Here is a 57,671-nt window from a genome sequence, read left to right on the forward strand (position 1 = left end):
GGGCCATGGATGGCCCGTCGCGGCGGCCCGCGGAGCAATGCCGGAGTGAGGGAACACCGAGCCTAGGCGAGGTGCCGACAGGCGGGGCAGAGCGTTTTGGTTACTTTGCCGCTTTTGCAAAGTGACTCGCTGTAAGAGCGAAACCATAAGTAGCCGTTACCGCAGAAACGGATATGTACACAATCAAACCATCACCGCCTGCCGCACCTGCTTCTCCAATTCAGCCTTCAACCCCGGCTCCAACTTAAGCTGCCGCGCCAACTCATCGAGGTAAGCCTTCTCCATGAAGTTCTCCTCATCCACCAACATCACACTGGCGATATACATCTCGGCAGCCAACTCCGGAGTACTGGCAGCCCGAGCCACATCTGCCGGATCCAGCGGCTTGTTCAGCTCGGCATGCAACCACTGCTGCAACTCACGATCGTTATCCAGCTTCACAAACTCCCCTTCGATCAACGCCCGCTCACGCTCATCCACATGCCCGTCAGCCTTGGCCGCAGCCACCAGCGCCTTCAAAATCCCCTGGCTGTGCTGCTCGACCTGGGCCGGTGGCAACCGATCAATGGTCTGCGGCTCCCCTTGAGGCGCACTGGCCTGCTGCGCCTGCCAATTACCGTAGGCCTTGTAGGCAATCACCCCCAAAGCAGCCAACCCGCCATAGGTCAGCGCCTTGCCGCCAAACTTGCGGGCTTTCTTGTTGCCCAGCAACAGACCCATGGCGCCGGCCGCGAGGGCCCCACCACCGGCACCGCCAAGCAAGCTACCCAACCCGCCGCCACCCAGCAGTCCGCCAAGGGCACCGTTGTCATCTGACTTGCGCTGCCCGCCAGCCTTGTTCTGCAACATGTCCTGGCCGGATTTGAGCAGTTGATCGAGCAATCCACGGGTATTCATTCACAACCTCCAGAAACTCAAGTTCACAGGACCAATAGGCCCCCAGCGTAAAACTAAGTGCCAAAAACCCCCGATCTAGAGTGCTTCCAGATGTAACGCGCTTACCCCTCAATTAAAACGATATACACTCGAACAAATCTATAAAAACACCCCACTGGTAATTCCAGCATGATGACCTTGCGTCAGATCCGTCACTTCATCGCCGTGGCCGAGACCGGCTCGATCTCCGCCGCTGCCCAGACCGCCTTCATCTCCCAGTCCACCCTGACCCTGGCGATCCAGCAACTGGAACAGGAAATCGGCGTCAACCTGTTCAACCGCCACGCCAAGGGCATGACCCTGACCCACCAGGGCCACCAGTTCCTGCGCCAGGCGCACCTCATCCTCGCCACCGTCGACAACGCCAAGCGCAGCCTGCAACAGAGCACCGACCAGGTGGCCGGGCAGTTGATCATCGGCGTGACCAGCCTGGTCGCCGGCTACTACCTGGCGGACTTGCTTACCCGCTTCCAGCGCGCCTACCCCAATGTCGAAATCCGCGTGATGGAGGACGAACGCCCCTACATCGAACACCTGCTGGTCAGCGGTGAAATCGACGTCGGCGTGCTGATCCTCTCCAACCTCGAAGACCGCCACGCCCTGCAAACCGAAGTGCTCACCCACTCGCCCCACCGTTTATGGCTGCCCGCCCAGCACCCGCTGCTGGAACACGACAGCATCAACCTGGCGGATGTGGCGCGCGAGCCGCTGATTCAGCTGAACGTCGACGAAATGGGCCACAACGCCCAACGCATGTGGACCGGCGCCGGGCTGCAACCTCGCGTCACCTTGCGCACCGCCTCGACGGAAGCCGTGCGAAGCCTGGTCGCCGCCGGCCTGGGCGTGTCGATCCAGCCGGACATGACCTACCGCCCCTGGTCCCTGGAAGGCGACATCATCGAGGCCCGGCCGATTGCCGACCTCAGCCAGACCCTCGACGTGGGCCTGGCCTGGCGCCGGGGCACGGCGCGCCCGGCGCTGGTGGACCCATTCCTGACGGTGGCCCGCGAACAGCCCCACCCACGCAAGCCATCTATTTAATCGAATGCTGCTTTCAGTATTTAGTATTTGTTGACCTCGCGCCTGACCTCTAGTCTCTGCTCATCCCATAAGAGAAGGTCAGGCGCCTCGCACGAGAACAGCCATGACCACACAAGAAAAGAGATCGCGAAAAATGTCTGGCGCGCCCACACCGCTGCTCACTGCGTTGCTGATCGACGGCGAACTGGTCCCGGGCCAGGGGTTTGTCGAGCCGATCATCAACCCGGCCACCGGTGAAATCCTCACCCATATCGCCGAAGCCAGTACCGAGCAGGTCGAAGCCGCAATCCTCGCCGCCCACCGGGCCTTTGCCGGTTGGTCGCGGACCACGCCCCAGCAGCGTTCGAACATCCTCCTGGGCATCGCCGAGACAATCGAAAAACAAGCCGACTACCTCGCCCGCCTGGAATCGCTGAATTGCGGCAAGCCGCTGCACCTGGCACGTCAGGACGATTTGAGCGCGACCGTCGATGTGTTCCGTTTCTTCGCCGGCGCCGTGCGCTGCCAGACCGGGCAACTGAGCGGTGAATACCTGCCGGGCTACACCAGCATGGTGCGTCGCGATCCGATTGGCGTGGTGGCCTCCATTGCGCCGTGGAATTACCCGCTGATGATGGCCGCCTGGAAAATCGCCCCGGCCCTGGCGGCCGGTAATACCCTGGTGTTCAAGCCGTCGGAACATACCCCGCTGTCGATCCTGGCCCTGGCGCCCGTACTGAGCCAGTTGTTGCCGCGCGGGGTGATCAACATCCTGTGTGGCGGCGGCGAAGGGGTCGGCAGCCATTTGGTCAGCCACCCGAAGGTGCGCATGGTCTCGTTGACCGGCGATATCGTCACCGGGCAGAAGATCCTCCAGGCCGCCTCCAAGACACTCAAGCGCACGCACCTGGAGCTGGGCGGCAAGGCCCCGGTGATCGTGTGCAACGACGCCGATCTGCAAGCCGTGGTCGAAGGCGTGCGCGCCTACGGTTACTACAACGCCGGCCAGGACTGCACCGCCGCGTGCCGCATCTACGCCCAGGCCGGCATCCACGACAAATTGGTGGCCGAGCTCGGCGCCGCCGTCAGCAGCCTGCGGTTTGCCGGCAAGCGCGATGCCGACAACGAACTCGGCCCGCTGATCAGCACCCGCCAGCGCGACCGCGTCGCCAGTTTTGTCGAACGCGCCCTCGGCCAGCCGCATATCGAACGCATCACCGGCGCCGCCGTGCATTCCGGTGCTGGCTTCTTCTACCAGCCAACTTTGCTGGCCGGTTGTAAACAGAATGATGAAATCGTGCAGCGCGAAGTGTTCGGCCCGGTGGTCACCGTGACCCGCTTCGACGAGCTGGAACAGGCGGTGGACTGGGCCAACGACTCGGAATACGGCCTGGCCTCCTCCGTGTGGACCCAGAACCTGGACAAGGCGATGCAAGTGGCGTCGCGCCTGCAATACGGCTGCACCTGGATCAACAGTCATTTCATGCTGGTCAGCGAAATGCCCCACGGCGGCTTGAAGCGCTCGGGGTATGGCAAAGATCTGTCCAGCGATTCGCTACAGGACTACAGCGTGGTGCGGCACATCATGGCGCGCCACGGCCAGCATCTTTAAAACAACAACTACGCTCACGCACCACCTGCTGCAAAAACTGCCCCGACCATAATTAAAGAAGAGGGAACCCCCATGTCTGCGCACAAGACCGCACTGCTCAGTGCCCTGACCACCGCGCTGCTGGCCAGTGTCAGCATCCAGGCCGCCGAACCGCTGAAGGCGGTGGGTGCCGGTGAAGGCCAGTTGGATATCGTCGCCTGGCCCGGCTATATCGAACGTGGCGAAAGCGACAAGAACTACGACTGGGTCACCGGTTTCGAGAAAGAGACCGGCTGCAAGGTCAACGTCAAGACCGCCGCCACCTCCGACGAGATGGTGAGCTTGATGGCCAAGGGCGGCTACGACCTGGTCACCGCGTCGGGCGATGCCTCGCTGCGGTTGATCGTCGGCAAGCGCGTACAGCCGATCAACACCTCGCTGATTCCCAACTGGAAGAACATCGACCCGCGCCTGAAAGATGCGCCGTGGTACGTGGTCGGCCAGCAAACGTACGGCACGCCGTACCAGTGGGGCCCGAACGTGTTGATGTACAACACCAACGTGTTCAAGACCGCGCCCACCAGCTGGAACGTAGTGTTCGATGCGCAGAACCTGCCGGACGGCAAGCCGAACAAAGGCCGCGTGCAGGCCTATGACGGCCCGATCTACATCGCCGATGCGGCGCTGTACCTCAAGGCCACCAAGCCGGAACTGGGCATCCAGAGCCCGTACGAGCTGACCGAAACCCAGTACAAGGCCGTGCTCGACCTGTTGCGCGCCCAGCAGCCGTTGATCCACCGCTACTGGCATGACACCACCGTGCAGATGAGCGACTTCAAGAACGAAGGCGTGGTGGCCTCCAGCGCATGGCCGTATCAGGTCAACGGCCTGGTGAACGAGAAACAGCCGATTGCCTCGACCATTCCGAAGGAAGGCGCCACCGGCTGGGCGGATACCACCATGCTGCACACCGATGCCAAGCACCCGAACTGCGCCTACAAGTGGATGGACTGGTCGCTGCAGCCGAAGGTCCAGGGTGATGTGGCCTCGTGGTTCGGTTCGTTGCCGGCGGTTCCCGCGGCGTGCAAGGAAAGCGAACTGCTGGGCGCCGAGGGTTGCAAGACCAACGGTTTCGACCAGTTCGAGAAGATCGCCTTCTGGAAAACCCCGCAGGCTGAAGGCGGCAAGTTCGTGCCGTACAGCCGCTGGACCCAGGATTACATCGCGATCATGGGCGGGCGCTAAGCACTCCCTAGTTGATCGTTCCCACGCTCCGCGTGGGAATGCCTCCTGTGACGCTCCGCGTCACGACTTTAAGGGCGGACGCGGAGCGTCCAGCGCTGCATTCCCACGCAGAGCGTGGGAACGATCACCTCTACCTCCGATTTAATTTTTACAAGACGCGCCTTTTTGGAGCACCGCACCATGACGCTTGCAGTCCAATTCACCCACGTTTCCCGTCAGTTCGGCGAAGTGAAAGCCGTTGACCGGGTTTCCATCGATATCCAGGACGGCGAGTTCTTTTCCATGCTCGGCCCTTCCGGCTCGGGCAAAACCACGTGCCTGCGCCTGATCGCCGGGTTCGAGCAACCCAGTGCCGGCTCCATCCGCATCCACGGTGAGGAAGCCGCCGGCTTGCCGCCGTATCAGCGCGACGTGAACACTGTGTTCCAGGATTACGCGCTGTTCCCCCACATGAACGTGCGGGACAACGTGGCCTACGGCCTGAAAGTCAAAGGCGTAGGCAAGACCGAACGCCTCAACCGCGCCGAAGAAGCGCTGGGCATGGTCGCCCTCGGCGGTTACGGCGACCGCAAGCCGGTGCAACTCTCCGGCGGCCAGCGTCAACGTGTGGCCCTGGCCCGCGCACTGGTTAATCGTCCGCGCGTATTGCTGCTGGATGAGCCCCTCGGCGCTCTCGACCTGAAGCTGCGCGAACAGATGCAAAGCGAGCTGAAGAAACTGCAACGCCAACTTGGCATCACCTTCATCTTCGTCACCCACGACCAGACCGAAGCACTGTCGATGTCCGACCGTGTGGCCGTATTCAACAAGGGCCGCATCGAACAGGTCGACACCCCGCGCAACCTGTACATGAAGCCCGCCACCACCTTCGTCGCGGAATTCGTCGGCACCTCCAACGTGATTCGCGGCGAATTGGCGCAACGCTTGAGCGGTAACCCGCAGCCGTTCTCGATCCGCCCGGAACACGTGCGCTTCGCCGAAGGCCCGCTGGGCAGCGGCGAGGTGGAAGTCAGCGGCCTGCTGCATGACATTCAGTACCAGGGCAGCGCCACTCGCTACGAACTGAAACTGGAAAACGGCCAGGCGCTGAACATCAGCCAGGCCAACAACCAATGGCTGGACACCACCGCCGGGCATCAAGTCGGCCAGTCCATCACCGCGCGCTGGGCGCGGGAAGCCATGACGCCGTTGACCGACATCGCAGGCGAGGTGTGACATGAGCCTGGCCCTGTCCCAACCCCCGATGCGCAGGTTTTCCAACCTGCTGTACAAGAAGCCCAACCTGTACCTGTCGCTGCTGCTGGTGCCGCCGCTGATCTGGTTCGGCGCGATCTACCTGGGTTCGCTGCTGACCTTGCTGTGGCAAGGTTTCTATACGTTCGATGACTTCACCATGGCGGTCACCCCGGACCTGACCTTGGCCAACTTCGCCGCGCTGTTCCAGCCGTCGAACTTCGACATCATCGTGCGCACCTTGAGCATGGCGGTGGTGGTGTCCATCGCCAGTGCCATCGTCGCGTTCCCGATCGCCTACTACATGGCGCGCTACACCACCGGCAAGACCAAGGCGTTTTTCTACATCGCGGTGATGATGCCGATGTGGGCCAGCTACATCGTCAAGGCCTACGCCTGGACCCTGCTGCTGGCCAAGGGCGGCGTGGCGCAGTGGTTCGTGCAGCACCTGGGCCTGGAGCCGGCGCTGCAATTCATCATGGGCATTCCCGGCGTGGGCGGCAGCACCTTGAGCACCTCGCACCTGGGGCGGTTCATGGTGTTTGTGTACATCTGGCTGCCGTTCATGATTCTGCCGATCCAGGCCTCGCTGGAGCGTTTGCCGCCATCGTTGCTGCAGGCCTCGGCAGACCTCGGCGCCAAGCCGCGCCAGACCTTCATGCAGGTGATTCTGCCGCTGTCGGTACCGGGGATCGCGGCGGGTTCGATCTTTACGTTCTCGCTGACCCTGGGCGACTTCATCGTGCCGCAACTGGTGGGCCCGCCGGGTTACTTCGTCGGCGGCATGGTGTACGCGCAACAAGGCGCTATCGGCAACATGCCCATGGCCGCGGCGTTCACTCTGGTGCCGATCGTGCTGATCGCGGTTTACCTGTCCATCGTCAAACGTCTGGGGGCCTTCGATGCACTCTGAAAAAGCCTCACTCAGTCTAAAAATCGCGGCCTGGGGCGGGTTGGTTTTCCTGCACTTCCCGATCCTGATCATCTTCCTCTACGCCTTCAACACCGAAGAGGCGGCGTTCAGCTTTCCACCCCAGGGCTTCACCCTGAAGTGGTTCAGCGTGGCCTTCTCGCGGCCGGACGTATTGGAAGCGATCAAGCTGTCGCTGCAAATCGCGGCCATCGCCACGCTGATTGCGATGGTGCTCGGCACCCTGGCCTCGGCGGCGTTGTATCGCCGGGAGTTCTTCGGCAAGCAAGGCATCTCGCTGATGCTGATCCTGCCGATTGCACTGCCGGGGATCATCACCGGTATCGCGTTGCTGGCGACCTTCAAGACCCTGGGGATTGAGCCGGGGATGTTCACCATCATCGTCGGCCACGCGACCTTCTGCGTGGTGATCGTCTACAACAACGTGATCGCCCGTTTGCGCCGCACTTCCCACAGCCTGATCGAAGCCTCGATGGACCTGGGCGCCGACGGCTGGCAGACCTTCCGCTACATCATCATGCCCAACCTCGGCTCGGCGTTGCTGGCCGGCGGCATGCTGGCGTTCGCGCTGTCGTTCGACGAAATCATCGTCACCACCTTCACCGCCGGCCACGAACGCACCTTGCCGCTGTGGCTGCTCAACCAGTTGAGCCGGCCACGGGATGTGCCGGTGACCAACGTGGTGGCGATGCTGGTGATGATCGTGACGATGTTCCCGATCCTGGGTGCCTATTACCTGACCCGCGGCGGCGAAAGCGTGGCCGGTAGTGGCGGTAAATAACTGACAACACATTGCCACTGAAGGAATGAGGTTCAAATGTGGGAGCGGGCTTGCTCGCGAAAGCGGTGTATCAGTCAGGTGATGTATCAACTGAAAGACCGTATTCGCGAGCAAGCCCGCTCCCACACTTGAACCGGTTTCGGCAGGGGAAACGATGCAGCTTTAAGAGGACTGAACCATGCAAACCAAACTGCTGATCAACGGCCATCTGGTCGAAGGCGAAGGCCCGGCGCAGCCGGTGTTCAACCCGGCGTTGGGTCGGGTACTGGTGGAAATCAAGGAAGCCAGCGAAGCCCAGGTCGACGCCGCCGTGCGTGCTGCCGACAGCGCTTTTGAAGGCTGGTCGCAAACGCCACCGAAGGATCGCTCGCTGCTGCTGCTCAAACTCGCCGACGCCATCGAAGCCCACGGCGCAGAGCTGGCAAAGCTTGAGTCGGACAACTGCGGCAAACCCTACAGCGCCGCGCTGAACGACGAGGTCCCGGCGGTGGCCGATGTGTTCCGCTTCTTCGCCGGCGCCAGCCGCTGCATGAGCGGTTCGGCCGGCGGCGAGTACCTGCCGGGCCACACCTCGATGATCCGCCGTGACCCGGTGGGCGTAATTGCCTCCATCGCGCCGTGGAACTACCCGCTGATGATGGTCGCCTGGAAAATCGCCCCGGCCCTGGCCGCCGGTAATACCGTGGTGCTCAAGCCTTCGGAACAAACCCCGCTGACCGCGCTGCGCCTGGTGGAACTGGCCGCTGAAATTTTCCCGGCCGGTGTACTCAACCTGGTGTTTGGCCGTGGGCCAACCGTGGGCAGCCCGCTGGTGAATCACCCGAAAGTGCGCATGGTGTCGCTGACCGGTTCGATTGCCACCGGGGCCAATATCATTTCCAGCACTGCCGACAGCGTCAAACGCATGCACATGGAACTGGGCGGCAAGGCGCCGGTGATCATCTTCAACGACGCCGATATCGACGCGGCGGTGGAAGGCATTCGCACCTTCGGCTTCTACAACGCCGGGCAGGATTGCACCGCTGCGTGCCGGATTTATGCACAGGCCGATATCTACGACGCGTTCGTCGAGAAGCTCGGCGCGGCGGTTGCCAGCATCAAATACGGTTTGCAGGATGACCCGGCCACCGAGCTGGGCCCGCTGATCACCGCACAGCACCGTGACCGTGTGGCCGGGTTTGTGGAGCGTGCCGTGGCGCAATCCCATATCCGCCTGATCACGGGTGGCAAGGCGGTGGAAGGCAACGGGTTCTTCTTTGAGCCGACGGTGTTGGCCGACGCGCAGCAGGACGATGAAATCGTGCGCCGCGAAGTGTTCGGGCCAGTAGTGTCGGTAACCAAATTCAACGACGAGGCCCAGGTATTGGCCTGGGCCAACGATTCGGACTACGGCCTGGCCTCTTCCGTGTGGACCGCCGATGTCGGCCGCGCCCATCGCCTGGCTGCACGGTTGCAGTACGGCTGCACCTGGGTGAACACCCACTTCATGCTGGTCAGCGAAATGCCCCACGGCGGTCAGAAACTGTCCGGCTACGGCAAGGACATGTCCATGTACGGCCTGGAGGACTACACCACCGTTCGCCATGTGATGTTCAAGCACTGACCCTTTACCCCTGTCGAAGCGAGCTCACTGTGGCGAGGGAGCTTGCTCCCGCTGGAGTGCGAGGTGCTCCCAGGTTTTTTGGGGCCGCTACGCAGCCCAGCGGGAGCAAGCTCCCTCGCCACAACAGCCGGCTCCTGCAGGGATCTCATAACAATAAATAATTCGCAGGTTCCCATGGACATCACCCGCCGCGACTTCCTCAACGGCGTCGCTATCACGATTGCCGCCGGTATGACCCCGCTGCAAATCCTCCAGGCCGCTCCCGATGGCCGCTACTACCCGCCCGCCCTCACCGGCTTGCGCGGCAGCCATGTCGGCTCATTCGAAGTTGCCCACCAGATGGGCTGGGAAAAGAAGGCCTTCGACACCGATAAACTGCCGATCACCGAAGACTACGACCTGGTGGTGGTCGGCGGTGGCTTGAGCGGTTTGTCGGCGGCGTGGTTCTACCGTGAGAAGCACCCGAAGGCGAAGATCCTGATCCTGGAGAACCACGACGACTTCGGCGGCCATGCCAAGCGCAATGAGTTCCAGGCCGGTGGCCGGCTGATCATCGGCTACGGCGGCAGCGAAGCGTTCCAGTCACCGAATCATCTTTACAGCAAGGAAGTAAACGGGCTGTTGAAAAAACTCGGGGTGAACATCAAGCGCTTCGAGACCGCCTTCGACCGCCAGTTCTACCCGGGCCTGGGTTTGTCCCGTGGGGTGTTCTTCGACAAGGAAAACTTTGGCGAAGACAAACTGGTGACTGGCGACCCGACGCCGATGGTCGCCGACGACATCGCCCCGGACCAGTTGCATGCGCGCTCCATCAGCGACTTCATCAATGATTTCCCGCTGCCGGAAACCGACCGTCAGGCGCTGATTGCCTTGCACGTCGCGCCCAAGGATTACCTGCCGGGCAAGACTGCCGAGGAAAAGGCCGAGTACCTCGCGACCACCAGCTACCGCGATTTCCTGCTCAAGAACGTAGGACTCTCGGAAGGCGCGGTGAAGTACTTCCAAAGCCGCACCAACGACTTCATGGCCTTGAGTATCGACGCGGTGGCGTCGGCTGATGCCTATAGCGTGGGTTTCCCTGGCTTCGGCGGAATGAACCTGGCACCGATCAGCGAAGAAGCCGCCGCAGAAATGGAAGAACCCTACATCTACCACTTCCCCGACGGCAACGCCTCGCTGGCACGATTGCTGGTGCGCAGCCTGATTCCGGCAGTGGCACCGGGGCACACCATGGATGACATCGTGCTGGCGCCGTTTGACTACGCCAGGCTTGATCAGCCCAGGACGCCGGTGCGGGTGCGTTTGAACAGCACTGCGGTCAGTGTGCGTAACGTCGGTGACGGTGTGCACATCGGCTACAGTCGTGGCGGCCAACTCGCACAGGTCCGCGGCAAACGCTGCATCCTGGCCTGCTACAACATGATGATCCCGTACCTGCTGCGCGATCTGCCGGCAGAACAAGCCCAGGCCCTGAGCCAGAACGTGAAGTACCCGCTGGTCTACACCAAAGTGGTGGTGCGCAACTGGACGTCGTTCCAGAAGCTGGGGGTGCACGAGATTTATGCAGCGACCCAGCCTTACAGCCGGATCAAGCTGGATTACCCGGTGAGCATGGGCGGCTACGAGCACCCGCGCGACCCGACGCAGCCGATTGGTTTGCACATGGTGTACGTGCCCACCAGCCCCAACAGCGGCATGAACGGCCGCGACCAGGCCCGCGCCGGGCGGGGCAAGTTGTACGGGCAGACGTTTGAACAACTGGAAGCGCAACTGCGCGACCAACTGCAGCGCATGCTCGGCCCGGGTGGCTTCAACCACCAGACCGACATTCTGGCGATCACTGTCAACCGTTGGTCACACGGCTATGCGACCTTCTCCAACAACTTGTTCGACGATGCCGATGAAAGCGAAAAACTGAAGGACCTGGCGCGCCAGCCGGTGGGACCTGTGAGCATCGCCAACTCGGATGCCGCGTGGAGCGCGTACGCGCATGCGGCGATTGATGAGGCATATCGAGCAGTAGGCGAAGTGGGCTGATCCCGGCATTCCTGAAGGAAGAGATTATTGTGGCGAGGGAGCTTGCTCCCGCTGGGGTGCGCAGCAGCCCCAAACCAGGCGATCGAGATATCCCTGAAGGATCTCGATCGTCTGAGCTGGGGTCGCTTCGCGCCCCAACGGGAGCAAGCTCCCTCGCCACACGGTTTCCACAGAAACGTCTTGTTTCATATGCAGCGCCATCAACCCGCCATCAATCATTTTTCCTTGCGCACCGAACCGCTTAAGCTATTTGGCATCTGTTTAATGTCCGTTGCGTTTGGCCGAAGGCATGTCCGAACCGTTTTCCTTGATCCAGCACGTGCCAGGAACGGCGCGGGATTGTTCACGACAGGTTGTATTTATGCACCGCAGGAATTTGCTCAAAGCGTCCATGGCCATCGCGGCTTACACCGGTCTGTCGGCCAGTGGCCTGCTGGCCGCCCAGGCCTGGGCGGGCAACCGCGCCGCTGATGGCGAGGCCCAGGCCTTCGATTTCGAGGCCCTGAAGATCCAGGCCAAGCAGTTGGCAAGCAATCGCTACCAGGACACCAAGCAGGTATTGCCGCCGACCCTGGCGACCATGACCCCGCAGAATTTCAACGCCATCGGCTACGACGGCAAGCATTCGCTGTGGAAAGAATTGAACGGCCAACTGGACGTGCAGTTCTTCCACGTCGGCATGGGCTTCAAGACGCCGGTGCGCATGTACAGCGTCGACCCGAAAACCCGCCAGGCCCGCGAGGTGCACTTCCGCCCTTCGCTGTTCAACTATGAAAAAACCACGGTAGACACCAAGCAGTTGACCGGCGACCTGGGTTTCTCCGGCTTCAAGCTGTTCAAGGCCCCGGAACTGGACCGCCACGACGTGCTGTCCTTCCTCGGCGCCAGCTACTTCCGTGCGGTGGATTCCACCGGCCAGTACGGCCTTTCCGCACGCGGCCTGGCCATCGACACCTACGCGAAAAAGCGCGAGGAATTCCCGGACTTCACCAAGTTCTGGTTCGAAACCCCGGACAAGGACAGCACCCGCTTCGTGGTCTACGCCCTGCTGGATTCGCCGAGCGCCACTGGTGCCTATCGCTTCGATATCGACTGCCAGGCCAACCAGGTGGTAATGGCCATCGACGCCCATATCAATGCGCGTACCGCCATCGAGCAACTGGGCATCGCACCGATGACCAGCATGTTCAGCTGCGGCACCGTTGAGCGGCGGATGTGCGACACCATTCACCCGCAAATCCACGACTCGGATCGCCTGGCCATGTGGCGCGGCAATGGCGAGTGGATCTGCCGCCCGCTGAACAACCCGGCTACCCTGCAATTCAACGCGTTTGCCGACACCGACCCGAAAGGCTTCGGCCTGGTGCAGACCGATCATGAGTTCGCCAGCTATCAGGACACGGTGGACTGGTACAGCAAACGCCCAAGCCTGTGGGTAGAACCTACAACCGCGTGGGGCGAAGGCTCTATCGATCTGCTGGAAATTCCTACAACCGGCGAGACCCTGGACAACATCGTGGCCTTCTGGACCCCGAAGAAGCCCGTCGCTGCCGGCGAATCCCTGAACTACGGCTACAAGCTCTACTGGAGCGCCCTGCCGCCGGTCAGCACGCCACTGGCGCAGGTCAATGCCACCCGTTCGGGCATGGGCGGTTTCACCGAAGGTTGGGCGCCGGGCGAGCACTACCCCGAAGTCTGGGCGCGGCGCTTTGCCGTGGACTTCAACGGCGGCGGGCTGGATCGTTTGCCTGAAGGCACCGGGATCGAGCCGGTGGTGACCTGCTCCCATGGTGAGGTCAAAGACTTCAGCGTGTTGGTACTGGATGCCATCAAGGGCTATCGAATTCTGTTTGACTGGTACCCGACCAGCGACAGCGTCGAGCCGGTTGAACTGCGGCTGTTCATCCGCACCCAGGACCGCACTTTGAGCGAAACCTGGCTGTACCAATACTTCCCACCTGCACCAGACAAGCGCAAGTACACCTGATACCGAACGTTCCCACGCTCGCGTGGGAACGCCCCTTCGGGATCTTCAGAACCGCGAAATACTCTTCATCGCCCCGATCAAGTACCGCATCGCCACCTGATCACTCTCGGTCAGGGCGCGGTACTGTTCCAGCAATTGCTCTTCGTCCGAACTCAGGCGCCGGCTGCGCAGCGACATCCTGCGGGCCAGAAAAGACGACAACACCCCCGCTACACCATAGGACTTGGCCATGGACTGTCTCCTCGTATCAATCAACTGCTCCTGGTTGCCCATAACCCCATCCCGCGATGCGACCTGCGAGGATCAACAAGCTGATTTCCTGGGCCAGAAATCATGCTTACCTTAAGCGTAGAAACTATCTTGCAGGGCGTGGGACTTTTTTAGAGTAATCACTTAAAAAAACGCTTGCAGGGCAATGACCTACAGCGTTATCCCACAAGCGGCCGGTACAGGTGGATGTCGTGCGGCTCCTGTTGAAACAGCTCGGGATCCGGCTGCTTGAGCAACCGGCAGCCGAGCCGCAGATAGAACTCCACCGTATTGCGCGATTCCGTGGCCGATACGTACAACGCCTCGGCCCCGGCTGCACGGGCGTGTTCACAGGCCAGGGCAAACAGCTGGCCACCCAGGCCCAGGCCACGGGCCCCATGGCTCACATGCAGGAATTTGAGCTGGCGCATACGCAGGCCCTGGTTGAGGATAACCCGGTTGTCCACTACCACGGCCGCCAGCAGCTTTGCATCGTCAAACACACCGTGCAGCCACCCGCCGCGCTTCAGGCACGCCTGCAAGGCCACGGCATCCTGCTCGGCTTCGCCTTCGGGCCAGCCGCGCATGTCGTGGTGCTCGGGGTACAGCAGCAACTCCCCGTGCTCCACGCGATAGCACGCCTCGATCCGTTCGGTACGGTCAATCAGCGCCAGCAACGGCAGGTCCTTTTCGGTCAGGTCACGCTTGATCAACATGCTGTGCTTCCAAGGGTTGATGGTGAACAAGGTTGAAGCCTTCCGCAGGTGTCGGTGCTTCGAAATAGCCGGTGATCAAGTCGAACTGGGCGTCACTGGTTTCGAACGCGTGGGTACCCTCCGCGTTGCGCGCACGCAGGCGTGCCTTGCAGACCTCGTCCGGCACATCCAGGTAGTGCAATTGATGGTCAGCGCCTGCGCCTTCGAACAATGAGCGCATCCAGCGGCGGCTGGCCAGGGTGTTGGCGGGAAAATCCAGCACCACCGAGACGCCGGCCTTGAGCAACGAGATGATATGGGCCGTCAACGCATCGCGCAGGTGGCCGGTGCAGCGCACGTAGTCGCCCAGAGCCTGGATCTGTCCGGGATAAAGGCGTGACAGCCACTCATCCTCGCTGATCAATACCGTCTGTGGGGCTTGCGACAACTGCTGGGTCAGGGTCGATTTACCGGATGCGATTTTGCCGCAGATCAGGTGCAACATGAGCTTCTCCTTGTGTCGCAGGGCTTGGCCGGTGATCGGCGGGCAATAAAAAACCCGCCGGATCAAGGGCGGGTTTTTCATGCTTTTCCAGCACGCGTCAGCCCACCCTCTCCTGGAGGGTGGGAATAATCGAGGCGTTCAGTAATAGAGTCATAGTTTCGACATTAGCTTCAGGCGTTTTCCTACGCAAGGTTAATCCCGCAAGTCCGACTCATGAATCGGCTGGTCGCGATGCGTAGCCCGCTGATACTGCGCCGGCCAGGTCGCTTTGCGCCCGCCCAGGTCATCGTCGGCATGCAGTGGCCAGTACGGGTCACGCAACAGTTCACGTGCGAGGAAAATGATATCGGCCTGACAGGTACGCAAGATGTGCTCGGCCTGGGCGGGCTCGGTAATCATGCCCACGGTGCCGGTGGCGATTCCCGACTCTTTGCGCACACGCTCGGCAAAGCGGGTCTGGTAGCCGGGCCCGGTAGGAATTTCCGCATTGGCCGCGGTGCCACCCGAGGAGACGTCGATCAGGTCGACGCCCAGGTCTTTCAGGCGGCGCGCCAGTTCGACGGTTTCATCCGGGTTCCAGCCGTCCTCGACCCAATCGGTGGCCGAGACCCGCACAAACAGCGGCAGCTCTTGCGGCCAGGCCTCACGCACCGCCGTGGTCACTTGCAGCACCAGGCGGATGCGGTTTTCGAACGAGCCGCCGTACTGGTCCTGACGCTGGTTGCTCAGCGGCGAAAGAAATTGATGCAACAGGTAGCCATGGGCGGCATGGATTTCCGCCACTTTGAAACCGGCGGTCAACGCGCGCTTGGCGGCAGCGACGAAGTCAGCGATCACTTGCTGGATCTGCCCTTCATCGAGTTGCTTGGGTGAAGTGTGCTGCGGATCGAAGGCAATCGGCGAGGGGCCCACCGGCACCCAGCCGCCATCTTCCGGCTTGACGCTGCCGTGCTTGCCGATCCATGGCCGGTGCGTGCTGGCTTTGCGCCCGGCGTGGGCCAGTTGAATGCCCGCCACCGCGCCCTGGGCATTGATAAAGCGCGTGATGCGTTGCAGCGGTTCGATCTGTTCGTCGTTCCACAGGCCCAGGTCCTGGGCGGTGATGCGGCCATCGGCAGTCACGGCAGTGGCTTCGGTAAAGATCAGCCCGGCGCCACCGACGGCACGGCTGCCGAGGTGCACCAGGTGCCAGTCATTGGCCAGGCCATCGACGCTGGAATACTGGCACATCGGCGAAACGGCGATGCGGTTGAGCAGGGTCAGTTGGCGCAGGGTATAGGGTTCAAGCAGCAGACTCATGGGGCACCTCTTTTATGCAGTGGGCAGGCTCCAGGGTTCTGTTTGAAAGGTCGACGAAAAACCCGTCCCCGGCGGGCTGAAATAAGACAAGGTCACAAGACCGATCACACAGTGCTTAGAGACTAGTCGACAACAGAGGATTGCACAGGGTTCAGCGCGGCTCGATATGCGCGATCATCAGTTGCACGGTTTCCTGGCCACGGAACTCGTTCACGTCGAGCTTGTAGGCCAGTTCCACCCAGCGAATGGTGGGATTGGGCCAGATCTCGCGGTCGATGCCGAAAGCAATGCCATCGAGCTTCACCGATCCACACTCGCTCTTGAGCACCACCTTCAGATGGCGCTCGCCGACGACGCGCTGCTCCACCAGTTGGAACACCCCGTGAAACAACGGCTCTGGGAAATGCTGGCCCCACGGCCCGGCGTTGCGCAGGGCGCGGGCCAGTTCCAGGTGAAACTCTTCAACCGCCAGGGTGCCGTCGGACAGCAGCCGGCCCGTCAGGTCTTCTTCGCGCAGTTGCCGACGCACTTCGGCGTCAAAGGCCTCGGCGAACAGTGGGAAGTTGGCCTCGGGCAAGGTAAGACCCGCCGCCATGGCGTGGCCGCCGTACTTGGCGATCAGCGTTGGGTGCTGGCTGGCCACCACGGCCAGCGCGTCACGAATATGAAAACCCGGCACGGAGCGCCCGGAGCCCTTGAGCAGGCCGTCACCGGCGTCGGCAAAGGCGATGGTCGGGCGGAAGTAACGCTCTTTCATGCGCGAGGCAAGGATGCCGATCACGCCCTGGTGCCATTCTGGGTCGAACAGGCACAAGCCATACGGCATCGACTCCACCGGCAAGTCCTTGAGCTGGGCCAGGGCCTCGCGCTGCATGCCTTGTTCGATGGACTTGCGGTCCTGGTTCATGCCGTCCAGTTGCGCGGCCATTTCCCGGGCGGCGGCGAAATCCGAGGTGAGCAGGCACTCGATACCCAGGCTCATGTCATCCAGGCGCCCGGCGGCGTTCAGGCGCGGGCCCAGGATAAAACCAAGGTCGGTGGAGGTGATGCGGGCGTGATCGCGCTTGGCCACTTCGAGGATCGCCTTGATCCCCGGCCGGGCACGACCGGCGCGAATGCGTTCCAGGCCCTGGTAGACCAGGATGCGATTGTTGGCGTCCAGCGGGACCACGTCGGCCACGCTGCCCAGGGCCACCAGGTCCAGCAGTTCGCCGATATTCGGCTGCGGCTTGTTCTCGTACCAACCCAAACTGCGCAAGCGCGCACGCAGGGCCATCAGCACGTAGAAGATCACGCCCACACCGGCCAGGGCCTTGCTGGGGAATTCACAGCCCGGCTGGTTCGGGTTGACGATGGCGTCGGCTGCGGGCAGTTCGTCGCCCGGCAAGTGGTGGTCGGTAACCAGCACCTTGAGCCCCGCCGCTTTCGCGGCCGCCACGCCTTCGACGCTGGAGATACCGTTGTCCACGGTGATCAGCAGCTGTGGCTGGCGCTGCAGGGCCACGGCGACGATTTCCGGGGTCAGGCCGTAGCCGTATTCGAAACGGTTGGGCACCAGGTAGTCGACATGGGCGGCGCCCAACAAGCGCAGGCCCAGGGTGCCCACGGTGCTGGCGGTGGCGCCGTCGGCGTCGAAGTCACCCACGATCAGGATCCGCTGGCGCTGCTCCAGGGCCGTCACCAGCAAGTCCACAGCAGCATCGATGCCCTTGAGCTGCTGATACGGGATCAGCCGCGCCAGGCTTTTATCCAGCTCGGCTTCCGATTGCACCCCGCGTGCGGCGTAGAGACGGGTCAACAACGGTGGCAATTCACCGAGGAATGGCAGGACGGCGGGCAACGGGCGAGGATCGATACGCATGGGGTGACGGAAGCTTCTCTTTAATGTTGAAAATTAGCGGTGATCCCTTGTAGGAGCTGTCGAGCCCCAGCGAGGCTGCGATGGGATCACCTCGGTGTACCTGTCAGACCGCAGCGCCTGCATCGCAGCCTCGCTGAAGCTCGACAGCTCCCACACTCGACCAGCGTCCAATCAGTTATCGACGTTTCAGCCGCGCTCGCCAGCCAGCCATTCCAGCTGGACTTCGTGCTGCCCACGGTCATCGGTCACGAAGATCGTGCCTTCGCTGATCATCACGTCCCACTTGATCACCCGGGGCATGTCCTTGGCCAGCACTTCCAGGATTTCCTGGGGTACGGCGGCGATGCTCACGTTTTTCAGGTTCTTCGCCACCGGCACCACTTTGCCTTCCCAGACGCGCAAGCTGCCGTAGGCCAGCAAGGTCGTGCGTTCGGTACGGCGGGAACACCAGGTCAGGCGGTCCGCGTCCGGCTGGCCGACTTCGATCCAGTGCAGGACGCGATCATCCAGGCTTTTTTCCCACAGCGCCGGCTCGTCTACATCTGACAGGCCACGACCGAAAGACAGCTGCTCGTTGTAGAAAAGCGCGTAGGCCAGCAAACGCACGGTCATGCGCTCTTCGGTTTCCGAAGGGTGGCGGGCGATGGTCTGCTTGACACTCTCGTACACCGAACGGTCAAGGTCGGTGAGGTTGAGTTCAAACTTGTAGGTCGTGGACGGCTGGGCCATGAACGGACTTCTAGAGACAGGGAAAGGCGGCAAGTCTAACCGATGGCGAGGTGATTCAACGAATCCTGCGCTGCATCATCCTTATCACTGCGCCACTCGCCTATGTTAAAAGGCTCACATCCCTGCCCTGCCCGAAAGGTTCCTCATGTCGTTTACCGCCAAACCACTTGCCGGCCTGAAAGTCATCGAACTCGGCACCTTGATCGCCGGCCCGTTTGCGTCGCGCATCTGCGCCGAGTTCGGCGCCGAGGTGATCAAGGTCGAATCCCCGGATGGCGGCGACCCGCTGCGCAAGTGGCGCAAGCTGTATGAAGGCACCTCGCTGTGGTGGTTTGTGCAGGCGCGCAACAAGAAATCCCTGACCCTGAACCTGAAACACCCGGACGGCCTGGCGATCCTCAAGCAACTGTTGGCGGATGCCGACATTTTGATTGAGAACTTTCGCCCTGGCGTGCTGGAAAAGCTCGGCCTGAGCTGGGAAACCTTGCACGCCCTGAACCCGAAACTGGTGATGGTGCGCCTCTCGGGCTTTGGCCAGACCGGGCCGATGAAGGACCAGCCTGGGTTTGGCGCGGTGGGCGAATCCATGGGGGGCCTGCGTTACATCACCGGTTTCGAGGACCGCCCGCCGGTGCGCACCGGGATTTCCATCGGGGACTCGATCGCGGCGTTGTGGGCCGTGATCGGGGCGCTGATGGCCCTGCGTCATCGTGAAGTGAATGGCGGGCTCGGCCAGGTGGTGGATGTGGCGCTGTATGAGGCGATCTTCGCGATGATGGAGAGCATGATCCCGGAGTTCGACGTGTTCGGCTTTATCCGCGAGCGCACCGGCAACATCATGCCCGGCATCACGCCCTCCTCGATCCACACCAGCAAAGATGGCAAGCATGTGCAGATCGGCGCCAATGGCGACGCGATCTTCAAGCGCTTCATGTCGGCCATTGGTCGCGACGACCTGGCCAACGACCCGGCACTGGCCAGCAACGATGGCCGCGACAGCCGGCGCGATGAGTTGTACGGGGTGATTGATCGCTGGGTCAACTCGCTGCCGCTTGAGCAAGTGGTGGAACAGTTGAACAAGGCCGAAGTGCCCGCCAGCCGTATCTACAGCGCGCAAGACATGCTGGGAGACCCGCAGTTTCTGGCCCGCGAGATGTTCCTCAAGGCGCAGCTCCCGGGCGGCAAGGACTTCAAGATGCCCGGCATCGTGCCCAAACTGTCGGACACACCGGGCAGTTGTGAATGGGTCGGACCGCAGTTGGGCGAGCACAACAGCGTGGTGCTCGCTGAATTGGGCTACGATGCGGCCGCCGTTACTCGCCTGCGTGAGAACGGCGCGATCTGATGGGCCGGCGCTTCATCATTCGACTCTGCCTCCTGGGTTCACTGCTCGGGACTTGGCCACTGTCGAGCCAGGCCCAGGAAACCTTGATCTGGCTGTTGCGTGACCTGCCGCCAGTGACGATTTTCGAAGGCCCGCAAAAAGGCCAGGGCGCCCTCGACCAACTGCTGCCGATACTCGCCGAACACATGCCGGAGTATCGACATCAGATCCTCCACGTGAACCGCGCGCGCGGCATGCAGATGCTCCGCGACCCCGGCACGCTTACCTGCGACCCGTCCCTGCTGTGGACGGCGGAGCGCGCTAAAACCATCGTGTTTTCCGCCCAGGCCTTCGCGGCCGTGAGCAACGGGGTGACGATCCGCCAGGGTCAGCGGGCGCTGCTGGCGCCGTTTGTGGTGGATGGACGGTTCGACCTGGAGGCATTTTTGAATGCACGGGATGCGCGCCTTGGCATCATCGCCGAACGCAGCTACGGCGCCATCATCGATGAAGCGCTGAAGCACACCAGTGCTCACAAACTGGCGCCGCATTACGGCAATGACGCCCTCGGCAGCCTGCTGCAGATGCAACGAAAGGGGCGGCTGGAAGCGGTGCTGGGTTACTGGACAGAAGTGCGCTACCAGGCGCTGCAACAAGGCATTGATCCACAAGAGCTGATCTTCTACCCCATCAAAGGCACCCCGCCCTATCAACTGACCCGGATTGCCTGCACGGATAACGCCTCAGGCCGCACGGCTATCGAGCGGATCAATCAGGTGCTGCGCGAGATCCCGCAGGAGCAACTGCGACAGTCCTACGCCTCATGGCTCGACCCGGTCATGCGTGAGCAATACCTGCAAGACCACCCGACGTTTTTCCAGGATGCCCCGAGCCCATGACAAATCGCAGGCAAAAAGAAACCCCGAGCAGTGGGGAGACAACTCGGGGTTAATAAGGGCCTAAAAAGACCAGTAACAACGAGCCACAAGCACCGGAGCACAATGCTTGATCTCGCTGTTACAAAATCTGACTCACCTTGCCGTAGGAAGGTTCCCAACAAAAATAAATCTTCATGCGCAGGCGATCGGCCGAGTCAGGGCCGCATTGCGCAGGGCCGCCATGACCGAGGGTTCCAGGCGTCCTTCGGCAATCATCAAGTCGCGGTGCAAACAGTCCACCACATCCACCAATGCACGCTTGTCGGTCAATTGTGCCTGGTCGACTTCTCGTTCGACCACGATGGCACCGGCCGGATTCTTTACGGTCACCAGGCATTCGCCCTGCACACCCGAGGTGGTCAGCGTGACCTGATAAGGGCTCAGTGCTTCACCGAGCAATAGGCTGATACTTTCCATCTCGATCACCACTCAATAGTTCGGAAACAATCGTGTAAACGGGAGCTGCATCTATCCTAAGTGACTATTTGCGTCGTAGGAAAGTTCGCTTTTTCGTCTTCCAAGGGTTGCCGGGGGATGACGTGTCCAGCATGCGCTTGCAACATGACAAGCAAAAAACGGCAGCACATAACTGCTTACTCAATGAGTTGCCGTTTTGGCGCTGATGCCGAGGGTGAATCCTATACTCGGTGAGTGCTGATCATGCCGGCACATCGATAAACAGCGCATACCAAAAGGCCCCGTTGCGAAGGACGAAGACCATGCTGGAACACGAAAAAGAGCAGGCAATACTAGAGAAGATTCACGCCGACATATCCAGAATTTATGCTGAGCAACGCAAGCTAAACGCAGAATCCCACAAGATAACCCGAGAGAATTTCTGGTATCCCGTTGGTATCGCCATCGGCTTCTTCACGGCTGTCGGAACCGTAATGGCAGTGGCTCAGAAACTACTCGCCTAAACGATCACTCCGGCCGGGCCTGCCAGAAACGAAAAACGCCGCTGCCCCACGGACGGGGACGCGGCGTTTTTTACACCTTTGTAAACCGCACCATCAGACCCTCTCCTGCGTTAACAGGCTAGAATCCCCGAATTACCCCGGGAGCCTGTATTGAACGAAACGTCTGACAAGCCATTGCGCATCGTCCTCGCCGACGACCACCCGATTTTCCTCATCGGTCTGCGGGCGGTCCTGGAACGTGACGAGAGGCTAACCATCGTCGGTGAAGCCAACTCACCCCAGGCCCTTGGCGAACTGCTGCAACGTTGTGCCTGCGACATTCTGGTGACCGACTTCATGATGCCCGCCGAGCCCCAGGCCGACGGCTTGCGCCTGATCGAACAACTGCGCCGGCATCACCCGGGCCTGCCCATCGTGGTGGTGACCATGCTGAACAACGCCGGCCTGTTCCACGCCATCCTGGAGTTGGGTGTCATGGGCCTGCTGAGCAAGGCCAGTCTCGCAGACGAATTGCCTGAAGCAATCCGTCAGGTGCACCAGCAGCGACGTTATGTGGCCCAGACCATCAGTCAGTCACTGAACCTGGCCGGCGTCGAGCGTGTGCACTCCCAGGATCAACTCTCACCCCGTGAACTGGAAGTCATCCGCCTGCTGGCCGGCGGCCTGACGGTAGGCGAGATCGCCGCAAATCTTCATCGCAGCAAGCAAACCGTCAGTGCACAAAAGGTCAGCGCCATGCGCAAGCTGGGCCTGAGCAACGACGCCGCGCTGTTTATCTATGTGCAGGAACACGGGCTGGCCTAGCCTGAAACGCGATCCACTGCTTCAGCGCCTCGGCGTCCATGGGGCCGGCGATAAAGCAGCCTTGCAACCACGCAGCCCCCAGTTCACTTACCGCGTGATAGTCGGCGGCACTTTCAACCCCGGTCACCACCACACCCACACCCAGTCGCCTCGCCATGCTCATGGCGCCAGCAACCACTGCCGCCTTGCGATCGTCCCTGGCCATGCCGCTGGCAAACGCCGGCGGGATCTTCAATTCGCTGAAGGGCAATTCCAGCAAGCGTTGCAGGCTGGTGCCGCCCACGCCGAAATCACCGATGGACAGTTTGCACCCCATCATCCGCAAACGCAGCAAGCCGGTGACGTGGGCGCTGTCGGTGTTCAGGCGCGAGGTTTCCACCAGTTCCAGGGTCAGGCCACGGGCGGGCACGCCGTGAAGTTGCAGCAAGCCTTGCAGCACTTGGGGAAAGTGCGGACGCTCCAGCATCCGCCCCGGGATATTCACCGCCACCGGCAGCACCTGCCCGGTTTCGCGCATGACGTGTGCCGCCTGGCCCAGCGCTTGTTCCAGCACGTGCCAGGTAAACGCCTCTTCCATTCCGGCAAACTCCAGCACCGGCAGAAACGCGTCAGGCAACAGCAACTCGCCGTCAGGAAGCTGCCAGCGGGCCAGCGCTTCAACACCTTGCAACGCGCCCGCCTGGCTGACAATGGGCTGATACCAGACCGCGCCGCAGCGGGCGATAGCGGCCTGGCTCAGATCCGCCGAAGGCGGCAACTGCTCGGATTCGCTCAAGTCCAGCAGCTGGCGCACCCGCTCCCAGGACACCACCGGCGGCCCGGGCCGCAAGCGCTCCCGGCACGCCTCGAGGACTTTCCCGATCAGCGTTGCCGACGCCGGCTTGGGCAGGCAGCCGAGCACGTTGAGCCCCAACTGTCGGGCCATGTGCGCCACGCCTTCCAGCACATCCGGCTCGGCGTTGCTCAGCAGGATCAACACCTGAGCCTGGCGGCGCTCGGCCATTTCCCGAATCAGCTCAAGGCCATCACCCTGCTCCAGGTACAGATCGCAAATCGCGATGTCCACCGCGCCCTTGCTCTCCAGTGACTGGCGAGCGGCGTCGACCGTTTCGGCCGTGCGTACATTGAATACGCCGTTGGCGTTGAGCATCTGATGCAGGGCCATCAGTTGGAACGGGTTATCTTCGAGGATCAGGACGTTGAGGGAGCGCATGAAAAACGTTACCGGGGAGAAGCGAGGGTGCACAGACTAATAAAAACCCCGCGCCTTCCCCATAGGACATGTCTTATTCGGACGGGTCCAGATAAGCCTCAAGCTCGACCTGGAATTCGATCAATGCTTCGCGCAGCGCTAACCAATGCAGTTCAATCTCAGCGTTGCGCTGCTCCCGAATACACCCTTCCAGCGCCACACAGGCCTTGGCCAGCGGCAACGCATCCACCAGGCAGCATATGCCCTTCAGGCGGTGCAGCGAGGCGGCCAGCCGGACCTGGTCGTGTTCCGTCATGGCGGACGCCATCAGGTTATGTTCCTGCTCAAGGCTCCTCGCCAGCTCCTGCAGCATACGCTGCAAAACCGGTCCGTCGGCCTGGGTCATGGTGCGCAGGGTCTGGATGCTGAAAGAGCGTGCAGGCACGACGCGGGCGAGCACACGCGTCCAGTGCTCAAGGGTCACGGGCTTGACCAGCAGTTCATCCATTCCCGCCTCCCGGCAGCGCTGCTGTTCATCATCCAGGGCATTCGCCGTGCAACCCACCAGCGCCAGGCGTGGCCGTTGCTCCTGGGCTTCCAGCCGGCGGATGGCCTCACTCAAGGCGTAGCCGGACATGCCCGGCATATTGCAATCGGTGACCAGGACGTCAAACACCTCATGGTGCCAACGCTGCAAGGCCGCTTCGGCCGAGTCGACGGCCACTACTTGATGACCCAGGAACTGCAACTGCTGAACCAGCACCAGCCGATTGGCCGGCAGGTCATCCACCACCAACACCGACAGGTTGCGGCCGGCGGCCAGCAGCGGTACACCGGCAGATGCTGGCACGTCGTCACTGCTGACCCGATCCAGGTACAGGTCGATGCATACCATCGTGCCCTCTCCCACCACGCTGCTCAGGGTGATGCTGCCTCCCATCAATTCCACCAACTGCTGGCAGATGCTCAAGCCCAGTCCCGTGCCGCCGTGCTCGGCAGCCGTCCGCGCGCTGACCTGGATAAACGGCTTGAACACTCGCGCCTGCTGCTCGACGCCAATGCCCGGCCCGCTGTCCTCCACACACAGGTGCAAATATTCGGCCCCCGCCGGGTCAAGCTTGCGCGCAACACTGACCCGAACCTCGCCGCGCGAGGTGAACTTGAGGGCGTTGCCCAACAGGTTATGGATAACCTGACGCAGGCGCAGCGGGTCAAACCAGTAATACCCTTGCGCGCTCGGGTCGAATGCCAGGGTCAGGTGAAGGCCCTTTTTCTGCGCCATGGGTTCGAACAAGCGCTGTATGCCCTCGAAGAAACGTTTCAAGTCAGTGGCCTGCGGCGCCAGTTGCAGATGACCGGCTTCAATCTTGGCCAGGTCCAGGCTGTCGCCCATCAGGGCAATCAACTCACGCGCCGAGCGATGGGCCACTCGCAGGGCTTCAGACACTGGCTTGCCTTCAGCCTGGGCACGCTCCTGTTCCAGCTCGAGCAGACCGATAATGGCGGTCATCGGCGTGCGAATCTCGTGGCTCAGGGTCGAGAGAAACGCGCTTTTTGCGTAGTTCGCTTCGTCAGCGGCCTGCCGCGCATCCATCAGCTGGAGCTCCAGGACCTTGCGCTCGTTGATATCGACCCAGCCACCGAGCAAACCCTGGAGCTGGCCCTTGGCGTCGAAGAACGGCACCGTCCACTGATACACATGAAACGCCCCGCCATTGAACTCCAGCTGCCGGTCGACGAACAGCGACTGCTGGCTCGCCAATTGCTCCATGTGGCCGGCATGCAGGCGCGCGGCCGTAGCGTCAGGCATCAGCCCGCTTTCCATCAGCGTCAGGCCCTGTATCTGCTCGCGCCGGGTGTTCAACTGTTGTTCATAGCTGGTGTTGCAGGTCACCAGGCGTCCTTCCAGATCACGCACAAATACCGGGTTGGGCATGCCGTCCAGCAGCGCGCGCTTGAACGCCAACTGGTCGTTGAGCCGCTGCTCGGCCTGGAGGCGCTGGCGAATCTGGCGCTTGAGCCGGCTGTTCCAGGCCAGGGACACCAGCACAAACAGCAGCGCCATGGCGACCGTCCAGTAGGCCCATGGCGGCACACGCTGCCAGGCCGGCACCGGGACGGGTACGCTACCCAGCCAACGCAAACGCAGGGCGCTCAATTCCGCGACCGGCAGCGCTTCCAGCGCCTTGTTCAAAATGCTCAGCAGTTCCGGTTGATCCTTGCGCACCGACAGGCTGTTGGCCGACCACTTGCCCTCGACACTGCGGCCGATGCGCAACTCATCGGCAGGGTAACTCTGCACTTCCACTTCACTCTGGATAGTCGCCGCCGCGCGACCCTGCGTTACCAGCTCACGGGCCTGGACGTAGTTATCCACCGATTGCAGCTTGATCCCGGGGTGCTCGCGACGAATGTACCCCTCCAGGACATGGCGTGCCGGCAGCGCCAGCACCTTGCCTGAAAGCTCGCTCAAACTGGCCACTGGCGGTGCGTCAGCGCGCTGGATAAACACCCAGCCTGAGCCCCCGAACCCATGGCTGAAATCGAGAAAGGCCTTGCGCTCCTGATTTTCGGCCAGGGTGGTGTTCATGTCCGCCCTGCCCGTTTCCAGCAACCCCAGGGTCTGTGCCGTGGAGGACACTTCCTCCATCACGAACTGCAGGCCGGTCATGCGTGAAATGCGGTTGAGCAAGTCCACATTCAGCCCCACCCACTGGCCGTCCTTGTCCTTGAATACATAGGGAGACAGTTGCTGGGACGCCACCACCACATGCGGATGCTGAAGTACCCAGGCCCGCTCCGGGGCCGACAAGGCGATGCGCTCGGCGGCAATGCCCACCCCCAGTCCGGTGGTCCAGCGCGCAAGGATTTCCCGCCGCACAGACTCATCAATACTCGCCAGCGCCCGGTCCATCAGCGTCCCCAACAGCGGGTCGGCCTCCCGCGTGGCAAAGGCAAAGCCGATGGGCGCCAGCCGGCTTTCCACCTTGATCTGCAAGCCCAGGTAGGGCCGTAGCGATTTATAGGCGCGCACGATCACTTCGTTGCCGATAAACGCATCGGCATCACCTTGCTTCAGCGCTTCGAGGCCACTGTAGAGATTCGGTGCCAGCATGATGTGGCTCCCGGGATACGCCTGATGGACGTTCTTGACGTTGGCGTAACCGTCCAGCAACACCAGCTTCTTGTCCTTGAGGTCCTCGTTCTGGGTGCTGTCATCCCGGCGCACGACCACCACCGAGCGGTCCGGCATGTAGTCTTCGGTAAAGCGCAACCCCGACACATCACGCTCGTAACCGTTGGCACTGGTGAGAATATCGATGGCGCCGCTCCGCAGGGCCTCCACCGCCTGCGCCCGCTCGGCAAAACCCAGGACTTGCATCGGTGCATGCAGACGCGCGCCGATCAGGCTCAGGTAATCGGCGCTGATGCCCTGGTAGCGATTGCGGTCGCGGGTGATATCGATCGGCTGATAGTCATCAATCGAAATGCCCACTCTCAGTGGCCGATGGGCCGCCAGCCATTGCTGCTCGCTGGCCGTCAGGGGCATGGGCTCCAGGGCAATGAACGCCGGCACCAGCTTGAACGGCAGGCTGACAGCCGCGAGGCTTGCCGAACCATGGCCAAGCAGCAGCACACATGCCAGCCACGCGTGTGCTCGGGTCGATAAATACACCGGTTGGGTTTCCTTGATTATTCTTGTTGGTCGCCGCGCAAGTATGGCTCGCCAGAATGAAAAAGCCCGTCACGAAGACGGGCTTGATCCACCACGCAAAGCCGTTGGCTCAGAGTGGCTTGCCGCGATTGCCATGCTGGCTGACAAACGCCTGTACCGCTTTCAGGTCATTGGCCAATACCGTGCAACGCTCTTCACGCTCAAACAGGTCGGTGAGGTGCGGCGGCAATTCCAGCGCCTTGCCAACCCCGGCCTTCTCTACCGCTTCCGGGAATTTGACCGGGTGCGCGGTGCCGAGAATCACCATCGGGATGTCCAGGCTGCGGCGGCATTCGCGCGCGGCCTTGACGCCAATGGCGGTGTGCGGGTCCAGCAGCTCGCCGGTCTGGGCGTAGACTTCGGCGATGGTCTCGCAGGTTTCTGCGTCGTCCACGGCCAGGGAGTCGAACAGCTTGCGGGTTTCGGTCCAGCGCTCCTGCTCGACGCTGAAACCGCCACCTTGCTTGAAGCTGTCCATCAGGCCGGCCAGGGCAGCACCGTTGCGACCGTGCATGTCGAACAACAGGCGTTCGAAGTTCGACGAGACCATGATGTCCATCGACGGCGACAGTGTGGCGTGCAGGGTTTCCTTGACGTACTGGTTGCCGCTCATGAAGCGGTGCAGGATGTCGTTGCGGTTGGTGGCGACGATCAGCTGGTTGATCGGCAGGCCCATGTTGCGTGCCAGGTAACCGGCGAAGATGTCGCCGAAGTTGCCGGTTGGCACCGAGAACGACACCGAACGCGCCGGGCCGCCCAACTGCAGGGAAGCATGGAAGTAATAGACGATCTGGGCCATGATCCGCGCCCAGTTGATCGAGTTCACCGCTACCAGGCGCGTGCCCTTGAGGAAGCTCTGGTCGGCGAAGCTGGCCTTGACCATTTCCTGGCAGTCATCGAAGTTGCCTTCGATGGCGATGTTGTGGATGTTCTCGCCGAAGATCGTGGTCATCTGCCGACGCTGCACTTCCGACACGCGGTTGTGCGGGTGCAGGATGAAGATGTCGACGTTTTCGCAGTGCTTGCAGCCTTCGATCGCCGCCGAGCCGGTATCACCGGAAGTAGCGCCGATGATCACCACGCGCTCACCGCGTTTTTCCAACACATAGTCCAGCAGGCGACCCAGCAGTTGCAGGGCGAAATCCTTGAACGCCAGGGTCGGGCCGTGGAACAGCTCCAGGACCCATTCGTTGCCGTTCAGTTGGCGCAACGGGGCAATGGCGCTGTGGGAAAACACGCCGTAGGTTTCTTCCAGGATTTTCTTGAAATCCGCATCCGGGATGCTGCCGGTGACGAACGGGCGCATGACCCGGAACGCCAGCTCGTGGTACGGCAGGCCGGCCCACGAAGCGATTTCTTCCTGGGTGAAGCGTGGCAGGTTTTCCGGCACGTACAGGCCGCCGTCAGTGGCCAGACCGGCCAGCAGAACGTCTTCGAAATTCAGGGCCGGTGCCTGGCCGCGGGTGCTGATATAACGCATGACTGGCTCCTCTAGAGCATGCTTGAACAAGGGCCGCCGAACGCGTGGGGCCCTTGCCGCAAAACGATTAGTTCAGGTGTTCGACGCGAATCCGCACCACCGGCCCAACCACGCCCTGCAACGCTTCAAGCGCGGCAATGGCGTCGTTGATGTGCTGCTCCAGCACACGGTGGGTCAGCAGGATCATGGGCACCAGGCCGTCCTGTTCTTCGACTTCCTTCTGCATGATCGATTCAATATTGATGCCGCGCTCCGACAGGATGCTGGCCACCTGGGCGAGCACGCCCGGATGATCCTTGGCCTGGATGCGCAGGTAGTAGGCACTTTCGCAGGCTTCGATCGGCAGGATCGGGTGGGCCGACAGCGAGTCCGGCTGGAAGGCCAGGTGCGGTACGCGGTTTTCCGGGTCGCTGGTCATGGCACGAACCACGTCCACCAGGTCGGCGATCACCGAGGAAGCGGTCGGCTCCATGCCGGCGCCGGCGCCGTAGAACAGGGTGGAACCGGCAGCGTCACCGTTGACCATCACGGCGTTCATCACGCCATTGACGTTGGCGATCAGGCGGTCGGCCGGGATCAGTGTCGGGTGCACACGCAGCTCGATACCGGCCGGGGTGCTGCGCGCCACACCGAGGTGCTTGATGCGGTAGCCCAGGGCTTCGGCGTAGTTCACGTCGGCGGTGGTCAGCTTGGTGATGCCTTCGGTGTAGGCCTTGTCGAACTGCAGCGGGATACCAAAGGCGATGGACGCCAGGATGGTCAGCTTGTGGGCAGCGTCGATGCCTTCCACGTCGAAGGTCGGATCGGCTTCGGCGTAACCCAGGGCCTGGGCTTCGGCCAGCACGTCTTCGAAGGTACGGCCCTTCTCGCGCATTTCGGTGAGGATGAAGTTACCGGTGCCGTTGATGATGCCGGCCACCCAGTTGATACGGTTGGCGGACAGGCCTTCACGGATCGCCTTGATCACCGGGATGCCACCGGCCACGGCGGCTTCGAACGCCACGATCACGCCCTTCTCGCGGGCCTTGGCGAAGATTTCGTTACCGTGCACGGCAATCAGCGCCTTGTTGGCAGTGACCACATGCTTGCCGTTTTCGATGGCCTTGAGCACCAGCTCGCGGGCCACGGTGTAGCCGCCTACCAGCTCGATGACGATATCGATTTCAGGGTTGGTGGCGACTTCGAAGACATCGTTGGTAATCGCAATACCGGTCGTTTGGAACTGAGGCTTTGGCGTACGCGTGGCAATTTGTGCCACTTCAATCCCACGCCCTGCACGGCGGGAAATTTCTTCAGCGTTACGCTGAAGTACGTTGAAGGTGCCGCCACCGACGGTCCCTAACCCACAGATGCCTACTTTGACCGGTTTCACTGAAGAACTCCCCATGAAACGGCCGACTCAAGGTCGGCCGTGAAAACAGCCGCACAACTGCGGCTCTCTATTAATGACCCGCCGAACTGTCGGCGGATCATGATCGTCAAGGCTCGACGATAATGCTTACTTTGCGTTCAGTGCCAGTTTGGCAACTTGCGGCGCAGGCTGGTAGCCCGGAATCACCTGGCCGTCAGCCAAAACGATGGCCGGCGTACCGTTCACACCAATCGACTGGCCGAGGGCGAACTGCTTGGAAACCGGGTTGGCGCACTTGGCGGCCTTGATTTCCTTGCCATCGACCATCTTGTCCATGGCCGCTTTCTTGTCGGCCGAACACCAGACGGCTTGCAACTGCTCGTCACCCGGCGAACCCAGGCCCTGGCGCGGGAACGCCACGTAGCGCACTTCAACGCCGAGCTTGTTCAGCTCAGGCACTTCGGCATGCAGCTTGTGGCAGTACGGGCAGGTGGTGTCGGTGAACACGGTGATGTGAGTCTTGGTTTCGCCGATGGCCGGGTAAACCACGGTTTCAGCCACCGGAATACCGTTGATCAGCTTGGACACGCCCAGGCGCTCGGCTTTCTCGGTGAGGTTCACCGGCTTGCCGTCTTTGAGCTGGAACAGGTAGCCCTGGACGATGTACTGGCCATCGGCACTGGCGTACAGCACGCGGCTGCCCTTGAGCTTGACTTCGTACAGGCCGGCCATCGGGCTGGCGTTGATGCTTTCAATCGGGGTGTCGAGCTGGAGGGCTTCCAGGCTCTTGCGGATTGTCTTCTCTGCGGCGTCGTCGGCGACGGCAAAGGTTGAGACCAACGCAATGGCTGCGATGGCAAAAATCTGGGTCAAGCGCATGGGAACTCCTGAAGGCAGATGCAGGGACGGGAGCAGGAACACCGATCTTCAAACACGGGTTTGGGCCGTCCCCTTTGCGAACCGGCAAAGCCTACCACAGTTGGGCCGCAGGGCAGCCAGTCGCGGGGAAATTGGGCTTTTTCCGAAGTGTTTTTCATCCACGGGGATGGTGCTTGGCGTGCATCTCCTGCAAACGTGCCCGCGCCACGTGGGTGTAGATCTGGGTGGTGGATAAGTCGCTGTGGCCCAGGAGCATTTGAACCACGCGCAAATCCGCGCCGTGGTTGAGCAAATGCGTGGCGAACGCGTGACGCAGGGTGTGGGGCGACAGCGACTTGCCGATGCCGGCAACCTTGGCCTGGTGCTTGATGCGATGCCAGAAGGTCTGGCGGGTCATCTGTTCGCCGCGCTGGCTGGGAAACAGTACATCGCTGGGCCGACCGTTGAGCAACTCGGCTCGGGCGTCGCGCATGTAGCGTTCGATCCACACGATCGCCTCTTCGCCCATGGGCACCAGGCGCTCCTTGCTGCCCTTGCCCATTACGCGCAATACGCCCTGGCGCAGGTTGACCTGTTCCAGGGTCAGGCTGATCAGCTCGGTGACGCGCAGGCCGCAGGCATACAGCACTTCCAGCATGGCACGGTCGCGCTGGCCGATGGCTTCGCTCAGGTCGGGGGCTGCGAGCAGGGCTTCGACGTCGGCTTCCGACAGGGATTTGGGCAGTGGCCGGCCCAGCTGCGGCATGTCGATTTGCAGGGTTGGGTCGACAGCGATCAGCTTTTCCCGCAGCAGGTAGCGATAGAAGCCACGCACGCCTGAGAGAAAACGCGCAGTAGAGCGAGGCTTGTAGTTTTGCTCCAGGCGCCAGGCCAGGTGGTCGAGAATCAGCTCGCGACCGGCGTCGAGCAGCTCGAGGTTTTTCTCCTGCAGCCAGCCATTGAACAACGCGAGGTCGCTGCGGTAAGCCTGGCGGGTGTTGTCCGACAGGCCTTTTTCCAGCCAAAGGGCGTCGAGGAAGCGGTCTATCTGCGGGTGGTCGATGGCGGACATGAGGGCTCAAGCAGGGAAAATGGCGATGTCGGGTAGATCCTATCGCAGCACGGGCCGCTACACATCAATGAAAGCGGGCAAATAATCTGTGGCAAGGGAGCTTGCTCCCGCTGGGGCGCGAAGCGGCCCTGATTGACCATTGAGGTCCAACAGAGAGACTTCTATTGCCGGTTTCAGGGCCGCTGCGCAGCCCAACGGGAGCAAGCTCCCTCGCCACAAAAGCGGAAAACGGCTTTAAGGTCAGTGCGACGCTGAATTTCTTCGAGGCGGGGAGTCATGAATAGATACCGGGGAAATGGACAAATTTCAGGCAACAAAAAAGCAGCCCGTAGGCTGCTTTTTTCTGCATCGGGAAGCTGGACTTAAGCCAGTTTTTCCTTGATGCGAGCTGCTTTACCGGACAGGTCACGCAGGTAGTACAGCTTGGCTTTACGTACGTCACCGCGACGTTTAACGGCCATGCTGTCGATTTGCGGGCTGTAGGTCTGGAAAGTACGCTCTACGCCAACACCGTTGGAGATTTTACGAACAGTGAAAGCACTGTTCACACCACGGTTACGCTTGGCAATTACCACGCCTTCGAACGCTTGCAGACGCGAACGGTCGCCTTCCTTCACTTTCACCTGAACGACAATGGTGTCGCCCGGGGCAAAGGTAGGGATCTCTTTGGTCATCTGCTCTGCTTCGAGTGCAAGGATGATTTTGTTAGTCATGCTGTGCTCCTAAGGTAAGTCGTCGGACCTACCATCGATACGTTGTTAACTATCGTCCCGCCCGAGGATGTATTCCTCGAGCAGCTTCTTCTCTTCTCCAGAAAGCGAGCGGCTTTCCAGAAGATCGGCGCGTCGTTCATAGGTCCGCCCGAGGGACTGCTGTAAACGCCAACGCCGGATGTGTGCGTGATTGCCACTTAGCAATACGTCGGGAACACGCTGATCCGCATACACCTCCGGTCGGGTGTAGTGCGGGCAATCCAGCAAACCATCCGTGAAGGAATCTTCCTCCGCGGAGTCCGCATGCCCTAAAGCTCCAGGCAGCAGTCGTGTAACCGCATCTATCAGGACCATCGCCGGCAGCTCGCCGCCAGACAGGACATAGTCCCCAATCGACCACTCTTCATCGACATGAGCTTCAATAAACCGCTCGTCAATGCCTTCATAGCGACCGGCAATCAGGATTAATGCTTCCAGATTCGCCAACTCGCGTACCGCCGACTGATTCAGCTGACGGCCTTGAGGGGACAGGTAAATTACCTTCGCCTTCTCCCCGGCGGCTGCCTTGGCCTGAACCAACGCATCTTCCAGGGGCTTGATCTTCATCACCATGCCCGGGCCACCGCCAAATGGGCGATCGTCCACAGTGTGATGTCGATCCGTCGTGTAGTCTCGCGGGTTCCAACAGGTGAGCTGCAAGAGCCCCTGTTTCACCGCCCGACTGGTGATGCCGTACTCGCTGATGGCGGAAAACATCTCGGGAAACAAACTGATCACTTCAACGCGCAGGTTAGCCACGTTAGAAGTCCGCGTCCCATTCCACCTTCATCTCGCCCGCTGCCAGGTCGACGGCCAACACGCATTGCTCGGTATAGGGCAACAGGCGTTCGCGATCATCCAGGCTGCCAGCGCAAGGCTTGACCACCATTACATCATTGGCGCCGGTTTCCAGAAGATGATCGATTTTCCCGAGCAATTGCCCGAGTTGATCAATAACCTTCAGACCTTCCAGCTGGTACCAGTAGTACTCGCCGTCGGTCAATTCAGGGAACAGGTTGCGCGGCACGCAGATCTCATAACCGGCCAGAAGACGAGCTTCTTCACGATCATCAAGACCCTTGAGCTTTGCGACCAGGAACTTGTCGCTCCCGCGTCCACTGACCAGCTCTACCTGTTTCACACTACCTTCGCGCTTGAGCGTCCAGGTCTTGTACTGCAACAGGTTTTCAGTCGGATCAGTAAAGGAATACACCTTCACTTCGCCGCGAACGCCATGAACAGAATAAATCTTGCCGATAACGATCAAATCATCAGCTACCGCTGGCGTCGCGTTCATATTGCTCAGGCCGCAGCCTTAGATGCATCCTTCAACAACTGAGCAACGCGCTCAGAAGGTTGTGCACCAACGCTCAGCCAGTAGGCTACGCGCTCTTGGTTCACGGACAGACGGACTTCTTGACCACGAGCGATCGGGTTGAAGAAGCCAACTTGTTCCTTGTGAGAGCCGTCACGTGGGTTGCGGCTGTCAGTTACGGTCAAGTGGTAAAACGGGCGCTTTTTGGAGCCGCCAAGGGCAAGACGGATTGTTAGCATGTGAACATCGTTCCTGTAGTCGGTGCTGCAAATCTAAATGCACAGCGGGCATAGGTGCCCGAAAGGCCGCATATTCTAAGGAATATCCGGACTTTTGCAAATGTCTTTTTCTGGCGCCTATCAGCGTGCCATTCAGATCTGCTATAGAGCCGTCGGTTAAAACGGCAAGTCAGCTCCCGCCAATGGCGGGTTTGCTGGAGATCCCGCATCCCTGCGGGTCGGAGCAGAAGCGAACTTCTGCTCGAATTCTTTACATTTTCGGCATGCCGCCGCCGGGCAACATACCGCCCATGCCGCGCATCATCTTGGCCATCCCGCCTTTTGCGGAGAATTTCTTCATCATCTTCTGCATCTGCTTGTGCTGCTTGATCAAGCGACCGATGTCCTGCACCTGGGTGCCGGAACCCATGGCGATCCGACGTTTGCGCGAACCGCTGATCAGCTCAGGGTCGCGGCGCTCGGCCGGGGTCATGGAATTGATGATGGCTTCCATCTGCTTGAATTGCTTCTCTGCCGCGCCCTGGGCATTGCCCATTTGCGCCAGGTTCACGCCGCCGATGTTCGGCAGCTTGTCCATCAGGCCGCCGAGGCCCCCCATGTTCTTCATCTGTTGCAACTGGTCGCGGAAGTCTTCGAGGTCGAAGCCCTTGCCCTTCTTCAGCTTTTTAGCCAGCTTGTCGGCCTTGTCCTTGTCGAGGGTCGCTTCCGCTTGCTCGATCAGGCTGAGCACGTCGCCCATGCCGAGGATACGCGAGGCGATCCGCTCAGGGTGGAACGGCTCGAGCGCTTCGCTCTTCTCGCCCATACCGATGAACTTGATCGGCTTGCCGGTAATGGCGCGTACCGACAAGGCGGCACCGCCACGGGCATCGCCGTCGACCTTGGTCAGGATCACACCGGTCAGCGGCAGTGCATCACCAAAGGCCTTGGCGGTATTGGCCGCATCCTGGCCGGTCATGGCATCGACCACGAACAGGGTTTCTACCGGGTTGATCGCGGCATGCAGCGCCTTGATCTCGCCCATCATCTCTTCGTCGATGTGCAGGCGACCGGCGGTATCGACGATGACCACGTCGATGAATTTCAGCTTGGCTTCTTTAATAGCCGCCTGGGCGATATCGACCGGCTTCTGGCTCAGGTCGGACGGGAAGAAGGTCACGCCCACTTCGCCCGCGAGCATTTCCAGCTGTTTAATAGCCGCCGGGCGGTAAACGTCGGCAGACACCACCATCACCGACTTCTTCTTGCGCTCTTTAAGGAAGCGCGCCAGTTTGCCGGCGGTGGTGGTCTTGCCCGCACCTTGCAGACCGGCCATCAGCACAACGGCTGGCGGCACGGCGCTGAGGTTCAAATCTTCGTTGGCCGCGCCCATCAGGCTTTCGAGTTCGGCCTGGACGATCTTCACAAAGGCCTGGCCCGGCGTCAGGCTGCGGGACACTTCGGTGCCGACCGCGCGCTCTTTGACCGAGTTGACGAAGTCCTTCACCACCGGCAAGGCGACGTCGGCTTCCAGCAACGCCATGCGCACTTCACGCAGGGTGTCTTTAATATTGTCCTCGGTCAGCTTGGCCTTGCCGGTGACATGGCGCAGCGTCTGCGAGAGACGGTCAGTCAGATTTTCAAACATGCGCGATCCTTTCAGGCCCTATTCATCGAAATGCATTGTTAGACCGAGGTAATGGCGGCCCAGGCTGTGGTAAATCGCTATTAAAAACAGCGCTCGGCGAGCCTGCGGCGTGGGCAGGTCGCGGATTATAGCGAAGACTGTCGCCATGCACACCCGCTGTCTGGCCTGAGAGTCTTTCGTGTTACGCAGGTGTATGCCAAACTCAGCGCCTTTCGGGCCTGCTTAACAGGATTTATGCTCCCTTTGTCACCCAGTTTGCTACCCAGCCTCGCCGCCGCCATCTTGTATGCCGCTGCGACCCTCTATCAGGGCACTCGTCTGGCCCAAGGCGCCAAGGCCGACAAACGCCTGCTGGTAGGCCTTGGCGTCCTCGCCCTGCTGGCTCACGCCGCCAGCCTGTTCACGCACTTGATGACGCCGGTCGGCCTGGGCCTGGATTTCTTCAGCGCTGCCAGCCTGATTGCCGCCGCGGTGATCGCGCTGACCCTGATGGCCTGCTACCGGATCCCGGTGGAGAACCTGCTGGTGCTGTTGTTCCCGCTCGGGATGCTGACGGTGCTGCTGGCGCAATTCACACCGACCGGCACCGTGCAGGTCATTGATGAAGAGCCGGGCATCCTCGCCCACATCCTGCTGTCGATCCTCGCCTACGGCATGTTCACCATCGCGGTGTTCCAGGCCTTGCTGCTGCTGTTGCAAGACCACCAGCTCAAGCACAAGCACCCGTCGGGGCTGATCAAGAACTTCCCGCCGCTGCAAACCATGGAAAGCCTGCTGTTCGGCTTCCTCTGGGCCGGCTGGACGCTGCTGTCGCTGTCGCTGATCTCCGGCTGGCTGTTCGTCGAGAACCTGTTTGCCCAGCATCTTGTGCATAAAACCCTGCTGGCCTGCCTGGCCTGGGTGGTGTTCAGCGTGCTGCTGTGGGGCCGCAACCGTCTCGGCTGGCGCGGGCACAAGGCGATCCGCTGGACCCTGGCCGGTTTCTGCCTGCTGATGCTGGCCTATTTCGGCAGCAAGCTGGTTCGCGAATACATCCTGCATATCTGACGGGCAGCCGACATGGACAACTTGCCCTTGGGGCCGATGCTTGCGGTAGTAGCCTTGCTGGTTTTATGGTCGGCGCTGTTTACCGCCATCGAAGCCGCCCAGCAACATTTGCTGGCCCTGCGCCCCGGCACCCGCCAGGGTGACAAAGCCGCCGCCCGCCTGAACTTCCCGCGCAACAGCCTGATCCTCTGCAACACCCTGTGCCGCGCCGTGGTGGTGATTCTCTGCACCCTGCTGGCGATCTACGCCTGGGCGCAAAACGGCCCGTGGCTCGGCTGGGTGATCTCCAGCGCGGTGCTGCTGGTGCTGGCCGACTATCTGCCGCGTGCCCTGGCCACTCGCCACCCGCAAACCATCCTTGGCTTCGGCAATACCTTGCTGAGCGTGCCGCTGAAAATCCTTTATCCGCTGGCCTGGCTGCTCAACGGTGTCAGCCTGTTGCTGCTGCGCCCGTTCACCCGCAAGCCCGGGCTGGTCAAGAAGAGCGACGAGCCGCAGCCGGACCAGGACGACGAGCCGGAAGCCGAAATCCCCAACACCCGCGCGCCGGGCATGCCGGGCATCCACGCCCTGGACAACATCACCGTCAACGACATCCTGGTGCCCCGCAGCGAAGTGGACGGCATCAACCTGGATGACCCGGTAGAGGAAATCATCGAGCAACTGCGGGTTTCCACGCGCACCCGGCTGCCGGTGTTTCACAGCGACATCAACCAGGTCGAGGCGGTGCTCAACACCCGGCAGATCCGCCACCTGCTGCCGGACGCCAGCCTGACCAAGGAAGCCCTGCTGGCCGCCTGCCACGAGCCCTACTTCGTCCCGGAAAGTACACCGCTGCAACTGCAATTGCTGAATTTCCACAAGCAACAGCGCCGCCTGGGCATGGTGGTGGATGAATACGGCGAAGTGCTGGGCATCGTGACCCTGGAAGATATTCTTGAAGAAATCGTCGGTGAGTTCGAAAGCGAGCACCACCTCGACAACCCGCACATCCAGCCGCAACTGGATGGCCGCTACGTGATCGACGGCGCCGCCTCGATCCGCGACTTGAACAAAACCCTCGGCTGGCACCTGCCCAGCGACGGCCCCAAGACCCTCAACGGCCTGGTGACCGAAGCACTGGAGACCATTCCGGATTGCGCCGTGTGCCTGAAAATCGGCCGCTATCGCCTGGAAATCCTCGAGACCGAGGACAACCGCGTCGCCAAGGTACTGATCTGGCACACCAGCACGGTGCCGGTCGCCGCTTAAGCCCCTTGTTGGATCCGCAAACCCCTTCCTATAATCGGGCGGCTTACCCAAGCCCCGCCCGACCGCGTGCTACCCGCACTGAGCGCGTCCAGGCACCGCTTTACCGTGTCTGACCGGTGTTTGCTCCCATCCCGAGCCGCCCCGCGCACAACCCTGATCCATGGGTGTTCGACCAATAATAATCCGCGTCCAAACGCGCAATGACCGTCAGGGATACCTCAATGAGCACCACCTATAACGAGACGGCGACCGCCGCCCCGACCAACTCGACGGCCCGGGTCGCCACCGCGAGCATCATCGGCACCGCCATCGAGTTCTACGACTTCTATATCTACGCAACTGCCGCCGCGCTGGTGATCGGCCCGGTGTTCTTCCCGCAAACCTCCGGCACGGCGCAGATGCTCGCCTCGTTCCTGACCTTCGGTATCGCGTTTATCGCGCGGCCGTTGGGTTCGGCGCTGTTCGGCCACTTTGGCGACCGGATTGGCCGTAAATCGACGTTGGTGGCGTCACTGCTGCTGATGGGCGTGTGCACCACGCTGATTGGCTTGCTGCCCGGTTATGACAGCATCGGCGCCTGGGCACCGATCCTGCTCTGCGTGCTGCGCTTCGGCCAGGGCCTCGGGCTTGGCGGCGAATGGGGCGGCGCGGCGTTGCTGGCCACCGAGAACGCCCCGAAGGGCAAACGCGCCTGGTTCGGCATGTTCCCGCAGTTGGGCCCGTCGATTGGCTTTCTGGCGGCCAACGGGCTGTTCCTGATCCTGGCCATGAGCCTGAGCGACGAGCAGTTCCGCAGCTGGGGCTGGCGCATTCCGTTCATTCTCAGCGCGGCGCTGGTGATGGTGGGGCTGTATGCGCGGCTCAAACTGCATGAAACGCCGGTGTTCGCGAACGCCGTGGCCAAGGAAGCGCCGGTGAAGGTGCCGCTGGTGGAACTGTTCAGCCAGCATTGGCTGCCGGTCCTGCTGGGTGCGGCCTCGATGGTGGTGTGTTATGCGCTGTTCTATATCACCACCGCGTTTTCCCTGAGCTACGGTGTGTCTACGCTGGGTTACAGCCGTGAAACCTTCCTCGGGCTGTTGTGCTTCGCGGTGCTGTTCATGGGCGCGGCGACGCCGCTGGCGGCGTGGGCCAGCGACCGTTACGGGCGTAAGCCGGTGCTGATTGTCGGTGCGATCCTGACCATCCTTTCCGGCTTCACCATGGAGCCGTTGCTGACCCACGGTTCAACCTGGGCCGTGGCACTGTTCCTGGCGCTGGAGCTGTTCCTGATGGGCGTGACGTTTGCCCCGATGGGCGCGATGTTGCCGGAACTGTTCCCGACCCGCGTGCGTTATACCGGTGCTTCGGCGGCGTATAACCTGGGTGGGATCGTGGGTGCGTCGGCGGCACCGTTCTTCGCGACCAAGCTGGTGGCGATGGGCGGTTTGAGTTATGTCGGCGGGTATGTGTCGGCGGCAGCGGTGATCAGCTTGATTGCTGTGTTGTGCCTGAAAGAGACGCGCAATAACGATTTGAACAAGGTCGCCTGATGATGATCATTCCCACGCTCTGCGTGGGAATGCATCCGGTGACGCTCTGCGTCACGCCCTTAAGAGCGGACGCGGAGCGTCCAGCACGGCATTCCCACGCGGAGCGTGGGAACGATCGGCGGGGGGTTACAGCTCTACAACAACAGCCTTCGAAGCACGAGTGGCTTTAGCCCGCGCAGCCTCAATCGACTCATCCCGCGCCAACGCCACGCCCATACGGCGCTGGCCATTCACTTCCGGCTTGCCGAACAGACGCAACGCCGTATCCGGCTCGCTCAAGGCTGCACCCAGGTTGGAAAACGCCGTCTGGGTCGACTTGCCTTCCACCAGGATCACTGCCGAAGCCGAAGGCCCGAACTGACGGATCAACGGGATCGGCAGGCCGAGAATTGCCCGCGCATGCAGGGCGAACTGCGACAAGTCCTGGGAAATCAGGGTCACCAGGCCAGTGTCATGGGGGCGCGGCGACACTTCGCTGAACCACACCTGATCGCCTTTGATAAACAGCTCGACGCCAAACAGACCACGACCACCCAACGCTTCGGTTACCGCCTTGGCAACGCGCTCGGATTCCGCCAGTGCAATCGGGCTCATGGCCTGTGGCTGCCAGGATTCCTGATAGTCGCCCTTCTCCTGACGGTGACCGACAGGCGCACAGAAGGTAGTGCCGCCAATGTGGCGCACGGTCAGCAGGGTGATTTCGTAGTCGAAGTCGATAAAGCCTTCGATGATCACGCGGCCCTTGCCGGCACGCCCGCCTTCCTGGGCGTAATCCCAGGCTTTCTGCACGTCATCGGCGCTGCGCAGCAGGCTCTGGCCCTTGCCCGACGAACTCATCACCGGCTTGACCACACACGGGAAGCCCAGGTCGGTGACGGCCTTGCTGTAGTCCTCGAAGGTGTCGGCGAAGTGGTACGGCGAGGTCGGCAGGTCCAGCTCTTCGGCGGCCAGGCGACGGATGCCTTCGCGGTTCATGGTCAGCAACGTCGCGCGGGCGGTCGGGATCACGGTGAAGCCTTCGGCTTCCAGCTCAACGAGGGTGGCGGTGGCGATCGCTTCGATTTCCGGCACGATGAAGTGCGGCTTTTCGGCTTCGATCACGGCACGCAGCGCGGCACCGTCGAGCATGTTGATCACGTGGCTGCGGTGGGCAACCTGCATGGCCGGCGCGTTGGCGTAGCGATCCACGGCAATCACTTCAACGCCCAGGCGTTGCAGTTCGATTACCACTTCCTTGCCCAGCTCACCGCAGCCACACAGCATTACGCGGGTCGCGGTTGGCGACAATGGAGTTCCGATTCGGGTCATCTCAGGTCCTCAGGGGAGCGGATCGTGGGGAGAAAGGCCGGCATTTTACATGAACTGTAAAGATTGGCTTCAGTTGGCGACGCGCTGCCGGCGCAAACGCCAGGCCATGGCCAGCCACACCACGGTAACGCCGGCGAATTTCGACACCAGGGCAGTGCCGGCGACCGCGGGCGTCAAGGCGCCGATCAGGCCGAAAAAGATGAAGGTATCGAGGGGGATACTCAGCGCCGAACTTATCCACAGGCGGTCGTGGAGTGGGCGCTTGGTGATGCTGAACACCAGCCAGTCAATGCATTCGGACACCGCGAACGCCGTGGCGCTGGCCAGGGCGATGGACGGATCGGAGGTGATATAGGACAGCACCAGCGCCGCCAGCATGGCGATGATCGCGCCATGGCCGAAACGGGTTTGCACCATGTCCCGCAGGACAAATACCAGACCGCCCCAGGCGGACCAGATGACATCCAGGTGCGGAGCGGTGGAAAAGGCGAAGTTGATCAGCACGACGCTGCTGATATAGGCAATCAGGAAGAACATGAGGCGAGGGACCTGTGAACAAGGGGCACAGGGTACTTCACATTTGGAAATATGTCGTCTGGGCAGGCCCTTTCGCGAGCAAGCCCGCTCCCACATTTTGAACGCATTCCTCCAAGATAAACGCAATCAAATGTGGGAGCGGGCTTGCTCGCGAAAGCGGTTTATCAGGCGCCGGACTTCCCCGGAATCATCCACACCAGCCCACTCGCCTTCGCCCGCTCATGGCACAACCCCAGCACCACCCGGCGCTCGGCGTTGTCCATGCGACTCCAGCGGGTAATCTCTTCCACCGTCCGCTGGCATCCCGTGCAGATATCATCGTCATCCAGCGCACAAATGCTCACGCACGGCGAGGCGACGGGTCGTTCTACCGGGTTCATTCTTCCTGCTCAACCAGATCACGGGCATACCGCTGGGCGTTATGCACATAGTGCGCAGCGCTGGCCTCGAGCATTTTCTTCTGCACGTCGGTCAGTTCCCGCACCACCTTGCCCGGCGAGCCCATCACCAACGAACCATCGGGAATTTCCTTGCCCTCGCCGATCAGCGAATTGGCGCCGATGATGCAGTGCTTGCCGATCTTCGCCCCGTTAAGAATCACCGCATTGATGCCAATCAGGCTGTAATCGTCGACGGTGCAGCCATGCAACATGGCGTTATGGCCGATGGTCACGCCGGTGCCGAGGGTCAGCGGGTAACCCATGTCGGTGTGCATCACGCTGCCGTCCTGCACGTTGCTGTTCTTGCCGATCAGGATCAGCTCGTTGTCGCCGCGCAACACCGCGTTGAACCAGACGTTGGCGCCCTCCTCCAGCTTGACCTTGCCCACCAGCGTGGCATTGGGGGCCACCCAGCTGTTGGGATGGGTTTCGACTCGGGCGTCGCCCAGGCGGTATTTCATAGGTGGATCCTCACGGCAGGAACGATGGCCATCTGGCTCTTAGGTATTGATGAAGCTTTTCGGCGGTCGATGCAGGCTGATGTCGGCATCGTCATAGAGCAGATTGATCAGTTCGACAATCATGATCGCCGTCAGCCCCCAGATCTTGTATTCGCCAAACCGGTAACTGGGCACGTACCAACTGCGGCCCTGGTAATCGATACGGTGGGTATGTTCGCGCGGGTCCTGGCGAAAAAACTCCAGGGGCACGCTGAAAACCGCGGCGATCTCGGCGTCATTGGCCAGGTATTCGACGTAATCGGGGATAACGCCTACATAAGGCGTGACACGGATACCGTGCAGGGAAATCAGCGGGCTCAACGGACCGATGACTTCAACCAACCCCGGCGGCAGGCCGATTTCTTCTTCGGCCTCGCGCAGCGCGGTAAAGATCAGGTCCGGGTCTTCCGGGTCGCGGCGCCCGCCAGGGAACGCCACTTCGCCGCCATGGGTGGATAACCCGCTGGCGCGCAAGGTCAGGATCAGCTCGGGTTCGTCACTGCGGGTGATCGGCACCAGTACCGCCGCTTCCGGGAAACGACCGTCGGTCTCCAGCGTGTGGGGCGTATGATTGCTTACCCGGCGAAGTAGCTCGTCCAGCATGAGTCATCTCGGTCTGTTGGCTACCTTGCATCATGCACCAAACCTTGCGCACGCCCAACCCCAAAACCCTGGCCATGTCGCTAAACGACAACTTGCAGCCCATACCCGGTCACGCCAAGATAGGCGCACTCTCCAGGAACCCCAGCATGAACTTCTGCAGCCAGTGCGGTAAACCGGTCACCCAGCGCATTCCCGAAGGCGACGCACGCTTGCGTTATGTCTGCGATCACTGTCAGACCATTCACTACCAGAACCCCAATATCGTCGCGGGCACCGTACCGGTGTGGGGCGACCAGGTGCTGCTGTGCCGGCGCGCCATCGAGCCGCGCCTGGGTTTCTGGACCTTGCCCGCCGGCTTTATGGAGAACGGCGAGACCGTCGAGCAGGCCGCGATGCGCGAAACCCTGGAAGAAGCCTGCGCCCGGGTGCGCAACCTGAGCATCTACACCCTGATCGACGTGCCGCACATCAGCCAGGTGCACATCTTCTACCGGGCCGAACTGATCGACCTGGATTTTGCCGCCGGTCCCGAAAGCCTTGAAGTGCGCTTATTCGATGAAGCCGACATCCCTTGGTCCGAGCTGGCTTTCCGCACGGTCGGGCGTACCTTAGAATGCTTTTTTGCTGACCGCCGGCAACAGTCGTATCCGGTGCGCAGCGAATCGGTGCCGCCGCTGACCCAGTTGGCCAAATAACAATCCAGGCGGCACGTAGTCTTTTCAGGGGATACCGTTTCAATGCGTTGGTTGCTTGCTCTGATCTGCCTGTCGTTTGCCACGCTGTCGCCAGCCTCCACCCAAGTGATCCTGGGGGGCAAACCCGTCGAGAAAATCCTGGTGCTCAAGTCTGCCCATCAGTTGCAACTGATTAATGACGGCAAGCCCCTCAGGACCTACCGCATTTCCCTGGGGAAGAACCCCAAGGGCACCAAGCTGATGGAAGGCGACCGCCGCACCCCGGAAGGTTTCTACTGGATCGACTGGCGCAAGACCAGCGACCGCTTCAACCTGGCCATGCACATCTCCTACCCCAATATCAGCGATTCCGCGCGCGCCCGCCGCGAAGGGGTCAAGCCCGGCAGCATGATCATGATCCACGGCACCCCCGACGCCGAGGACTACCCCGAAGAGCTGTTCCACACCCTGGACTGGACCGACGGCTGCATCGGCATGCGCAATGTCGACATGCGCGAAGTCTGGAACCTGGTGAAAGACGGCACGATGATCGAGATTCGTCCGTAATTTCCTGCCCCTCGTAAAATAATTCAAAAAAAATTCCCGCCCCATGGGTGGCCTGCCGGTGAATACCAGTTCACCTCGGCAAGCTGCGCGCTTCTGCCTGAAATAAAGACCTCTCTAATACCACTTGAACTGGCGCACTATTAAGGCGCCAGCAAACGCTCGCCCGCACTGTTTTCGCTGCATTGACATGGTATTTAAGTGGTATTAGCTTGCGATCACTACCGGGCGACAACACTCCAATAACCGCATCGGAAACCGACACGATGAACCCCATCCTGGCCCTGCGCCCCGACGATAAACAATCGACGCCGCTGTACCTGCAACTGGCCCGCAACCTCGAAGCCGCGATTCATGCCGGCCAGTGGAAATCCGAGCAGGCTTTGCCGTCGGAACGTGCCCTCAGCGAGCAACTGAGCATTTCCCGGGTGACCGCCCGCAAGGCGCTGGAAGTGCTGTTCGAACAAGGTCTGATCCGTCGCAGCCAAGGCTCCGGAACCTTCATCACGCCACGCCTGGAACAACCGCTGTCGCGCCTCTCGGGCTTCAGCGAAATGCTCCGGCTCAAGGGCTTTGTGCCGACGTCCCAGTGGCTCGAGCGCGACATCACCCCGCCGACCCATGAAGAATTGATTCGCCTGGGCCTGTCACCCAGCGACAAAGTCGCGCGGCTCAAGCGTTTGCGTAAGGCCGACGACACGGTGATGGCGATTGAAATGACCGCCATGCCCGCCTCCGTCCTCCCCCACCCGCAGGCCATCGGCAACTCGCTCTACGAATACCTGGAAAGCATCGGCAAGCCCATCGTGCGCGCCCTGCAACACATCCAGGCGATCAACGCCTCGGACGAGTTCGCAGCCCTGGTGGGCATCGCCCCCGGCACCGCCATGCTGCTGATGACCCGGGTGGGCTACACCGCCGACAACACCCCGATTGAAATCACCGACACCTACTGCCGCAACGACTACTACGACTTCGTCGCAGAACTGCGCCGCCACGACTATTCCGCTGAACTGCGAATTTAGAGAACTGCCCATGTCCGAAGACAATATCCTCACGCCACACGGCTGGATTCGCGGCCGCCTGGTGCACCAGCACGGCAAGGTCACTGCCGTAGAAGGCAGCCCGTGCAACCCGGCTGACAACGACCTGCCGTACCTGCTGCCAGGCTTTATCGACCTGCACGTGCACGGCGGTGGCGGCAAAGACATCATGGAAGGCACCGACGCCTTCCACACCATCACCCGCACCCACGTGCGGTTTGGCACCACCTCGCTGCTGGCCACCACCATGACCGCGCCGGTGGATGAGATTTCCCGCGTGCTCGGCGAAATCGGCACCTATTGCGAAAGCCGCCCGACCGGCACCGCTCGTGTCCTGGGCGTGCACCTGGAAGGCCCCTACATCAATCCGGGAAAACTCGGCGCACAACCGAACTTCGCCCACACCGCCTTGATGGCCGAAGTCGAAGAATACCTGCGCCTGGCGCCGATCCGGGTGATCACCATTGCTCCGGAAATCGCCGGCCATGACGGCCTGATCCGCGCCCTCAGCGAACGTGGCGTGCGCATGCAGATCGGCCACACCCTGGGCAGCTATGAAGAAGGTGTCGCCGCCCTCGCCGCCGGGGCCACCAGCTTTACCCACTTGTACAACGCCATGAGCCCGCTGCATCACCGCGAGCCCGGCATCGTCGGCGCGGCCCTGGCCCACGCCAAATACGCCGAGTTGATTCCCGACCTGCTGCACGTGCACCCCGGTGCCATGCGCGTGGCGCTGCGCTCGATCCCGTGCCTGTACTGCGTCACCGATTCCACCGCCGCTGCCGGCATGCCCGACGGCGAATACAAGCTGGGCAGCCACACCGTGACCAAGTGCCTGGGCGGCGTCCGCCTGGCCGATGGAACGCTGGCCGGCAGCACCCTGACCATGGACCAGGCGCTGCGCAACCTGGTGAAGATCGGCCTGCCGATCAGCGAAGCCTCACAACGCCTGTCGCAATTTCCTGCGGACTACCTGGGCCTCGAAGAACGCGGTCGCCTGCAACCCGGCAGCTTTGCCGACTGCGTGCGCCTGGACCGCTCCCTGCACCTCACCGACGTAATGGTCGAAGGAGAAACCATTGACTTCAAAAATGCTTGAAGAGGCCCTGGCCTCCTGTGAGGCCGTCGAGGCTCAACTGCAACGCCTGGACCCGCTGCTGGTGGAAGTCGCCGGCCGCCTGCGTCGCCAGCCACCGCAAGTGGCGATGACCATCGCCCGTGGCAGCTCGGACCACGCCGCCAGTTACTTCGCCTACCTGACCATGCAACACCTGGGGATTCCGGTGGCGTCGCTGCCGATGTCGGTGGTGACCATGCTGCAATCGCCGCTCAAGGTCAGCGGGCAAGTGGCGTTCGGTTTCTCCCAGTCGGGACAGAGCCCGGACCTGGTCAACAGCCTGCGCCTGTTGCGCAAGCGCGGTGCCTTGAGCATCTCGATGGTCAACGCCGAAGACTCGCCACTGGAAGCCGCCTGCGAATTCCATGTGCCGCTGTGCGCCGGGCCGGAAAGCAGCGTCGCCGCCACCAAAAGCTTTATCGCGACCCTGAGCGCCAGCGCCCAGCTGATCGGCCACTGGAATCAGGAAGACGAGTTGCTGCAAGCCTGTAAGGCATTGCCCGAAGGCTTGCGTGAAGCCGCCAGGCAAGACTGGAGCGTGGCCATCGATGCCCTGCGCAGCTGCCAGCAACTGATGGTGATCGGCCGTGGCGCCGGTTTTGCCATTGCCCAGGAAGCCGCGCTCAAGCTCAAGGAAACCTCGGCGATCCAGGCCGAAGCCTTCAGCAGCGCCGAAGTACGCCATGGCCCGATGGCCCTGATCGATGACAACTACCCGCTGCTGGTCTTCGCCCCACGCGGCGCCGAACAAGCCGGCCTGCTGAGCCTGGCCGCCGATATGCGCCAGCGCGGTGCCCGCGTGCTGCTGGCCGCTCCCGATGACATCGCCGAGCGCGACCTGACTCTGAGCCGCGCCGAACACCCGGCCCTGGACCCGATCCTGGCGATCCAGAGTTTCTACGTGATGGCCGCCGGTTTGGCAGAGGCCCGGGGCATGGACCCGGACCAACCGCGTCACTTGAGCAAAGTGACCCGCACCCACTGAGTTGATTGCAGCGTTTTCCTGATGAGTACCGTGCCCATGTCCCACAATAATAAAGACCTCACCCTCAGCGCTCCCCTCAGTGGGCCGGTGCTGACCCTGGGCGACGTTCCCGACGAAGTGTTCGCCAGTGGCGCCATGGGCGACGGCATTGCCATCGACCCGCTCAACGATTGCCTGCACGCGCCGTGTGATGGCGTGATCATCCACGTCGCCCGCACCGGGCATGCGCTGACCATTCGCGCCGATAATGGCGCTGAATTGCTGATGCACGTGGGCATCGACACGGTGGAATTGAATGGCGAAGGCTTTGCGCTGCTGGTCAAGCAAGGTGCGCGGGTCAGCAAGGGCCAGGCACTGGTCCAGTTTGACCTGGACCTGATTGCGCGGCAGTGCAAAAGCCTGGTCAGCCTGATCATCCTGACCAACAGCGAGCTGTTTGAGCTACGGCCGATCACCTTGAAAACAGTGAAGGTCGGCGAGCCGCTGCTGCATGTGGTTGCACGGTTGGCCGGTGCAGCGAAAGTGATTGATGAGTCGGTCACCGAAGCCAGCGCGACTATTCGCATCACCCATCGGGGCGGCCTGCATGCGCGCCCCGCTGCCTTGATCCGCAAGACTGCACAGGCATTCAGCAGCCAGTCGCAGCTGCATTTCGCTGGCAAGTCGGCTTCGTGCGACAGCCTGATCGGCTTGATGGGCCTGGGGATTGGTGAGCAGGACGAGGTGCAGGTCACCTGTCGTGGCAAGGATTGTGAAGCGGCGCTGCAAGCACTGATCGCTGCGCTGTCGGTGGAAGTTGGCGAAGCGCATCACGCTCCAGTGGCCGTCGCCCCACGCCGCGCGAATACCGAAGCCGGAGTACTGCAAGGCGTGTGTGCCGCGCCGGGGTTGGTCTGCGGCCCGTTGTTCCGCCTGAACGGAATCGAGCTGCCGGTGGACCCGGGCAACAACGTGCCGGATGAACAATTGCAGCACCTGGACAGCGCCCTGGAACAGGTGCGTAGCGAAATCCGCCACACCCTGGACCAGGCCCGTCAGCGCAAGGATGTGGAGGAAGAAGAGATCTTCGCCGCCCACCTGGCCCTGCTGGAAGACCCTACGTTGCTGGAGGCCGCCACCGCCGCCATCGAACAGGGCAGCGCCGCCACTCACGCCTGGCGTGATGCGATCCAGGCCCAATGCGCGGTGCTGCTGGCACTGGGTAAACCGTTGTTCGCCGAACGCGCCAACGACCTGCGCGACTTGCAGCAACGCGTGCTGCGGGCGTTGCTGGGCGAGGCCTGGAATTTTGATTTGCCGGCCGGCGCTATCGTCTCGGCCCATGAGCTGACCCCATCGGATCTGCTGCAACTGAGCAATCAACACGCCGCCGGTATCTGCATGGCCGAAGGCGGCGCGACGTCTCATGTGGCGATTCTGGCGCGGGGTAAAGGCTTGCCGTGCGTGGTTGCACTGGGCACTGAATTGCTTGATGTGCCCCAAGGCCAGCGCGTGGTGCTGGATGCCGCCAACGGCCGCCTGGAGCTGACGCCGGATGATGCGCGCCACGCCCAGGTTCACCAGTTGCGCGATGCACAGAAACTGTGGCGCCAACAGCAGCACGCGGAGGCTCAAGGCACCGCCAGCACTCAGGATGGCGTGCGTATTGAAGTGGCCGCGAATGTCGCCTCCAGCGTCGAAGCCCAACTGGCCTTCGAGAATGGCGCCGATGGCGTCGGCCTGCTGCGCACAGAATTTCTCTTCGTCGACCGCCGCACCGCGCCCGACGAGCAAGAGCAGCGCCAGGCCTACCAAGCCGTACTGGACGCCATGGGCGACAAATCAGTGATCATCCGCACCATCGACGTCGGCGGCGACAAGCAACTCGACTACCTGCCGCTGCCGTTCGAGACCAACCCGGTGCTGGGCCTGCGGGGCATTCGCATGGCCCAGGTACGCCCGGAACTGCTGGACCAGCAACTGCGTGCCCTTCTCCAGGTCAGCCCGCTGGAACGTTGCCGCATCCTGCTGCCAATGGTCAGCGAAGTCGACGAACTGCTGCACATTCGCCAGCGCCTCGATGAACTGTGCGCCGAGCTGGAACTGACCCAACGCCCGGAACTGGGGGTGATGATCGAAGTGCCCGCGGCGGCGCTGATGGCCGAACAACTGGCCGAGCACGCGGACTTTCTGTCCATCGGCACCAATGACCTATCGCAGTACACCCTCGCCATGGACCGCGACCACGCCGGCCTCGCCGCCCGGGTCGATGCCATGCACCCGGCGCTGTTGCGGCTGATCGCCCAGACGTGCATCGGCGCAGCCAAGCATGGGCGCTGGGTCGGTGTGTGCGGGGCGCTGGCGTCCGACCCGCTGGCCACGCCGGTGCTGATCGGCCTGGGCATCAGCGAGCTGTCCGTCAGCCCGCCGCAAATCGGAGAAATCAAGGACCGTGTCCGTCACCTGGACGCAGCCCAATGCCGGCAACTGAGCCAAAGCCTGCTTAACCTGAGCAGCGCCAAAGCCGTTCGCCAAGCCTGTCAACACCACTGGCCGCTGAGCTGAAAACAACAAGAATAGGGAGACACGCCGTGTACCAATATTTTATCGAAGGGCTGCAACGCCTGGGCCGTGCACTGATGCTGCCGATCGCGATTTTGCCGATCGCCGGCCTCCTGCTGCGACTGGGCGACACTGACCTGCTGAACATCGCGGTGATGCACGACGCCGGGCAGGCGATCTTCGCCAACCTGGCGCTGATCTTTGCCATCGGCATTGCCGTGGGTTTTGCCCGCGACAACAACGGCACGGCGGGCCTGGCAGGCGCCATCGGTTACCTGGTGATGGTCTCCACCCTCAAAGTGATGGACGCCAGCATCAACATGGGCATGCTCGCGGGCATCGCCAGCGGCTTGATGGCCGGTGCGCTGTATAACCGCTTCAAGGACATCAAGCTGCCGGAGTACCTCGCATTCTTTGGTGGGCGACGGTTTGTGCCGATCGTCACCGGGTTCTCCGCGGTGGCGCTGGGGGTGATCTTTGGTTTGATCTGGCCACCCGTGCAGCAAGGCATCAACAGCTTCGGCGTGCTGCTGATGGAAAGCGGCAGTTTTGGTGCGTTCGTGTTTGGCGTGTTCAACCGCCTGCTGATCGTCACCGGCTTGCACCATATCCTCAACAACATGGCGTGGTTTGTGTTCGGCACCTTCACCGACCCGACGACCGGCGCGGTAGTGACCGGCGACCTGACTCGCTACTTTGCCGGCGACCCGAAAGGTGGGCAGTTCATGACCGGCATGTTCCCGGTGATGCTGTTCGGCCTGCCGGCGGCGTGCCTGGCGATGTACCGCAATGCACTGCCGGAGCGGCGCAAGATCATGGGCGGGATTTTCCTGTCGATGGCGCTGACCTCGTTCCTGACCGGGGTCACCGAGCCGATCGAATTCGCCTTCATGTTCCTCGCGCCGTTCCTGTACCTGGTGCATGCGCTGCTGACCGGGTTGTCGATGGCGATCACCAACATGCTCAACATTCACCTGGGCTTTACCTTCTCCGGTGGGTTTATCGACATGGTGCTGGGTTGGGGTAAATCCACCAACGGCTGGTTGGTATTCCCGGTTGGGCTGGCGTATGCGGTGATCTACTACAGCGTGTTCAATTACTGCATTCGTCGCTTCAATTTGAAGACGCCCGGGCGCGAGGATATTCAGGTCGCGCAGGCTGAGGCCATGACCGATAACCAACGGGCCGGCGCTTACATTCGCGCGCTGGGTGGTGCGGAGAATCTGCTGAGCGTGGGTGCTTGCACGACGCGTCTGCGGCTGGACATGGTGGATCGCAACAAGGCGGTGGATGCCGAGCTGAAAGCACTGGGTGCGATGGCGGTGGTTCGACCGGGTAATGGCGGGAGTTTGCAGGTGGTGGTCGGGCCGATGGCGGACAGCATTGCCGATGAGATTCGGTTGGCGATGCCTTCGTATGTTGCGGCGCCTGCGGTGGTGGTAGCGCCTGTTGAGAAGAGCACACCAGTGAATGTGCATGAGGCCGAGAAATGGCTGAGTGCGCTGGGCGGTCGGGCCAATGTATTGCAACTGGATGCGGTGGCGATGACGCGGCTGCGAGTGGAGCTGGGGGATGGTTCGGTGTTGTCGGAATCCCAACTGACTGCGCTAGGTTGCCAGGGGGTTAGCCAGCTTGAGAGTGGGGTTTGGCACTTGCTGATTGGTGACAAGGCTTCGGGGTTGGGTGAGGCGTTGGAGCGGTTGGTCAGTGGCCGTGAGGTTGGGGTAAAAGCCTGAATCTTTGCTGAGCATCAGGGCCTCTTCGCGAGCAAGCCCGCTCCCACATTTTGATCGGTGCCCGTCATGGCAACGCGGTCAAATGTGGGAGCGGGCTTGCTCGCGAATGGCCGTGACAGGCAACAAAAAACCCGCTGACCAAACTGGCCCAGCGGGTTTCTTGTTTTGCAGCCAGCGAATCAAAAATCCGCCAACTGCCACACCTCATACGCCGGTGTCTCATACGGGTGGCTCAGTTTCAACGCAGCCACGACAGCCACGATCAACTCATCCGCCACCACCAACTCAACCTTCCATTCTTCAACCACTTCAACCTGCCCGACCTGCCCGATAAACGGCTGGCTGCCGTCCATCGCGCGGAATTGGCCCTGGCCCAGTACCTGCCAGGCGCAGCTGTCGTAGTTGCCGATGCGCCCGCCGCCGGCTGCGAAGACGGCGGTTTTCACCGTCTCCACGTGGCTGTCGGGCACAAAGAAGCTGAGCTTGTACACCGCCTTAGTTCACCCAGACGCGAGCGTTACGGAACATGCGCATCCACGCGCCGTCTTCGTTCCACTCTTCCGGGCGCCACGAGTTCTGCACGGCGCGGAACACACGCTCCGGGTGCGGCATCATGATGGTGACGCGACCGTCGCGGCTGGTCAGCCCGGTGATCCCGCGCGGCGAGCCGTTCGGGTTGGCCGGGTAGCCTTCGGTGACCTTGCCGTGGTTGTCGACAAAACGCAGGGCCACAGTACCGGACAGGTCGGCTTCCAGCAGTGCTTCTTCGCTGGCGAATTCCGCATGGCCTTCACCGTGGGCGATGGCGATTGGCATGCGCGAACCGGCCATGCCCTGCAGGAAGATCGAGTTGGATTCCTGTACCTGGACCATCGCAACCCGCGCTTCGAACTGCTCGGAGCGGTTACGCACAAAGTGCGGCCAGAACTCGCTGCCCGGGATCAGTTCGCTGAGGTTGGACATCATCTGGCAACCGTTGCACACACCCAGGGTGAAGCTGTCATTACGCTCGAAGAAGCCCTGGAACGCGTCACGGGCACGGCTGTTGAACAGGGCCGACTTGGCCCAGCCTTCACCGGCACCCAGTACGTCGCCGTAGGAGAAACCACCGCAGGCAACCAGGCCTTTGAACTCATTGAGGTCGACGCGACCGGCGAGGATGTCGCTCATGTGCACGTCGATCGCATTGAAGCCGGCACGGTCGAACGCTGCCGCCATTTCCACCTGGCCGTTGACGCCCTGCTCACGCAGTACGGCCACTTGTGGGCGGATGCCTTTCTTGATGTAAGGCGCGGCGATGTCCTGGTTGACGTCGAAGCTGAGCTTGGTGCTCAGGCCCGGATTGTCTTCTTCCAGGATCACGTCGAATTCCTGCTCGGCGCAGTCGGCGTTGTCGCGCAGGCGCTGGATCTGGTAGCTGGTCTCGGCCCACTGGCGTTGCAGCAGGCGGCGCTGGCCTTCAAACACGGTTTCGCCGTTGAAGACGATGTTGATTTCACCGTTGTTGATCGGCTGGCCAATCACGGCCACGCAGTCGCCCAGGCCAGCGGCGCTGAACTGTGCGAGTACGTCCGGGGTTGCGTCCTGGCGAACCTGGATAACGGCGCCCAGCTCTTCGTTGAACAGGATTGCTGCGATGTCAGCGGAAGTTTCTGCCAGGCCATCGAGGTTCAGGCTCAGGCCGCAGTGACCGGCGAAGGCCATTTCCACAGCGCTGGTCAGCAAACCACCGTCGGAACGGTCGTGGTAAGCCAGCAGGTGGCCGTCGGCGTTCAGGCCCTGGATCACGGCGAAGAAAGCTTTCAGGTCTTCGGCGTCGTCGACGTCCGGGGCCTGCTTGCCGAGCTTGCCGTGCACCTGGGCAAGGATCGAGGCGCCCATGCGGTTCTGACCGCGACCGAGGTCGATCAGGATCAGGTCGGTGGTGCCCTTGTCCATGCGCAGTTGCGGGGTCAGGGTCTGGCGAATGTCGGTGACTGGCGCAAAGCCGGTAACGATCAGCGACAGCGGCGAGGTGACGCTCTTGTCCACGCCTTCATCGTTCCAGCGGGTGGCCATGGACATGGAGTCCTTGCCCACCGGAATGGTGATGCCCAGCTCAGGGCACAGCTCCATGCCGACCGCTTTCACGGTGTCGTACAGGCGCGCATCTTCACCCGGGTGACCGGCAGCGGACATCCAGTTGGCCGACAGCTTGATGTCGGAGATCTTGGCAATACGCGACGCTGCGATGTTGGTCAGGGTTTCGCCGATGGCCATGCGGCCCGACGCCGGGGCGTCCAGCAGCGCCAGCGGAGTGCGTTCGCCCATGGCCATGGCTTCACCGGTGTACACGTCGAAGCTGGTGGCGGTGACGGCAACGTCAGCCACCGGGACCTGCCACGGGCCGACCATTTGATCACGGGCAACCAGACCGGTGATGGTGCGGTCGCCGATGGTGATCAGGAAGCTTTTGCTGGCAACGGCCGGGTGGTGCAGGACGCGCTCCACGCAGTCGGCGATGGCCAGGGTCGACGGGTCGAAATCGTCGCCCAGTTCGTTTTCACGCACGGCCGAACGGTGCATGCGCGGGGCTTTGCCCAGCAGCACTTCCAGCGGCATGTCCACCGGGCTGTTGCCGAAGTGGCTGTCGGTGACCGTCAGTTGCGGCTCGGCAGTGGCTTCGCCGACCACGGCAAACGGGCAGCGCTCGCGTTCACAGATCGCCTGGAAGCGTTCGAAGTCGGCAGGGCCGACGGCCAGGACGTAACGTTCCTGGGATTCGTTGCTCCAGATTTCGTGCGGGGCCATGCCCGGCTCGTCGTTTGGAATGTTGCGCAGTTCGAAACGGCCGCCACGGTCGCCATCGTTGACCAGTTCCGGGAAGGCGTTGGACAAGCCACCTGCGCCGACGTCGTGGATGAAGCTGATGGGGTTCTTGTCACCCAGTTGCCAGCAACGGTCGATGACTTCCTGGCAACGGCGTTCCATCTCAGGGTTTTCACGCTGTACGGAAGCGAAGTCCAGGTCGGCCGAGCTGGTGCCGGTGGCCATGGAGGAAGCGGCGCCGCCACCCAGGCCGATCAGCATCGCCGGGCCACCGAGGACGATCAGCTTGGAGCCGACCAGAATCTCGCCTTTCTGTACGTGTTCGGCGCGGATGTTGCCCATGCCGCCGGCCAACATGATTGGCTTGTGGTAACCGCGCACTTCATCGCCACGCGGGGTGGTGATGGATTGCTCGAAAGTACGGAAGTAACCGGTCAGGGCCGGACGCCCGAATTCGTTGTTGAACGCGGCGCCGCCCAGCGGGCCTTCGATCATGATGTCCAGCGCGGTGACGATGCGCTCAGGCTTGCCGTACGGCACTTCCCACGGCTGTTCGAAGCCCGGGATCTGCAGGTTGGACACGGTGAAGCCGGTGAGGCCGGCCTTTGGCTTGGCGCCACGACCGGTTGCACCTTCGTCGCGAATCTCGCCGCCGGAACCGGTGGCAGCGCCCGGGAACGGGGCAATCGCGGTCGGGTGGTTGTGAGTCTCGACTTTCATCAGGATATGCACCGGCTCTTGCACCGCACCGTACTGGCGGGTTTCAGGGTCCGGGAAGAAACGGCCGGCGACAGAGCCGACGATGACCGAGGCATTGTCCTTATAAGCCGACAGAACGCCTTCGCTGTGCATCACGTAGGTGTTCTTGATCATGCCGAACAGGCTTTTTTCCTGGCTCTGGCCGTCGATGTCCCAACTGGCGTTGAAGATCTTGTGGCGGCAGTGCTCGGAGTTCGCCTGGGCGAACATCATCAGTTCGATGTCGTGGGGGTTGCGCTTCAGACCGATGAAGGCGTTGACCAGGTAGTCAATTTCGTCTTCGGCCAGGGCCAGGCCCAGCTCGGTGTTGGCGGTTTCCAAGGCGGCACGGCCACCACCGAGCACGTCAATCGCGGTCAGCGGCTTGGGTTCGGCGTGGCTGAACAGACCGGCGGCCTGTTCCAGCTGGCTGACGATGATCTGGGTCATGCGGTCGTGCAGGCTGCTGGCGATCAGCTCGGCCTCGGCCTCGCTGAACTGGCCTGCTACATAGAAGGCAATCCCGCGTTCCAGGCGCTGGATTTTGTCCAGGCCGCAGTTGCGGGCGATGTCGCTGGCCTTGCTCGACCAGGGCGAGATGGTGCCGAACCGTGGCAGGACCAGGAACAAGCGGCCGTTAGGCTCTTGAACAGGAACGCTGGGACCGTACTTCAGAAGGCGCGCCAGCACTTGCTGTTCGTCGGCGGTCAAAACGCCAGTAACGTCGGCGAAGTGAGCAAATTCAGCATACAAGCCACTGACAGAAGGTACCTTCTGGCTCAGTTGCTCAAGGAGTTTGCTGTGGCGAAAGGCAGAAAGGGCAGGAGCGCCGCGCAGGATCAACATCTTCGGGACAGCCTCGGGAAGGGGGTGTGCTTTGAGGCCGTGCATTCTAGCGTAAACCGTCGCCAACGGCACCCGAAACGGCACCAGTGGCCGCAGCCGGACGTCAGTTGGCATAAATCGCACGATATCATATGGCCATACAGGCGATTCCGGGCAGTTATTTTAACCGTCACAATCGGCTGCCAAGCCCCGTTTCTGCGGGCTGCAGCCAAGGTTTACGGGCGCTAGCAGACAAGTGCCCCGCTGTCGAGATATGGCGCCGAGGGTCCTTTGCGTATACTGCGCAGATGTTCTCCCCTACTGCTTTACGCCCGCGATGCGCCAAATGGCTCTTCGTTACCGGACTCTTCCTGCTGCTCAGTGCGTGTGTGGATAAACCCAACACGCTCGAGCGAATCAAGGAGGATGGCGTATTGCGGGTGGTCACCCGAAACAGTCCGGCCACTTATTTCCAGGACCGTAACGGCGAAACCGGCTTCGAATACGAACTGGTGAAACGTTTTGCCGACGAGTTGGGGGTAAAGCTCGAGATCGAGGCGGCCGACAACCTGGATGACCTGTTCTCGCAGATCGGCAAACCCAACGGCCCGGTACTGGCCGCCGCCGGCCTGGTCAGCAGTGAGCAGCGTCGCCAGCAAGTGCGTTTCTCCCACCCTTATCTGGAAGTCACCCCGCAGATCATCTACCGCAACGGCCAGTCCCGGCCGACCACCGCGGCAGACCTGGTGGGCAAGAAGATCATGGTGCTCAAGGGCAGCACCCACGCCGAGCAACTGGCGCAGCTGAAAAAACAGTTTCCCGGAATTGACTACGAAGAGTCTGACGCCGTTGAGGTGGTCGACCTGCTGCGCATGGTGGATGAGGGCCAGATCGACCTGACCCTGGTGGACTCCAACGAAGTGGCGATGAACCAGGTGTACTTCCCCAACGTGCGGGTGGCCTTTGACCTCGGTGACGCCAGCCATCAAGCCTGGGCGGTTGCCGCCGGTGAAGACAACAGCCTGCTCAACGAGGTCAACAACTACCTCGACAAGGTGGAAAAGAACGGCACGCTGCAACGCTTGAAAGATCGCTATTACGGGCACGTCGATGTACTCGGCTACATGGGCGCC

50 protein-coding genes (1 of these 50 running past the window's edge) are annotated in these 57,671 nt (G+C 61.7%); 24 read left to right on the forward strand and 26 right to left on the reverse strand.

Features of this window, described 5'->3' with window-relative positions; genetic code table 11:
- Positions 1-183 precede the first annotated feature (183 nt).
- The gene (locus tag AC3WKX_RS23795) at positions 184-897 is read right to left on the reverse strand and encodes a tellurite resistance TerB family protein (RefSeq protein WP_102606515.1); all 714 of its coding nucleotides are present in this window, start codon (positions 895-897) and stop codon (positions 184-186) included.
- Between the two features lie 168 nt (positions 898-1,065).
- Here AC3WKX_RS23795 and AC3WKX_RS23800 point away from each other — a divergent pair, with 168 nt between their 5' ends.
- From AC3WKX_RS23800 to AC3WKX_RS23840, 9 genes are all read left to right on the forward strand, one after another.
- Positions 1,066-1,977: a LysR family transcriptional regulator gene (locus AC3WKX_RS23800; RefSeq protein ID WP_003209548.1), complete on the forward strand. Its 912-nt coding sequence runs from the start codon at positions 1,066-1,068 to the stop codon at positions 1,975-1,977.
- Positions 1,978-2,110: 133 nt separating this feature from the next.
- Positions 2,111-3,568: a gamma-aminobutyraldehyde dehydrogenase gene (locus tag AC3WKX_RS23805; RefSeq protein WP_003209549.1), complete on the forward strand. Its 1,458-nt coding sequence runs from the start codon at positions 2,111-2,113 to the stop codon at positions 3,566-3,568.
- 72 nt (positions 3,569-3,640) lie between these two features.
- Positions 3,641-4,792 carry a putative ABC transporter substrate-binding protein YdcS gene (ydcS, locus tag AC3WKX_RS23810; protein WP_003209550.1) on the forward strand — a complete coding sequence of 384 codons (1,152 nt, stop codon included), beginning with the start codon at positions 3,641-3,643 and terminating at the stop codon, positions 4,790-4,792.
- Between the two features lie 180 nt (positions 4,793-4,972).
- A complete protein-coding gene (locus tag AC3WKX_RS23815; RefSeq protein WP_003209551.1) occupies positions 4,973-6,007 on the forward strand; it encodes an ABC transporter ATP-binding protein in 1,035 nt (344 codons plus the stop codon).
- Between the two features lies 1 nt (position 6,008).
- The gene (locus AC3WKX_RS23820) at positions 6,009-6,938 is read left to right on the forward strand and encodes an ABC transporter permease (RefSeq protein ID WP_003209552.1); all 930 of its coding nucleotides are present in this window, start codon (positions 6,009-6,011) and stop codon (positions 6,936-6,938) included.
- The gene (locus AC3WKX_RS23825) at positions 6,928-7,737 is read left to right on the forward strand and encodes an ABC transporter permease (protein WP_003209553.1); all 810 of its coding nucleotides are present in this window, start codon (positions 6,928-6,930) and stop codon (positions 7,735-7,737) included. The genes AC3WKX_RS23820 and AC3WKX_RS23825 overlap by 11 nt, the downstream gene beginning before the upstream one ends.
- A gap of 178 nt (positions 7,738-7,915) precedes the next feature.
- Entirely contained in the window at positions 7,916-9,340 is a 1,425-nt protein-coding gene (locus AC3WKX_RS23830) for a gamma-aminobutyraldehyde dehydrogenase (protein ID WP_102605527.1), read from the forward strand.
- Between the two features lie 174 nt (positions 9,341-9,514).
- The gene (locus tag AC3WKX_RS23835) at positions 9,515-11,377 is read left to right on the forward strand and encodes an NAD(P)-binding protein (protein ID WP_102605528.1); all 1,863 of its coding nucleotides are present in this window, start codon (positions 9,515-9,517) and stop codon (positions 11,375-11,377) included.
- Between the two features lie 361 nt (positions 11,378-11,738).
- Positions 11,739-13,364: a glucan biosynthesis protein D gene (locus AC3WKX_RS23840; protein ID WP_102368202.1), complete on the forward strand. Its 1,626-nt coding sequence runs from the start codon at positions 11,739-11,741 to the stop codon at positions 13,362-13,364.
- A gap of 45 nt (positions 13,365-13,409) precedes the next feature.
- Here AC3WKX_RS23840 and AC3WKX_RS23845 read toward each other — a convergent pair whose 3' ends face one another.
- The 6 genes from AC3WKX_RS23845 to AC3WKX_RS23870 form a co-directional block, all read right to left on the reverse strand.
- A complete protein-coding gene (locus AC3WKX_RS23845; protein WP_003209560.1) occupies positions 13,410-13,595 on the reverse strand; it encodes a hypothetical protein in 186 nt (61 codons plus the stop codon).
- Positions 13,596-13,792: 197 nt separating this feature from the next.
- Positions 13,793-14,329: a GNAT family N-acetyltransferase gene (locus AC3WKX_RS23850; RefSeq protein WP_102605530.1), complete on the reverse strand. Its 537-nt coding sequence runs from the start codon at positions 14,327-14,329 to the stop codon at positions 13,793-13,795.
- Complete coding sequence (locus AC3WKX_RS23855; RefSeq protein ID WP_102605541.1) at positions 14,313-14,813, reverse strand: P-loop nucleotide/nucleoside kinase family protein; 501 nt, start codon at positions 14,811-14,813, stop codon at positions 14,313-14,315. Before AC3WKX_RS23855 ends, AC3WKX_RS23850 begins: the two co-directional genes overlap by 17 nt.
- Positions 14,814-15,005: 192 nt before the next feature.
- Positions 15,006-16,112 carry an NADH:flavin oxidoreductase/NADH oxidase gene (locus AC3WKX_RS23860; protein WP_003209564.1) on the reverse strand — a complete coding sequence of 369 codons (1,107 nt, stop codon included), beginning with the start codon at positions 16,110-16,112 and terminating at the stop codon, positions 15,006-15,008.
- A gap of 151 nt (positions 16,113-16,263) precedes the next feature.
- Positions 16,264-17,973, reverse strand: a complete 1,710-nt coding sequence (gene recJ / locus AC3WKX_RS23865; RefSeq protein WP_008438230.1) for a single-stranded-DNA-specific exonuclease RecJ — start codon at positions 17,971-17,973, stop codon at positions 16,264-16,266.
- A 186-nt stretch (positions 17,974-18,159) separates the two neighbouring features.
- Positions 18,160-18,702, reverse strand: coding sequence for a YaeQ family protein (locus tag AC3WKX_RS23870; RefSeq protein WP_003209567.1), 543 nt, complete (start codon positions 18,700-18,702; stop codon positions 18,160-18,162).
- A gap of 145 nt (positions 18,703-18,847) precedes the next feature.
- On the opposite strand from AC3WKX_RS23870, the gene AC3WKX_RS23875 reads away from it, so the two are divergent.
- A complete protein-coding gene (locus AC3WKX_RS23875; RefSeq protein ID WP_102605531.1) occupies positions 18,848-20,047 on the forward strand; it encodes a CaiB/BaiF CoA transferase family protein in 1,200 nt (399 codons plus the stop codon).
- The gene (locus AC3WKX_RS23880; protein ID WP_003209569.1) at positions 20,047-20,925 is read left to right on the forward strand and encodes a TIGR02285 family protein; all 879 of its coding nucleotides are present in this window, start codon (positions 20,047-20,049) and stop codon (positions 20,923-20,925) included. Before AC3WKX_RS23875 ends, AC3WKX_RS23880 begins: the two co-directional genes overlap by 1 nt.
- 171 nt (positions 20,926-21,096) lie before the next feature.
- Here the strand turns inward: AC3WKX_RS23880 and AC3WKX_RS23885 are convergent, their stop codons facing one another.
- Entirely contained in the window at positions 21,097-21,381 is a 285-nt protein-coding gene (locus tag AC3WKX_RS23885; RefSeq protein ID WP_003209570.1) for a DUF3509 domain-containing protein, read from the reverse strand.
- Positions 21,382-21,683: 302 nt separating this feature from the next.
- On the opposite strand from AC3WKX_RS23885, the gene AC3WKX_RS23890 reads away from it, so the two are divergent.
- A complete protein-coding gene (locus AC3WKX_RS23890) occupies positions 21,684-21,884 on the forward strand; it encodes a hypothetical protein (protein WP_003209572.1) in 201 nt (66 codons plus the stop codon).
- Between the two features lie 150 nt (positions 21,885-22,034).
- Positions 22,035-22,688: a response regulator gene (locus tag AC3WKX_RS23895; RefSeq protein WP_102605532.1), complete on the forward strand. Its 654-nt coding sequence runs from the start codon at positions 22,035-22,037 to the stop codon at positions 22,686-22,688.
- Here AC3WKX_RS23895 and AC3WKX_RS23900 read toward each other — a convergent pair.
- From AC3WKX_RS23900 to ffh, 11 genes are all read right to left on the reverse strand, one after another.
- Positions 22,657-23,901 (reverse strand): EAL domain-containing response regulator, encoded by a 1,245-nt coding sequence (locus AC3WKX_RS23900; protein WP_102605533.1) that lies wholly within the window; start codon positions 23,899-23,901, stop codon positions 22,657-22,659. The genes AC3WKX_RS23895 and AC3WKX_RS23900 overlap by 32 nt on opposite strands.
- 73 nt (positions 23,902-23,974) lie before the next feature.
- Positions 23,975-27,556 carry a transporter substrate-binding domain-containing protein gene (locus AC3WKX_RS23905; RefSeq protein WP_102605534.1) on the reverse strand — a complete coding sequence of 1,194 codons (3,582 nt, stop codon included), beginning with the start codon at positions 27,554-27,556 and terminating at the stop codon, positions 23,975-23,977.
- Between the two features lie 109 nt (positions 27,557-27,665).
- Positions 27,666-29,075: a threonine synthase gene (thrC, locus tag AC3WKX_RS23910; protein WP_003209579.1), complete on the reverse strand. Its 1,410-nt coding sequence runs from the start codon at positions 29,073-29,075 to the stop codon at positions 27,666-27,668.
- Positions 29,076-29,142: 67 nt separating this feature from the next.
- Positions 29,143-30,447 carry a homoserine dehydrogenase gene (locus AC3WKX_RS23915; protein WP_003209580.1) on the reverse strand — a complete coding sequence of 435 codons (1,305 nt, stop codon included), beginning with the start codon at positions 30,445-30,447 and terminating at the stop codon, positions 29,143-29,145.
- Positions 30,448-30,573: 126 nt separating this feature from the next.
- On the reverse strand, positions 30,574-31,305 hold the full coding sequence (dsbC, locus tag AC3WKX_RS23920) for a bifunctional protein-disulfide isomerase/oxidoreductase DsbC (RefSeq protein WP_003209582.1): 732 nt from the start codon (positions 31,303-31,305) through the stop codon (positions 30,574-30,576).
- A gap of 154 nt (positions 31,306-31,459) precedes the next feature.
- The gene (gene xerD, locus AC3WKX_RS23925; RefSeq protein ID WP_003209584.1) at positions 31,460-32,356 is read right to left on the reverse strand and encodes a site-specific tyrosine recombinase XerD; all 897 of its coding nucleotides are present in this window, start codon (positions 32,354-32,356) and stop codon (positions 31,460-31,462) included.
- A 362-nt stretch (positions 32,357-32,718) separates the two neighbouring features.
- Positions 32,719-33,069, reverse strand: a complete 351-nt coding sequence (rplS, locus tag AC3WKX_RS23930; protein ID WP_003175895.1) for a 50S ribosomal protein L19 — start codon at positions 33,067-33,069, stop codon at positions 32,719-32,721.
- Positions 33,070-33,114: 45 nt separating this feature from the next.
- Positions 33,115-33,825 carry a tRNA (guanosine(37)-N1)-methyltransferase TrmD gene (trmD, locus tag AC3WKX_RS23935; protein ID WP_231988895.1) on the reverse strand — a complete coding sequence of 237 codons (711 nt, stop codon included), beginning with the start codon at positions 33,823-33,825 and terminating at the stop codon, positions 33,115-33,117.
- A gap of 43 nt (positions 33,826-33,868) precedes the next feature.
- On the reverse strand, positions 33,869-34,405 hold the full coding sequence (gene rimM / locus AC3WKX_RS23940; protein ID WP_003175898.1) for a ribosome maturation factor RimM: 537 nt from the start codon (positions 34,403-34,405) through the stop codon (positions 33,869-33,871).
- 5 nt (positions 34,406-34,410) lie between these two features.
- Positions 34,411-34,662, reverse strand: coding sequence for a 30S ribosomal protein S16 (rpsP, locus tag AC3WKX_RS23945; protein ID WP_003209587.1), 252 nt, complete (start codon positions 34,660-34,662; stop codon positions 34,411-34,413).
- Between the two features lie 250 nt (positions 34,663-34,912).
- A complete protein-coding gene (gene ffh / locus AC3WKX_RS23950; protein ID WP_003209589.1) occupies positions 34,913-36,289 on the reverse strand; it encodes a signal recognition particle protein in 1,377 nt (458 codons plus the stop codon).
- Positions 36,290-36,523: 234 nt separating this feature from the next.
- On the opposite strand from ffh, the gene AC3WKX_RS23955 reads away from it, so the two are divergent.
- From AC3WKX_RS23955 to AC3WKX_RS23965, 3 genes are all read left to right on the forward strand, one after another.
- A complete protein-coding gene (locus tag AC3WKX_RS23955) occupies positions 36,524-37,336 on the forward strand; it encodes a cytochrome C assembly family protein (protein WP_010176828.1) in 813 nt (270 codons plus the stop codon).
- A 12-nt stretch (positions 37,337-37,348) separates the two neighbouring features.
- Positions 37,349-38,587 carry a transporter associated domain-containing protein gene (locus tag AC3WKX_RS23960; RefSeq protein WP_102605535.1) on the forward strand — a complete coding sequence of 413 codons (1,239 nt, stop codon included), beginning with the start codon at positions 37,349-37,351 and terminating at the stop codon, positions 38,585-38,587.
- 221 nt (positions 38,588-38,808) lie between these two features.
- Positions 38,809-40,119, forward strand: a complete 1,311-nt coding sequence (locus tag AC3WKX_RS23965) for an MFS transporter (RefSeq protein ID WP_003209595.1) — start codon at positions 38,809-38,811, stop codon at positions 40,117-40,119.
- Positions 40,120-40,245: 126 nt separating this feature from the next.
- Here AC3WKX_RS23965 and purT read toward each other — a convergent pair whose 3' ends face one another.
- The 5 genes from purT to AC3WKX_RS23990 all read right to left on the reverse strand — a co-directional run bounded on the left by purT (position 40,246) and on the right by AC3WKX_RS23990 (position 43,507).
- Positions 40,246-41,427 (reverse strand): formate-dependent phosphoribosylglycinamide formyltransferase, encoded by a 1,182-nt coding sequence (gene purT, locus AC3WKX_RS23970; RefSeq protein ID WP_023659130.1) that lies wholly within the window; start codon positions 41,425-41,427, stop codon positions 40,246-40,248.
- 69 nt (positions 41,428-41,496) lie between these two features.
- A complete protein-coding gene (locus tag AC3WKX_RS23975) occupies positions 41,497-41,964 on the reverse strand; it encodes a hypothetical protein (protein WP_003209599.1) in 468 nt (155 codons plus the stop codon).
- Positions 41,965-42,128: 164 nt separating this feature from the next.
- Positions 42,129-42,344 (reverse strand): DUF1289 domain-containing protein, encoded by a 216-nt coding sequence (locus tag AC3WKX_RS23980; protein ID WP_102605536.1) that lies wholly within the window; start codon positions 42,342-42,344, stop codon positions 42,129-42,131.
- On the reverse strand, positions 42,341-42,865 hold the full coding sequence (locus AC3WKX_RS23985) for a gamma carbonic anhydrase family protein (RefSeq protein ID WP_008438249.1): 525 nt from the start codon (positions 42,863-42,865) through the stop codon (positions 42,341-42,343). Before AC3WKX_RS23985 ends, AC3WKX_RS23980 begins: the two co-directional genes overlap by 4 nt.
- 39 nt (positions 42,866-42,904) lie before the next feature.
- The gene (locus AC3WKX_RS23990) at positions 42,905-43,507 is read right to left on the reverse strand and encodes a CoA pyrophosphatase (protein WP_003209605.1); all 603 of its coding nucleotides are present in this window, start codon (positions 43,505-43,507) and stop codon (positions 42,905-42,907) included.
- Positions 43,508-43,653: 146 nt separating this feature from the next.
- On the opposite strand from AC3WKX_RS23990, the gene AC3WKX_RS23995 reads away from it, so the two are divergent.
- The 7 genes from AC3WKX_RS23995 (at position 43,654) to nagE (ending at position 52,167) form a co-directional block, all read left to right on the forward strand.
- The gene (locus AC3WKX_RS23995) at positions 43,654-44,202 is read left to right on the forward strand and encodes an NUDIX hydrolase (RefSeq protein WP_003209606.1); all 549 of its coding nucleotides are present in this window, start codon (positions 43,654-43,656) and stop codon (positions 44,200-44,202) included.
- A 42-nt stretch (positions 44,203-44,244) separates the two neighbouring features.
- Positions 44,245-44,748: a L,D-transpeptidase family protein gene (locus AC3WKX_RS24000; RefSeq protein ID WP_003209608.1), complete on the forward strand. Its 504-nt coding sequence runs from the start codon at positions 44,245-44,247 to the stop codon at positions 44,746-44,748.
- A gap of 263 nt (positions 44,749-45,011) precedes the next feature.
- Positions 45,012-45,770 (forward strand): GntR family transcriptional regulator, encoded by a 759-nt coding sequence (locus AC3WKX_RS24005; protein ID WP_003209609.1) that lies wholly within the window; start codon positions 45,012-45,014, stop codon positions 45,768-45,770.
- A gap of 10 nt (positions 45,771-45,780) precedes the next feature.
- On the forward strand, positions 45,781-46,887 hold the full coding sequence (gene nagA, locus AC3WKX_RS24010) for an N-acetylglucosamine-6-phosphate deacetylase (RefSeq protein WP_087695120.1): 1,107 nt from the start codon (positions 45,781-45,783) through the stop codon (positions 46,885-46,887).
- A complete protein-coding gene (locus AC3WKX_RS24015; RefSeq protein ID WP_102605537.1) occupies positions 46,868-47,890 on the forward strand; it encodes an SIS domain-containing protein in 1,023 nt (340 codons plus the stop codon). The genes nagA and AC3WKX_RS24015 overlap by 20 nt, the downstream gene beginning before the upstream one ends.
- 36 nt (positions 47,891-47,926) lie before the next feature.
- The gene (ptsP, locus tag AC3WKX_RS24020) at positions 47,927-50,434 is read left to right on the forward strand and encodes a phosphoenolpyruvate--protein phosphotransferase (RefSeq protein ID WP_102605538.1); all 2,508 of its coding nucleotides are present in this window, start codon (positions 47,927-47,929) and stop codon (positions 50,432-50,434) included.
- Between the two features lie 74 nt (positions 50,435-50,508).
- A complete protein-coding gene (gene nagE, locus AC3WKX_RS24025) occupies positions 50,509-52,167 on the forward strand; it encodes an N-acetylglucosamine-specific PTS transporter subunit IIBC (RefSeq protein WP_218166742.1) in 1,659 nt (552 codons plus the stop codon).
- A 179-nt stretch (positions 52,168-52,346) separates the two neighbouring features.
- Here the strand turns inward: nagE and AC3WKX_RS24030 are convergent, their stop codons facing one another.
- Positions 52,347-52,658 carry a YqfO family protein gene (locus tag AC3WKX_RS24030; protein WP_087695123.1) on the reverse strand — a complete coding sequence of 104 codons (312 nt, stop codon included), beginning with the start codon at positions 52,656-52,658 and terminating at the stop codon, positions 52,347-52,349.
- Between the two features lie 4 nt (positions 52,659-52,662).
- On the reverse strand, positions 52,663-56,559 hold the full coding sequence (gene purL, locus AC3WKX_RS24035) for a phosphoribosylformylglycinamidine synthase (protein ID WP_008438262.1): 3,897 nt from the start codon (positions 56,557-56,559) through the stop codon (positions 52,663-52,665).
- A 287-nt stretch (positions 56,560-56,846) separates the two neighbouring features.
- Between purL and mltF the strand changes: the two genes are divergently transcribed.
- Positions 56,847-57,671 carry the 5' portion of a membrane-bound lytic murein transglycosylase MltF gene (mltF, locus tag AC3WKX_RS24040; protein ID WP_102605540.1) on the forward strand. It continues 636 nt past the right edge of the window, so the window shows 825 of its 1,461 coding nt (coding positions 1-825); it begins with the start codon at positions 56,847-56,849; its stop codon lies beyond the right edge, outside the window.

Source organism: Pseudomonas sp. GP01-A4, from assembly GCF_058780865.1.

Excerpts from the sequence above, each read along its gene's own strand:
- AC3WKX_RS23860 (WP_003209564.1), bottom strand. The coding sequence starts at position 16,112 with ATGAGTCTGCTGCTTGAACCCTATACCCTGCGCCAACTGACCCTGCTC.
- AC3WKX_RS23850 (WP_102605530.1), bottom strand. The coding sequence starts at position 14,329 with ATGTTGATCAAGCGTGACCTGACCGAAAAGGACCTGCCGTTGCTGGCG.
- ydcS (WP_003209550.1), top strand. The coding sequence starts at position 3,641 with ATGTCTGCGCACAAGACCGCACTGCTCAGTGCCCTGACCACCGCGCTG.
- rplS (WP_003175895.1), bottom strand. The coding sequence starts at position 33,069 with ATGACTAACAAAATCATCCTTGCACTCGAAGCAGAGCAGATGACCAAA.
- AC3WKX_RS23995 (WP_003209606.1), top strand. The coding sequence starts at position 43,654 with ATGAACTTCTGCAGCCAGTGCGGTAAACCGGTCACCCAGCGCATTCCC.
- purT (WP_023659130.1), bottom strand. The coding sequence starts at position 41,427 with ATGACCCGAATCGGAACTCCATTGTCGCCAACCGCGACCCGCGTAATG.
- AC3WKX_RS23985 (WP_008438249.1), bottom strand. The coding sequence starts at position 42,865 with ATGAAATACCGCCTGGGCGACGCCCGAGTCGAAACCCATCCCAACAGC.
- recJ (WP_008438230.1), bottom strand. The coding sequence starts at position 17,973 with ATGCGTATCGATCCTCGCCCGTTGCCCGCCGTCCTGCCATTCCTCGGT.
- AC3WKX_RS23955 (WP_010176828.1), top strand. The coding sequence starts at position 36,524 with ATGCTCCCTTTGTCACCCAGTTTGCTACCCAGCCTCGCCGCCGCCATC.
- AC3WKX_RS23885 (WP_003209570.1), bottom strand. The coding sequence starts at position 21,381 with ATGGAAAGTATCAGCCTATTGCTCGGTGAAGCACTGAGCCCTTATCAG.
- purL (WP_008438262.1), bottom strand. The coding sequence starts at position 56,559 with ATGTTGATCCTGCGCGGCGCTCCTGCCCTTTCTGCCTTTCGCCACAGC.
- AC3WKX_RS23835 (WP_102605528.1), top strand. The coding sequence starts at position 9,515 with ATGGACATCACCCGCCGCGACTTCCTCAACGGCGTCGCTATCACGATT.
- AC3WKX_RS23795 (WP_102606515.1), bottom strand. The coding sequence starts at position 897 with ATGAATACCCGTGGATTGCTCGATCAACTGCTCAAATCCGGCCAGGAC.
- AC3WKX_RS23800 (WP_003209548.1), top strand. The coding sequence starts at position 1,066 with ATGATGACCTTGCGTCAGATCCGTCACTTCATCGCCGTGGCCGAGACC.
- AC3WKX_RS23980 (WP_102605536.1), bottom strand. The coding sequence starts at position 42,344 with ATGAACCCGGTAGAACGACCCGTCGCCTCGCCGTGCGTGAGCATTTGT.
- AC3WKX_RS23825 (WP_003209553.1), top strand. The coding sequence starts at position 6,928 with ATGCACTCTGAAAAAGCCTCACTCAGTCTAAAAATCGCGGCCTGGGGC.
- AC3WKX_RS23845 (WP_003209560.1), bottom strand. The coding sequence starts at position 13,595 with ATGGCCAAGTCCTATGGTGTAGCGGGGGTGTTGTCGTCTTTTCTGGCC.
- AC3WKX_RS23990 (WP_003209605.1), bottom strand. The coding sequence starts at position 43,507 with ATGCTGGACGAGCTACTTCGCCGGGTAAGCAATCATACGCCCCACACG.
- ffh (WP_003209589.1), bottom strand. The coding sequence starts at position 36,289 with ATGTTTGAAAATCTGACTGACCGTCTCTCGCAGACGCTGCGCCATGTC.
- AC3WKX_RS23875 (WP_102605531.1), top strand. The coding sequence starts at position 18,848 with ATGTCGTTTACCGCCAAACCACTTGCCGGCCTGAAAGTCATCGAACTC.
- AC3WKX_RS23975 (WP_003209599.1), bottom strand. The coding sequence starts at position 41,964 with ATGTTCTTCCTGATTGCCTATATCAGCAGCGTCGTGCTGATCAACTTC.
- ptsP (WP_102605538.1), top strand. The coding sequence starts at position 47,927 with ATGTCCCACAATAATAAAGACCTCACCCTCAGCGCTCCCCTCAGTGGG.
- xerD (WP_003209584.1), bottom strand. The coding sequence starts at position 32,356 with ATGTCCGCCATCGACCACCCGCAGATAGACCGCTTCCTCGACGCCCTT.
- AC3WKX_RS23820 (WP_003209552.1), top strand. The coding sequence starts at position 6,009 with ATGAGCCTGGCCCTGTCCCAACCCCCGATGCGCAGGTTTTCCAACCTG.
- AC3WKX_RS23870 (WP_003209567.1), bottom strand. The coding sequence starts at position 18,702 with ATGGCCCAGCCGTCCACGACCTACAAGTTTGAACTCAACCTCACCGAC.
- rimM (WP_003175898.1), bottom strand. The coding sequence starts at position 34,405 with ATGAACGCGACGCCAGCGGTAGCTGATGATTTGATCGTTATCGGCAAG.
- AC3WKX_RS23880 (WP_003209569.1), top strand. The coding sequence starts at position 20,047 with ATGGGCCGGCGCTTCATCATTCGACTCTGCCTCCTGGGTTCACTGCTC.
- dsbC (WP_003209582.1), bottom strand. The coding sequence starts at position 31,305 with ATGCGCTTGACCCAGATTTTTGCCATCGCAGCCATTGCGTTGGTCTCA.
- AC3WKX_RS23840 (WP_102368202.1), top strand. The coding sequence starts at position 11,739 with ATGCACCGCAGGAATTTGCTCAAAGCGTCCATGGCCATCGCGGCTTAC.
- AC3WKX_RS23815 (WP_003209551.1), top strand. The coding sequence starts at position 4,973 with ATGACGCTTGCAGTCCAATTCACCCACGTTTCCCGTCAGTTCGGCGAA.
- AC3WKX_RS23890 (WP_003209572.1), top strand. The coding sequence starts at position 21,684 with ATGCTGGAACACGAAAAAGAGCAGGCAATACTAGAGAAGATTCACGCC.
- rpsP (WP_003209587.1), bottom strand. The coding sequence starts at position 34,662 with ATGCTAACAATCCGTCTTGCCCTTGGCGGCTCCAAAAAGCGCCCGTTT.
- trmD (WP_231988895.1), bottom strand. The coding sequence starts at position 33,825 with ATGTTTTCCGCCATCAGCGAGTACGGCATCACCAGTCGGGCGGTGAAA.
- nagA (WP_087695120.1), top strand. The coding sequence starts at position 45,781 with ATGTCCGAAGACAATATCCTCACGCCACACGGCTGGATTCGCGGCCGC.
- AC3WKX_RS23960 (WP_102605535.1), top strand. The coding sequence starts at position 37,349 with ATGGACAACTTGCCCTTGGGGCCGATGCTTGCGGTAGTAGCCTTGCTG.
- AC3WKX_RS23965 (WP_003209595.1), top strand. The coding sequence starts at position 38,809 with ATGAGCACCACCTATAACGAGACGGCGACCGCCGCCCCGACCAACTCG.
- AC3WKX_RS23900 (WP_102605533.1), bottom strand. The coding sequence starts at position 23,901 with ATGCGCTCCCTCAACGTCCTGATCCTCGAAGATAACCCGTTCCAACTG.
- thrC (WP_003209579.1), bottom strand. The coding sequence starts at position 29,075 with ATGCGTTATATCAGCACCCGCGGCCAGGCACCGGCCCTGAATTTCGAA.
- AC3WKX_RS23830 (WP_102605527.1), top strand. The coding sequence starts at position 7,916 with ATGCAAACCAAACTGCTGATCAACGGCCATCTGGTCGAAGGCGAAGGC.
- nagE (WP_218166742.1), top strand. The coding sequence starts at position 50,509 with ATGCTGCCGATCGCGATTTTGCCGATCGCCGGCCTCCTGCTGCGACTG.
- AC3WKX_RS23805 (WP_003209549.1), top strand. The coding sequence starts at position 2,111 with ATGTCTGGCGCGCCCACACCGCTGCTCACTGCGTTGCTGATCGACGGC.
- AC3WKX_RS23855 (WP_102605541.1), bottom strand. The coding sequence starts at position 14,813 with ATGTTGCACCTGATCTGCGGCAAAATCGCATCCGGTAAATCGACCCTG.
- AC3WKX_RS24000 (WP_003209608.1), top strand. The coding sequence starts at position 44,245 with ATGCGTTGGTTGCTTGCTCTGATCTGCCTGTCGTTTGCCACGCTGTCG.
- AC3WKX_RS24005 (WP_003209609.1), top strand. The coding sequence starts at position 45,012 with ATGAACCCCATCCTGGCCCTGCGCCCCGACGATAAACAATCGACGCCG.